Annotated in this window: 41 protein-coding genes and 2 pseudogenes; 11 read left to right on the top strand and 32 right to left on the bottom strand. The window is 53.3% G+C overall.

What is annotated here, in order from left to right:
• Positions 1-466: 466 nt before the first annotated feature.
• The 3 genes from FHK95_RS20305 to FHK95_RS18930 form a co-directional block, all read right to left on the bottom strand.
• Positions 467-1,969: a S8 family peptidase gene (locus FHK95_RS20305; protein ID WP_235906837.1), complete on the bottom strand. Its 1,503-nt coding sequence runs from the start codon at positions 1,967-1,969 to the stop codon at positions 467-469.
• 13 nt (positions 1,970-1,982) lie between these two features.
• Positions 1,983-2,801 carry a hypothetical protein gene (locus tag FHK95_RS20300; protein ID WP_235906836.1) on the bottom strand — a complete coding sequence of 273 codons (819 nt, stop codon included), beginning with the start codon at positions 2,799-2,801 and terminating at the stop codon, positions 1,983-1,985.
• 148 nt (positions 2,802-2,949) lie between these two features.
• Positions 2,950-3,975, bottom strand: a complete 1,026-nt coding sequence (locus tag FHK95_RS18930) for an AAA family ATPase (RefSeq protein ID WP_150306197.1) — start codon at positions 3,973-3,975, stop codon at positions 2,950-2,952.
• Between the two features lie 637 nt (positions 3,976-4,612).
• Here FHK95_RS18930 and FHK95_RS20530 point away from each other — a divergent pair.
• From FHK95_RS20530 to FHK95_RS18910, 3 genes are all read left to right on the top strand, one after another.
• Positions 4,613-5,041 (top strand): DUF1028 domain-containing protein, encoded by a 429-nt coding sequence (locus FHK95_RS20530; RefSeq protein WP_150306200.1) that lies wholly within the window; start codon positions 4,613-4,615, stop codon positions 5,039-5,041.
• A 359-nt stretch (positions 5,042-5,400) separates the two neighbouring features.
• Positions 5,401-6,765, top strand: a complete 1,365-nt coding sequence (locus FHK95_RS18920; protein WP_178114851.1) for a tyrosine-type recombinase/integrase — start codon at positions 5,401-5,403, stop codon at positions 6,763-6,765.
• Between the two features lie 1,266 nt (positions 6,766-8,031).
• Positions 8,032-8,457, top strand: a complete 426-nt coding sequence (locus FHK95_RS18910; RefSeq protein WP_150306194.1) for an antitoxin Xre/MbcA/ParS toxin-binding domain-containing protein — start codon at positions 8,032-8,034, stop codon at positions 8,455-8,457.
• 402 nt (positions 8,458-8,859) lie between these two features.
• Here the strand turns inward: FHK95_RS18910 and FHK95_RS18905 are convergent.
• Positions 8,860-9,563, bottom strand: a pseudogene (locus tag FHK95_RS18905) (SOS response-associated peptidase).
• A 447-nt stretch (positions 9,564-10,010) separates the two neighbouring features.
• Complete coding sequence (locus tag FHK95_RS18900) at positions 10,011-10,685, bottom strand: hypothetical protein (protein ID WP_150306193.1); 675 nt, start codon at positions 10,683-10,685, stop codon at positions 10,011-10,013.
• Positions 10,686-11,378: 693 nt separating this feature from the next.
• Here FHK95_RS18900 and FHK95_RS18895 point away from each other — a divergent pair.
• The gene (locus tag FHK95_RS18895) at positions 11,379-11,660 is read left to right on the top strand and encodes a hypothetical protein (protein WP_150306192.1); all 282 of its coding nucleotides are present in this window, start codon (positions 11,379-11,381) and stop codon (positions 11,658-11,660) included.
• 3 nt (positions 11,661-11,663) lie between these two features.
• Here FHK95_RS18895 and FHK95_RS18890 read toward each other — a convergent pair whose 3' ends face one another.
• From FHK95_RS18890 to FHK95_RS18845, 10 genes are all read right to left on the bottom strand, one after another.
• Complete coding sequence (locus FHK95_RS18890; RefSeq protein ID WP_150306191.1) at positions 11,664-12,785, bottom strand: Y-family DNA polymerase; 1,122 nt, start codon at positions 12,783-12,785, stop codon at positions 11,664-11,666.
• A 1,069-nt stretch (positions 12,786-13,854) separates the two neighbouring features.
• Positions 13,855-16,179 (bottom strand): heavy metal translocating P-type ATPase, encoded by a 2,325-nt coding sequence (locus tag FHK95_RS18885; RefSeq protein WP_150306190.1) that lies wholly within the window; start codon positions 16,177-16,179, stop codon positions 13,855-13,857.
• A 180-nt stretch (positions 16,180-16,359) separates the two neighbouring features.
• Positions 16,360-16,818, bottom strand: coding sequence for a hypothetical protein (locus tag FHK95_RS18880; protein WP_150306189.1), 459 nt, complete (start codon positions 16,816-16,818; stop codon positions 16,360-16,362).
• Positions 16,819-16,925: 107 nt separating this feature from the next.
• The gene (locus FHK95_RS18875; RefSeq protein WP_150306188.1) at positions 16,926-17,381 is read right to left on the bottom strand and encodes a DUF305 domain-containing protein; all 456 of its coding nucleotides are present in this window, start codon (positions 17,379-17,381) and stop codon (positions 16,926-16,928) included.
• Between the two features lie 10 nt (positions 17,382-17,391).
• Positions 17,392-17,937, bottom strand: a complete 546-nt coding sequence (locus FHK95_RS18870; RefSeq protein ID WP_150306187.1) for a c-type cytochrome — start codon at positions 17,935-17,937, stop codon at positions 17,392-17,394.
• A 324-nt stretch (positions 17,938-18,261) separates the two neighbouring features.
• Entirely contained in the window at positions 18,262-18,711 is a 450-nt protein-coding gene (locus FHK95_RS18865) for a DUF411 domain-containing protein (RefSeq protein ID WP_408003648.1), read from the bottom strand.
• Entirely contained in the window at positions 18,701-19,384 is a 684-nt protein-coding gene (locus FHK95_RS18860; protein WP_150306185.1) for a c-type cytochrome, read from the bottom strand. The genes FHK95_RS18865 and FHK95_RS18860 overlap by 11 nt, the downstream gene beginning before the upstream one ends.
• Before the next feature lie 9 nt (positions 19,385-19,393).
• Positions 19,394-20,386 (bottom strand): copper resistance protein B, encoded by a 993-nt coding sequence (locus tag FHK95_RS18855; protein WP_150306199.1) that lies wholly within the window; start codon positions 20,384-20,386, stop codon positions 19,394-19,396.
• Positions 20,376-20,738, bottom strand: coding sequence for a hypothetical protein (locus FHK95_RS18850; RefSeq protein ID WP_178114849.1), 363 nt, complete (start codon positions 20,736-20,738; stop codon positions 20,376-20,378). The genes FHK95_RS18855 and FHK95_RS18850 overlap by 11 nt, the downstream gene beginning before the upstream one ends.
• Positions 20,731-22,578, bottom strand: a complete 1,848-nt coding sequence (locus FHK95_RS18845) for a copper resistance system multicopper oxidase (protein WP_150306184.1) — start codon at positions 22,576-22,578, stop codon at positions 20,731-20,733. Before FHK95_RS18845 ends, FHK95_RS18850 begins: the two co-directional genes overlap by 8 nt.
• Before the next feature lie 401 nt (positions 22,579-22,979).
• On the opposite strand from FHK95_RS18845, the gene FHK95_RS18840 reads away from it, so the two are divergent.
• Together FHK95_RS18840 and FHK95_RS18835 are read left to right on the top strand one after the other, a co-directional pair.
• The gene (locus FHK95_RS18840) at positions 22,980-23,306 is read left to right on the top strand and encodes a four-helix bundle copper-binding protein (RefSeq protein WP_150306183.1); all 327 of its coding nucleotides are present in this window, start codon (positions 22,980-22,982) and stop codon (positions 23,304-23,306) included.
• Positions 23,307-23,462: 156 nt separating this feature from the next.
• Positions 23,463-24,146, top strand: a complete 684-nt coding sequence (locus tag FHK95_RS18835) for a heavy metal response regulator transcription factor (RefSeq protein WP_150306182.1) — start codon at positions 23,463-23,465, stop codon at positions 24,144-24,146.
• Between the two features lie 15 nt (positions 24,147-24,161).
• On the opposite strand, the gene FHK95_RS18830 is transcribed toward FHK95_RS18835, so the two are convergent.
• Complete coding sequence (locus FHK95_RS18830) at positions 24,162-25,538, bottom strand: heavy metal sensor histidine kinase (RefSeq protein WP_150306181.1); 1,377 nt, start codon at positions 25,536-25,538, stop codon at positions 24,162-24,164.
• Positions 25,539-25,973: 435 nt separating this feature from the next.
• Here FHK95_RS18830 and FHK95_RS18825 point away from each other — a divergent pair, with 435 nt between their 5' ends.
• Both FHK95_RS18825 and FHK95_RS18820 read left to right on the top strand, forming a co-directional pair.
• Complete coding sequence (locus tag FHK95_RS18825) at positions 25,974-26,309, top strand: DUF2790 domain-containing protein (protein WP_150302195.1); 336 nt, start codon at positions 25,974-25,976, stop codon at positions 26,307-26,309.
• Positions 26,310-26,381: 72 nt separating this feature from the next.
• A pseudogene (locus tag FHK95_RS18820) lies at positions 26,382-26,635 on the top strand (helix-turn-helix domain-containing protein); the annotation flags it as partial.
• Between the two features lie 180 nt (positions 26,636-26,815).
• On the opposite strand, the gene FHK95_RS18815 reads toward FHK95_RS18820, so the two are convergent.
• The 5 genes from FHK95_RS18815 to FHK95_RS18795 form a co-directional block, all read right to left on the bottom strand.
• Positions 26,816-26,995 (bottom strand): hypothetical protein, encoded by a 180-nt coding sequence (locus FHK95_RS18815; protein WP_150302175.1) that lies wholly within the window; start codon positions 26,993-26,995, stop codon positions 26,816-26,818.
• 132 nt (positions 26,996-27,127) lie between these two features.
• Positions 27,128-27,484 carry a copper-binding protein gene (locus FHK95_RS18810; protein WP_150306180.1) on the bottom strand — a complete coding sequence of 119 codons (357 nt, stop codon included), beginning with the start codon at positions 27,482-27,484 and terminating at the stop codon, positions 27,128-27,130.
• On the bottom strand, positions 27,481-30,636 hold the full coding sequence (locus tag FHK95_RS18805) for an efflux RND transporter permease subunit (RefSeq protein ID WP_150302177.1): 3,156 nt from the start codon (positions 30,634-30,636) through the stop codon (positions 27,481-27,483). Before FHK95_RS18805 ends, FHK95_RS18810 begins: the two co-directional genes overlap by 4 nt.
• The gene (locus FHK95_RS18800) at positions 30,626-32,086 is read right to left on the bottom strand and encodes an efflux RND transporter periplasmic adaptor subunit (protein ID WP_150302178.1); all 1,461 of its coding nucleotides are present in this window, start codon (positions 32,084-32,086) and stop codon (positions 30,626-30,628) included. Before FHK95_RS18800 ends, FHK95_RS18805 begins: the two co-directional genes overlap by 11 nt.
• Entirely contained in the window at positions 32,083-33,336 is a 1,254-nt protein-coding gene (locus FHK95_RS18795) for a TolC family protein (protein ID WP_150302179.1), read from the bottom strand. The genes FHK95_RS18800 and FHK95_RS18795 overlap by 4 nt, the downstream gene beginning before the upstream one ends.
• A gap of 879 nt (positions 33,337-34,215) precedes the next feature.
• On the opposite strand from FHK95_RS18795, the gene FHK95_RS18790 reads away from it, so the two are divergent.
• Positions 34,216-35,544: an OprD family porin gene (locus tag FHK95_RS18790; protein WP_150302180.1), complete on the top strand. Its 1,329-nt coding sequence runs from the start codon at positions 34,216-34,218 to the stop codon at positions 35,542-35,544.
• A 38-nt stretch (positions 35,545-35,582) separates the two neighbouring features.
• On the opposite strand, the gene FHK95_RS18785 is transcribed toward FHK95_RS18790, so the two are convergent.
• The 9 genes from FHK95_RS18785 to FHK95_RS18745 all read right to left on the bottom strand — a co-directional run bounded on the left by FHK95_RS18785 (position 35,583) and on the right by FHK95_RS18745 (position 46,113).
• Positions 35,583-36,485, bottom strand: a complete 903-nt coding sequence (locus tag FHK95_RS18785; protein WP_206668633.1) for a cation diffusion facilitator family transporter — start codon at positions 36,483-36,485, stop codon at positions 35,583-35,585.
• A 232-nt stretch (positions 36,486-36,717) separates the two neighbouring features.
• Positions 36,718-37,059, bottom strand: coding sequence for a P-II family nitrogen regulator (locus FHK95_RS18780; RefSeq protein ID WP_090271440.1), 342 nt, complete (start codon positions 37,057-37,059; stop codon positions 36,718-36,720).
• Between the two features lie 14 nt (positions 37,060-37,073).
• Positions 37,074-40,175, bottom strand: coding sequence for an efflux RND transporter permease subunit (locus FHK95_RS18775; RefSeq protein WP_090272038.1), 3,102 nt, complete (start codon positions 40,173-40,175; stop codon positions 37,074-37,076).
• A gap of 14 nt (positions 40,176-40,189) precedes the next feature.
• Complete coding sequence (locus FHK95_RS18770; protein ID WP_090272039.1) at positions 40,190-41,305, bottom strand: efflux RND transporter periplasmic adaptor subunit; 1,116 nt, start codon at positions 41,303-41,305, stop codon at positions 40,190-40,192.
• Positions 41,302-42,627, bottom strand: coding sequence for a TolC family protein (locus FHK95_RS18765; protein WP_178114848.1), 1,326 nt, complete (start codon positions 42,625-42,627; stop codon positions 41,302-41,304). The genes FHK95_RS18770 and FHK95_RS18765 overlap by 4 nt, the downstream gene beginning before the upstream one ends.
• 89 nt (positions 42,628-42,716) lie before the next feature.
• Complete coding sequence (locus FHK95_RS18760) at positions 42,717-44,108, bottom strand: heavy metal sensor histidine kinase (protein WP_150306178.1); 1,392 nt, start codon at positions 44,106-44,108, stop codon at positions 42,717-42,719.
• Positions 44,105-44,779, bottom strand: a complete 675-nt coding sequence (locus FHK95_RS18755) for a heavy metal response regulator transcription factor (RefSeq protein ID WP_090272042.1) — start codon at positions 44,777-44,779, stop codon at positions 44,105-44,107. The genes FHK95_RS18760 and FHK95_RS18755 overlap by 4 nt, the downstream gene beginning before the upstream one ends.
• A gap of 130 nt (positions 44,780-44,909) precedes the next feature.
• Complete coding sequence (locus FHK95_RS18750) at positions 44,910-45,152, bottom strand: hypothetical protein (protein WP_090272043.1); 243 nt, start codon at positions 45,150-45,152, stop codon at positions 44,910-44,912.
• Between the two features lie 91 nt (positions 45,153-45,243).
• Positions 45,244-46,113 (bottom strand): cation transporter, encoded by an 870-nt coding sequence (locus tag FHK95_RS18745; RefSeq protein ID WP_150306198.1) that lies wholly within the window; start codon positions 46,111-46,113, stop codon positions 45,244-45,246.
• Positions 46,114-46,183: 70 nt separating this feature from the next.
• On the opposite strand from FHK95_RS18745, the gene FHK95_RS18740 reads away from it, so the two are divergent.
• Positions 46,184-46,636, top strand: coding sequence for a MerR family transcriptional regulator (locus FHK95_RS18740; RefSeq protein WP_235906834.1), 453 nt, complete (start codon positions 46,184-46,186; stop codon positions 46,634-46,636).
• Here the strand turns inward: FHK95_RS18740 and FHK95_RS18735 are convergent.
• Positions 46,626-47,453: a cation transporter gene (locus FHK95_RS18735; protein ID WP_408003649.1), complete on the bottom strand. Its 828-nt coding sequence runs from the start codon at positions 47,451-47,453 to the stop codon at positions 46,626-46,628. The two genes, FHK95_RS18740 and FHK95_RS18735, sit on opposite strands and share 11 nt — an antisense overlap.
• A 166-nt stretch (positions 47,454-47,619) precedes the next feature.
• On the opposite strand from FHK95_RS18735, the gene cadR reads away from it, so the two are divergent.
• Complete coding sequence (cadR, locus tag FHK95_RS18730) at positions 47,620-48,042, top strand: Cd(II)/Pb(II)-responsive transcriptional regulator (RefSeq protein ID WP_150306175.1); 423 nt, start codon at positions 47,620-47,622, stop codon at positions 48,040-48,042.
• A 355-nt stretch (positions 48,043-48,397) separates the two neighbouring features.
• Here the strand turns inward: cadR and FHK95_RS18725 are convergent.
• Positions 48,398-48,876, bottom strand: a 479-nt coding sequence (locus tag FHK95_RS18725) for a hypothetical protein (RefSeq protein ID WP_206668632.1), incomplete at its 5' end; no start/stop codon positions are given.

The raw sequence follows: 48,876 nt of genomic DNA, 5'->3' as shown, positions 1-48,876 counted from the left end.
CCATAAAACCCGGTGTGATTCACAAAGCCAATTGCTAAATCAACCGGCGAAGTTGATAAACGTCGTCGTGACAATAAAGATACGCAAGGGAATAATCCCGACTTGAAACCTAGCAAGTCCTCAAAAAAATAGGTTATCTCTGGCAGAAGCTACTGTGATGGTAGCTTTTGTCATTGCAGCTTGTAGGGGATGAATGCATGGGCCTGAGATCCCGCTTTATCTGACGGTCATTGCCTGTTCTATCAGCGCTATGATGACACGTCGAATATCATCATTGCGGCATAGCCCTTGAATTGAATCTCCTGGATTTTCTGAACACTCACCAGGCTCTCTGCATAACGTTTTTTTCAACTCTACCAGTGACTGAATTGCCCCTATTCCTCAAAGAAACTGAGTGACCGTTTTGGCCACGAAGTAGCCGTTTCACACTGCCCGAACAGGGGGTAACGTTTCGCGCTGCAATAGATTAGGTTTTAATAGCTACTTGCTGGGCAATAACGTTGTAAAGATCTATCTCAGTCTGCTCTGTCCGAATAGACACAATCAGACTATACCGCGCAGGCAGACCATACCGCTCAAGCGCAGGGCGCGTTCTCCACCATCCCGCGGCAGGATAGACAGCAAGATAGCCACGACTGGCGAGATCTGCAGCAGTGCCTTCCCAGACGTCTTGGTGGAGAGATCCGCGATGACGCTGCCTATCACCCAAGTACCAGTTTGGGTCAGCGGGGTTCACTGGGTCGCCTTCATCCTCGCGAACTACCGCCGCATTAACGCGGGCCACGAAGTCTTCTGTGGACGCATCCAGCGGACGCTGGACTTCAAATCTTAATCGGTGGGAGGGGTAGTGATATTTAGACGTGCTGCCACGTGCTGATGGGTTGGGTTCGATGAAATATGACAAGGTAACTCGCATCTGAACTCGTGTATCTTGGAGCGACTCAAGCTCCTCTCGCGGCCAGGGAAGCTTGTGCAAATTCATGTGCCGACTCGTTACAGACTTCCCCTTATCTTTCTTGAACGGAAAAAGTTCGTCTTCAATAACCAAGGTCAGCGAGTTGCCTGCGCTCCATAGAGCGCGCTCCAGGCTTGGCTCTCCCCAACCACAGTGCCGGATTAAACGACTGTACGCAGTCTTGCTAGCATTGCCCGGAGGCATATACATTGCACGCATTGAGTCAGTCCATTCTGCGGAGTGAACGATCAAGGCACGAATGGTCTCGGGACGCAGAGATGGATAGGCGGTGACGACCTCACCCGCCATCTTTGAACATAGCGCGGATGCAGCGCTGGTAGCGTTAAACGATTTAAACAATCGCTCCTGTGGCTTGTTATTGGTAGAAAGCAGCTGCAAGCTGTTCATTCCACTCGGTCCCCAGCCATTAGTCCCGAGATTACCCCCTTCCAAAACAACATCCGGCTTCAACGGCCAAGCTTTTTCCCAAGAGGATGACGTCGTTGTATAAGGGCTAAGAGCGCCCTCTGGCGCCACTGCTTGATAGTCTGGCTCTTGAGTATTCGTTAAATGAGTGCAAGCTCCAACCGTTAAAGCGTTCCAAGCTTGCCCAGGATCGTGAATGAGATTGGTAGATAGACTTGCGGGATAGTCAGACCAAGCCCCATGGTCGTCTGTATTACCCGCAGACAAAATAAACAAACGAGGAAACTGTCCCGCTCCGTCCGGGTCTGCGGCAAGACTATCTACCATGGCAGACCAAGATGAGGGGCGCCCCCTATCTCTGTAATCAGAAGCTGTCACAGCAGAACAAAAAATTCGCTTGCGGTGCGGATGGTCGATCTCCGCCCCCGTCGTTGCATCACTAAACAACTGAGCATGCAAGGTAGCAGAGCCAACGTTAGCGCCACCAGCACTGAGCAGCCGAACGGACTCCAGGCGATGCCCAATATTAATTAAGTCGGTGGACGCGATTGCGGCCGTCAAATCCCCATAAGCCACTAGCCCCGCCATTCGGGTCCCATGGTTAGCATGCATCGTCCGTCAACCCAGTTTGGTCAACCGTATACATATCTTCCGAATGTAACAGTTGCGAGAGCAGCGGATGTCCACGGTTAACACCTGAGTCAAGCAAGCAAATGTAGCAAGTTTCATTGCCACCAGGGGCAAAACGAGTGCGATGTAGCAGGTCGTCCTGCCATTCCATTTGCTCTTCAACATCCATCGCATCAAAGAAATCAGCTGTTACTTTTGCTCTTCGCAGCTCTGCGACACAGTTGAAGGTAAGAACCGAGCCTGAGAACTGCCTCCGAGATCCATGCATTAAAACAATGCTTCTTTCAGGAAAATGAACTTCCTGGTCTCCCACATAACATCCTGCAAGGTGAGCGAGCGTTCGAAAATCTGATATGACCGCTCTGCGATTACCCCTCACAGGCAGCCATACCTCCCACCAGAAAGCTTCATCAAGGTCTCCAGGCAGTAGCTGTTCGTCATCCATCCATAAGGCTCGCAACTCTGCTTGCCTTATAGCCTCAATGGTGTTCAATAACGGCTTATGATCAAGAGGATCATTATTTTTGTCTTTTTTCTCAGCAAGATACTCCGCGACATACTTCTCAAAATGATCAAGCTTGCCTTCAGGGACAAAAACGTTTGCATAAGTGTATACGCCTACTTGCTGGACGCTTAGCAGTTCGATTTTCTTACGGTCATCCTTCCCCCGCTCTGCCGCCAAACTTTGGAAAGCAAGCTCAACATTGGGCTGGCTGATAAACTGAACCTGAAGGCCCAGACCACTTTCAAGGCCCTGCTCCTTTTGGGCCAACGCTGCGGCGGTAGCCAAGGGTCTCAAATCCTTTAGCTGTCGCAGAAGAGCATTACCATGCTCCTGGCGAGGCAAGTCCGGCAGAGGGGGCGTATTCCCTCCTTTGGAGGAGTGAGCGATAAATGGCTTTGCCGAAGAAGTCTCGCGGAGCAGTATATGGGGGCGCTTATTTTGAGGTGGTACCGGCATGGCCTGACGAATCCCTGTTGTTTATCTTCCTATTAATCTGCCACCGCTCGGAAAGTGCCTTCTTTAAAACATCGGCACTAATGCGGTCGTCATCAAGCATCAAAGCTTCCTTGATCGCATCGTCCACCGCGCGTCGGATTTCCGCATAGCTCAGCCCATCTGCTTGAGCTGCAGTCGATTTTAAAGGAAATGGCTTAGGTGCAAATCGGCCTAAACGGGAACGAATCAAATGAGCCGCTTGCTCCGTAGACGGTAGATTGTACTCAATCACGTCATCAAACCGCCTAAATAGAGCGTAGTCCAATATTTCAGGGTGATTAGTCGCCGCTACAATTAAACTGTTTGATTGATCTTGCTCGATCATCTGGAGGAAGCTATTAAGCACACGCCGTATTTCGCCGACATCATTGGCCAGCCCCCTCTGAGAGCCTATTGCATCAAACTCGTCAAAAAAATAAACACCCCGAACTTCTGTGATTGCATCAAAGACCTGGCGCAGCTTGGCAGCTGTTTCGCCCATAAACTTTGTTATGAGCGCATCTAATCGCACCAAGAAAAGAGGCAATCCAAGTTCACCTGCAAGGACGGATGCCGTCATCGTTTTGCCCGTGCCGGGAGGCCCAACCAAAAGTAGCTTACGGCGCGGAGACAGACCATGCTCACGGATTCGCGCGAACATTCTTTGCTCTTTCAAAATACGGCTGAGTCGTTCATGAGTACCGCTGTCGAGCACCATATCTGCTAAACGATCTCCCGGATGACTGACCTGCAGCAGACCCGCCAGCTCGCCGCGCGGACGAGAAAGCGGGATTGGACGACCCGAGCCCGTGTTAGAAACGCGCGTCTTCCCTGCATCAATCAGGTCACGCAGTTCAACAGCTAGCTTGCCATGACCCACTTTTGCTTCATGCGCAGCCACCTGCATGGCGACGGAATAGAACTTACCGTCATCACGATCAATGTGAGACTTCACAAGCGCTTTAAGCTGATCCGCGCTAGCCATAATATGCACCTATATAAAATTGAAGCCGCACGCCTGAGGGAGTCGATTTGGTCGCGCTATATCAAAATCAGTAAGACCAACTCTCAGCCATTACTAACTTGTTCATTAGTTAACGCCAATGTGGCCAACGCTGCCATTTCAATCTCGATCACAAGCCGCTGGTCGACCTCACCCACCTCTATTCTTTCCGTAGCGCGGTGGAACAGAGCTCCTATCAGCACGTGCAGAGCTTAGGCTATCCTTAATAACTGTAGACAATGCTGGATCTATTCGTCGTTTTCCAGCATAAAAAGGTATAAATTTGAGCAGCTTGCGAACCGCACTCTCTCACCCTGCGAGGCTGCTCGCGGTGTGCTGCAAAGGCGTATGGCCTGCCTAACATTCATGGCCATTTACCCTCGCCACCTATCTATTCAGCTTAACCTTTTCCCTATTTTACTACCAGTGAAACCCATGAAGGCTCAAACAACGCGAATGGCTCTGAGATCAAAAATGCGACGGGAACATAGTATCCAAGGACGGCTAAATGTCAGACCATTAACCACCTTGGACCATCAGTTGATACGACTATTCCAGTACACTGACCAGCTTTGCAACATACCTCTAAAAATATGCCTCAGGCAGTTGGCAAGCTGGCCTGTCACGCCATCCCAATGTCGGGGCTTTAGCCTCCCAAGCCCTGCTTAACCCCTACCTTGCCTATGATGGGCTGCGCCTGCTGCAGGCCGGCGCCACTGCCCTGCAGGCGCTGGAGCAGGTGATGGCGACCGACCCGCGCCCGGAAGATCGTCAGGCGGGCGTAGTCGACGATCAGGGACGTACCGCAGCCTGGACCGAATCGCGGACCATCCCTGGGCTTGCCACCGATCCGGCAGGCACTTCGGCACCCAGGGCAGCCGCCTCACCGGGCCGTAGGTGTTGGAACATGTCATCGAGAGCATGCAGTCGTCGGAAAGTCTCAGTCTGGCTAAAAGGGGACAGATTTATTTTTCCTACTCTAAACGTCCGCTTCTGGGCCGTTAGCAGCCATTCGCAAATGTCGCTGTGGACTGTGAGCAGTAACTGAGGTCACGGACTTCTTCCCTCCCTGGATGAAGTCCCTCCACACAAATTTCCTACCAAGTCACTGACTGTTGAGCCACCCCATCAGCTCTTTCTCCGACCATCGAGTTATATGCCCGATACTTACTTTTCCTGGAAGGGATGGATTGTCCTTCGTCAAGCGCCATAGAGTATGGCGACTGGCACGTAGGCATCATTTTTGCTGTGCCTTCCCGTTGCAAAGAGTACCACCTCGTATATAATTTACATATATTTCATGTAGTTAACGTTTCCCTTCGTTCTCAAGTGTTCCACGTTGGTTCCTATTTTCACTTTAGAAGTGGTCCCCAAAGTGGTACCCAGGCACATGGAAGTCAGCTCAATATGGCATCAAATTTGTCCCGTTTAGTACGACCTGAAGATCTGAAATCGCTGAGGGCTGGCGACACGATTACCGACTCGCTACCAGGTAGGGGAAAAGGGGCGATCCTATTCGAGCGTAAAGCTAGCGGCGTTATCGCAGCCAGCTACCGATACGCTATCCAGGGAACGCGTAAGAAGGTCAGCTTAGGAAGCTATAAAGAAAAACCTAAAGACGCAGGTTTTACTCTGACAGAAATTCGTGAGAAAGCTGTGGAGATGGCCATGCTAGCTCTAGAGCATGGTGACCTTACGAAACACAAAAACGAAGTCGAGAATCATGCGCGCCTCAAGGCGATTGAAGCAGAGCGTATCGCTGCAATCGAGGCTGCCAAGGGTACCTTCGAGGACTTACTGCAGGATTACATCGATGACCGGACTGGTAAGCTTGATCCCCGCACCATTGATGAAATGAAGCGCGTCCGTGGGAAGCTGATTTTGCAGAATACCGAGATACTTTGCCTGCACGCTGCCGACATTAAGCCTACCCACATTAAAGAGCTCCTCTCCCCCATCCATAAACGTGGATCAAAGGTGATGGCAGAACGGATGAGACGCCAGATTTCCGCGTCATTCAACTACGGCATGAGAGCGGAGAACGTAGTCGGTAGAACTAGTAACAAAACCTATGCTATCGAGTTGAATCCAGCCGCAGTGGTTACGGTTGAACACGTCGAAAAGAAAGGTACCCGCGCCCTCTCAGAAAAAGAGCTAAAACAGTTTTGGAATACACTGGAAAAGACCGACCGTGTAGGCCCAGTGATGACGTCCTTATTCAAATTCGTCATCGCTACTGCAGGTCAGCGGTTTTCGAGCGTCATTGAAGCAGAATGGCATGCGTACGATCTGGTGGAATGCGTGGCTCATCTGCACCACAGCAAAGGCCGTAGTGGGCGATCGCAACAGAAACCTCATCCAGTTCCTCTGACCCCTCGTGCGCTTGAAATCATCAGAGACATACACCGGCTTAACGGTAACCGAATCAGACCATGGACAAACCGAATAGATGGGCGGCCAGTTACACTTTCAAGCCTGAAAAATGCGCTTAACCGGTGGTTCGAATCTGAACATTCACAGATGGATGGCGTGCAGATTCCTCGATTTACTGCACGTGATCTACGACGAACGTGCACCCAGCTAATGGCCAAATACGGTATAGACGATCGTCGTTCTGATGAGCTTCAAGCGCATGGTACCGGTGGCATAGTCGCAGACCACTACCGTAACAACCCCATGATCACGCTACCTCGGCGGAAAGCCGCAATGACAGAATTTGATCATATTCTGGACATTATATTAAGCTCGGACGAGTCCGTTTCGTCATCATGATCCAAACCATGTTTTACCAGTCCCTACGAAAAGACCGTAACCGTCAGCAATGACGGCCTGTAGATTGACTGCTGATGGCGATCCAGCGGCAATATTAACAAGGCAACATTGAGGCAAACGCTGTCTATGAAAAAGCGAACACACAATTCAAAAGCCTTGATGGCCGCACGATTGCAAGCTGAAGCACACCAGACGCTGGCAAACCGTACGTTGACGCAGATCCGTTTCATCGATATCGCAGCAACCAAGGGACTTGAGCTCGAACCAGTTGGCCGTATGGCCGGCACACCCTTGTCACGTAGACAATAACCGCAAAGTAGGCGTTATTTAGCGGCTGTCTGACTTGGGTCCTGCTGCAAGTGCTGTTGATGGAACCCCGCAGACCCGCGTCGGCAGCAGCTTGGAGCCCACGGTCAGGTCTAAAAATGCGTAGCTCTAAGCTAGGGGGGGTTGCACGTGCAACCCCTATACGAATCAACAACTTAGCTGTAAATAAGGATTTTCGCTAACAGCCCGAATCTGACTAGGCTGGGGCATCGTGAAGGAGGGGGTTGCACGTCCAAATCCCCTCATGAAACGACGCCGTACGGCTAAATAGAGTCTGCTACGCGTCGCCGACCATCCGACTCAGACGAATAGCCTGAGATGTGTATCGCGCGGCATCTATAGGCTTATCAAAGATAAGCCGCCGTCCCGCTGCAGCGCGCTTTCTACACATCTGTAGCTCGATGCGACCGATCATTTGTGCCAGCTCCCCGCGAAGGAGACTTCGAGCTACAAATTGGTAGCTCACAACGGAACCGGGCAAGGGGGGTTGCACGTGCAACCCCTTAATAAAACAAAGACTTACGGATAAATAGAGTCTGCTCTGCCTCGCAGGCCCATGCGCCTTAGGCAAATAACGTGAAAGACATGCCACGAGGAAAAAGCTCGCAATATCAGAGACTTACCATCTTATCCCCTCCTCGCTGCTGTGCACTTCTACACATTGGTAGCTCGATCCGACCGATCCTGTGCCAGCACCCCACCATTGGTAATCCACGTTCCAAGCCCAAATCCATCCCCCCTTTGGGAGCAGATAATTACCTATCCGCGCAAAAAAGCTTTACGTGTGCGAGCATTAATCAACAGCGGTCGAGGCGATTTTTCGCAAACGCAGACATCGATATGTACTGGGCACAGTTGTCAGGTCACCCCTTCTCGATATTTTCAAGAGCTTTCGTTGAGGTGCTTGTAATTGCAATTGACGCAATCCGGAGGACGAATATGAATGCTTCCAAGAAAAAAACTAGCGTCTGGGATGAGCTCGGTCTCCCTACCGGGTCGGCTGAACTCATGGCTCAGGCTCGCTCTGATATTTCGGCTGAACATTTGCTTCGCCTCGCCTCGCTAGTTAACCGCAACCCGTACGACCTAGCGGCGGCTTTAAACCTCGACAAGCCCAGGATTCAACACTGGATTGCGGGAGGCGAACTTGATGGCGGTGAAACTGACGGAATCTTTCGTCTGGTTAGGCTAGTAGATGCAACGTTGGAGTTATTCGAAGCTGATATTACCGTGGCCAATTTGTGGCTTGAAGCGCCCTGTCGAGGCTTGGGCGGGAGAGCTCCTTTAGAAATGCTAACGACGCATACTGAAACGCAGGCAGTGCTCGACTTGATAGGGCGCTTAGAGCACGGGGTTACGATTTGACCCGCCTAACCGCAGTTAGCGAATGTTCACGGGCTCCGAGGATGCATGGAACATGTCATATAACCTGCATCTGGAGTGGTCCTTAGAACAAACGTCCAAAGAGGTGCTGGACCACACGAGGCGTGGAGTATGGCCTGTATGCACCATACGGTTGTCGCTTAACGTGCAGGACTTGAATGGGCGCCAGTCTAAAACGTCACGTTTGAATCCGTTGAAATAAGTGACATCAGCAGGCACGCGATTAGGGAACAGAGCAGGCCAGACCTACCCCAGCTGGGTCTAAACGCATTCTTTCGTTATTCTGAATTCCACCGATATGCGTGTTCAGTTTCAGCACACATGACGGGCTCCCCCAGCTCCTCTGTAACATACGAAAACGGTAACGTTACCGATTAAAGCAGGTCACGGTGCCACTAATCTGTTGGCTGGGTACTGACGCATGAATTCCATGCTCTGCTCAACTGATGCTTGGAGCCAATCGCGGATCAGACCGTTAGGTAATATCACAACCATGCGCTTCTCATCCTGCGGCTTGNATCGCGGATCAGACCGTTAGGTAATATCACAACCATGCGCTTCTCATCCTGCGGCTTGTGGTAGTCCTTCATGAACGGATGATCGTCGGCGTTCACGGTGAGCATGGAGAACGACAGAATCTTTTTTCCTTCAGGATTAGTCCATTGATCCCACAATCCTGCAATGGCCATAATCCCGCCGTCATTTCGTTGGATTCGGGTAGGAATTGCCTTCCCAGACCGCCAGTCAGGCTCATAGATCGCCTTCGCCGGTATGATGCAGTGCTGACCTTTCGCCCAGGCAGAACGAAAAGAAGGCTTGGAAGACGCAGTTTCCGATCGAGCGTTGTATGTCCGTCGCCCGAATGTCTGATCTTTCGCCCAATGGGGCAGTAGCCCGAATTGCCCCACGTCCAGGGTAAATTCAGAGAAATCTTCTTCGCTAGAGATAGTCTCTCCAATGCTTGGGGCAAGTCTTACCAAGGGGCCTGCGTAAGTTGGCCACAGCTCAGTCTGATAATTCTCGTTAGGCGCCTGGCCAAAGGCATGTCTCAGTCCATTACTGGTGGGCGCTTCGTAATGGCTGCACACATCGACTCCTTGGTAGGGAAAAACTGTACTGAGTCGGTAAGATACTCGCCGGACTTCAATTCAGTGTGTGGGGCGGTCTAAACCGACGCTGGGATCACACGGGGGTAACAGAAATTCAATTAGCTACCTCTTATGCCAATAACCGTGGCGCTTTACAGCTAAGTAAAAGCACGCGTGGTTGATAACCCAGCATCATTCAACCGCGGATTGATATCACCCTACGTTGGGCCAGGTGCCGAATTCGGATTGGGGTAAGCGTCCGGTAATCCCATCTATAGCCCGGCGCTGCTGAAGGATGTGTGTTGCCGAACAGGTCCATGAAGATATCGATTCTCGATGGCCTGGGGATCTGGTTATGTGCCAGGCGCCTTAATCGCGGCAAGTTTCCCAGAGCTGCAGGCACCTGTTGGCCCCGAGCGCAGCCCGAACGTGTGAAAGGCTCTTTTACTACTTGCAGGTAACGTTGCACGTCATGCCGCAACCGACCTTTGCCCCCGCCCGCCAATCCATTCCAAGCAGAGACTCATTCACGCTACTAGCCACGTTTCCCACACCACACTGCTTCAATGCCGCGTCTGTGCAGTCATTTCCGAGGTTTTCAACCATGTAAGGGACTCCACAGATTAACCCTGCAGCGGCAGCCACCACACCAATAACCAAGGGAATCGGATCGTCCGTAACTGTGAATCGAAGGTTTCCGTCGAGAGACTCGCCCGTTGTCCTGCGCACGTCTTCAGCGTTTGGCAACGTGCGCGATGACATCTGGACGGTAACGGACTCTGACGCTGCCGCCGATTGAAGGGGCTCCCCATCGAGCAGCACCGTATAGACTTCTGGCTCCTCTTTATTAGGTGTACTCAGCGACAACCGTTGCGCAAGCGCCTTAGGCACTCGGATACCGAAAGGCGTCAGAGAGTACCCGCTCGACATTGCTAGGCCGGTATAGATCAGGTCCGATTCGATCTCCTCTGCCTCTGCGGGAACCTGCACCGAAAGGTCCACGCTCATGTAGAAACCGCTATCACGATATGCTGCGTCAACAACCAAATACTCTTCGCCAGCACCAACAGACGAGTTCACAAGCATCGCGACCACACCCGCAATACCAATCGTCGGCTTCATGTGAAACCTCCTATTCTCCGACTCCTTACGTCAGGCGCCTCCCAACGCTAAGCTAAGCGGCGTTCTGACCAGGGAGTCCGGAAATTAAGCGACTTGTTAGCTGTGAGCTCCTGTGAAATCCGATACTCAGAAACTAACAAGACCGCATGCGCTACCGGCTTGGCACCGAAATACGTCGCTTCACATTAATTGAAAGCACAGCTTAAGATGCGGTGATTGAACCTGAACTTCAGGTTAGCAGATAAGAAAGGGAGGATTGGGAGCATTTTGCGCCATTTTTTTCTCCTGATGTCTGGTGCCCGCTTATTGGGTGTTCTTGTAATCCAAGGAGCTTCGGACGAGGCACAAGCCCTAACGGAGTGTGGGAGTGTATGTGGGAGTGCCGTACCGCTTCGGCGTGGTGGGTAGCGTTTGCGGGCTCTGCAGCGCGTTGGTATGAGGATGAGACATCCTCACACCACGCGACGAGATTTTGAGGCCAAACAGGATCATCACCCTACTCCGTGCAAATTTCACCAATTCACGTTTTCTAGCATTGCCCGGAGAGCAATCAGCTTCACCTGGTCGATCTGCATGCCCGTTGGGATGTTCAAGTAATGCCGTACTATTTGCGTGAATCGATACGCTGAGTTAAGCCAGGAATATCAACTATTTGCCTGATGAGATCCGATACACAAGCAAGGAATATAAACCGTGAAACTTGAAACCTATGCCGCGAAATACGGTGTAAGTATCTGCGACTGGAGTTCTGTATGGAACGCAAGGTTAGCAAAGAGAGGGTGGAGATGTTTGGCTGTTCTGGGTGATGAGGATCATATTGAGCCCGACATGCTTTTAATTAAATCACCCGACTGGGACAACTACCAAGTGCGTGATCTTTTCTCAGGAATCCCAAGCGGAAGAATGCTCACTGAATTTCAAATAAAAGAATGGATTAAAAAGCGCTATGGTCGCGTCAGAAAGGGCAACCTGTAACTCTCAGCGAGCCTTCACCGTAAACAGTTCAGAAAGCTTCGTCGTATAGGCCGGGCTCAGATGGTTACGTTGCATATCTCCGGAGAACTGACGCTGCAAGCGCCCTGGCCGTATCGTTCCACGCCCCCACCTCCCGTTGATCTCATCCAGCGTCACCATTAGCCTGTCTGTGCTCAGGAGCTGTGTGGGCTCGAAGAGATCCGGCGTCAGCTGCTCACGGTCGCACAGATCCATCAGAAGGATTGATGCCTTGGCGTAGGCCGGCCCTTTCCTGTAGATCTGATCCAGTCCGCTTAGGGCAGTCTTTATCATCAACCTGCTGTCGTCAGTTGGATAAGGCAAATGGCAGAGTATTGCTCTTGAATACTTCTGTTCGTTTTCATTGAACATGCCAGTCCTTATCCCAACCTGCATTAGATTGCAGAAGGATTTTTGTCCGCGCATCTTCTCAGCTGCCCTGGACACGTAACTTGTAACTGCCTCCTGAAGCTCAGTCAGATCATAAAGCCTGCGGCCAAATGAACGACTCGTGCATATCTCCTTTTTGGATGGGGAGACAGGCTCCATATCTAAACAACTAATCCCGACCAGCTCTCTCGCAGTTTTTTCAACGAGTACACTAAACCGCTTCCTTAATAGTGGCGTATCTGCTTTGGCAAGATCCCATGCAGTTTTTATATTCATCTCCTGCAACTTCTCATGTAGTCTTCGCCCAATCCCCCATACTTCATCCACCGGCATGGCTTTAAGCAATTTATCTCGTTTTTCTGGATCACGTATATCAACTACGCCGCCAGTTTGTGTTTGCCAACGTTTAGCTGCTGCATTCGCTAACTTTGCCAATGTCTTTGTATTCGCTATGCCGATTCCTACTGGTATGCCCGTCTTCTTTAATATCTCGGACCGTAAAGAATAACCAAGGCGATCATGAGGTTCAGGCATACCGGTTAAATCGGCGAAGGACTCGTCAATTGAATAAACCTCCACGAGAGGCAACCTAGACTCAATAATGCTCATTACTCGCTCGCTTAGGTCACCGTAAAGTGCAAAGTTACTGCTGAACGTTTCTATATTGTGCCTGCGGATGATGTCTTTGAGCCCGCGTTTCGGTTTGCCACATGCCATCCCGTGAGCTTGGCTACACGAACGGAATCAACTCGAATAGATTCAAATTGAGCAATGCACTCCTTGACCTGGCTATCTGTAAGGTCTGAGGGTACAAAAATGTTGATATGAGTCGATTTAGACACCCCGGCAAGAAGTTTGAAGAAATACAGGACAAGCCTCCGTCTGCCTGAGTGCTTTATGTCAGCGGCCAGGAAACATTTCGAGTGCAGAGCCCCATAAAAAAGGCGCTGAACGATCAGGAAGGCGTTGGTACGGAGATCCAGAGCGCTTGCGATAGGGGGGTGATTGGTTAGCCACAAAAAGCATTCGAAGTAAAATAACGCCCTATTTGCGCTTCGCCGTTGGGACGGGGGCAAGCTGTCGAGTTGAGACTGAATCAGACCTAGAGCGCTATCCGACAGAACCAGGAACTTGAAATCCTTCTCTTTGTGGCCCTTACCGATGATTCCTTTAGGGAAATTGCTTGGGGAAACCTGACTCATCAAAAGATCTCACTCAGCGTGATTCTGGGGCGACCGTCCGTCTTGGGATGCTCATAACCCTTGGGGTATTGCGAGAGTGAGTTGGCCATTCACCTTCGCCGATAAGATAATCCTAGCAGATAGCTGTATATTTATACAGTCACATCCACATGAAGTGTCAGCCCTTCGACAATAGCCTCCGGCCCCGTTGATACCATAATGAACAGGAACAATTCTCCTGCAAAACTACGATCGGGATTTTCGTGTCCTCACCACTTTCATGAGCCTCGGATAGTGCTTATTTGACGGCAGCGACTGTGAGAAGAGCAAGCGGTAACGGTGAGTGCTGCCAGCTCACGATGGTTAAGTTGTAGGCGGTCACTATGGTGCTCTGGTGCCAACGCAGTACGCAATCACGCCCACCAACGAAGTACTTCGCTGCCGGACATCCGCCCGCCATTTCCGACATCCATCATCACGCCGATAAAAAATGAAGATCACTAGCAGCCAGGCGAAGCGAGCCGTTTTATTCGCCTGGACTGGCTCTCAGTTGTGCTCGCTCGGCATTGAATATACTCGCCGTCGAACCCTGTCATCGTGGCGCGTCAATCGATCCGCGCACGCTGCAAGCGCAGCGCATTGAACACGACCGAGGCCGAGCTCAAGCTCATCGCTAATGCCGCGATCATGGGCGAAAGTAGTAAACCCGTGAACGGATAAAGAACGCCTGCTGCGATAGGAATGCTGAGACCGTTATACATAAAGGCGAACAGCAAGTTCTGCCGCATGTTCCGAACCGTCGCTACCGACAATGTGCGGGCGCGAAGGATGCCCATAAGGTCGCCCTTCACCAGAGTGACCTGCGCGCTGCTCATCGCTACATCCGTGCCGGTCCCCATGGCTATTCCCACGTCCGCCCTGGCCAAAGCAGGCGCGTCATTGATTCCGTCACCGGCCATTGCTACAAACTCGCCTTCACGTTGCAAACGTGATGCAAGTTGCTCCTTGTCCTGCGGTTTGACCTCACCATGTACCTCATCGATATTCAGGTCCTGGGCTACCGCACGAGCCGTGGTCAAACCATCCCCAGTCGCCATGATGACTCGAATGCCCTCAGCATGAAGGCGCGAAACTGCTTCTCCGGAGGTCGGTTTGATCGGATCTGATACGGCCAGCACGCCTGCCAGACGGTTATCTACCGCGAGAAACATCACGCTACTACCACGCTGCCTCAGCTCCTCGGCCTTTGTCTTGAGAGGACCGACGTCCACGCCTGTGTCTTCCATCAACGCAGTGTTACCCAAGTGAAGCTGGCGACCTTCAACTTGGCCGCTTACGCCGATTCCTGATGCAGACTCAAAGCTGTCAGGGGTCGCCAGCGCGATGCGTCGGGAGCGTGCATGGTCCACGATTGCGTGAGCTAACGGGTGCTCGCTTCCCTGATCGAGGCTGGCGGCCAACCGAAGTACTTCGTCCTGACTGAAAGAATCGAAACCCACAGCCTGCTCGAAAACCGGCCGGCCCTCGGTCAATGTTCCGGTCTTATCCACGATAAGGGTAGTAACTTTCTTGAAGTTCTCGATGGCGGCGGCATCGCGAAATAGCACACCGCTGTTTGCAGCCTTACCGGTGGCAACCATAACAGACATGGGCGTGGCCAAACCGAGTGCGCACGGACAGGCAATAATCAGTACCGCCACAGCGTTGATCAAACCAAACACCCATCCCTGCTCCGGGCCAAACAGACCCCAAGCAAAAAATGTTGTTATGGCGATGGCTACCACTACGACCACAAAATAGCCGGCAACGGAGTCGGCCATGCGCTGCATCGGAGCCTTGGAACGCTGCGCGCTGGCCACCATCTGCACAATCTGCGAAAGCATGGTTTCTGATCCAACATGGGTGGCCTCGACAACCAGCGCACCGTGCACATTGAGCGTAGCGCCAATAACCGTATCGCCAGCTCGCTTGGTAACCGGAACCGGCTCGCCTGTGAGCATGGCTTCATCAACCGCACTTTCTCCTTCCACAACGAGACCATCCACCGGGACTTTTTCACCCGGGCGAACCCGTAGTTTGTCGCCCAGGTGCACATGTTCCAGGGGAATATCTTCCTCGCTACCGTCGCGGTTGATCCGCCTTGCGGTTTTCGGAGACAGTCCCAGCAGAGCTCTGATCGCCGAAGAGGTCTTCGATCTCGCGCGCAGTTCCAACATCTGTCCAAGCAGGGTTAGCGAGATAATCACGGCAGCTGCTTCGTAGTACACGCCGATCCGGCCACCAACGTTGAAAGAGGCTGGGAACAGTTCAGGTAGCACGGTCGCCACAACGCTATAGCCGTATGCTGCAGCGGTCCCTAGACCAATCAGGGTCCACATGTTGGGGCTACGCTGCCGAACCGAGGCCAACCCCCGCACGAAGAAGGGCAAACCGCCCCACAGTACAACCGGCGAAGCGAGAGCGAGTTCGATCCAGTTTTGCGATTGCCCGTGGAATAGGGCTAGGCCATGGCCGAACATTGCAAGGGCTGTGACGATGACAGTGAAGGGAAGTGTCCACCAGAAACGCCGGCTGAAATCTTCGAGCTCTGGATTATCTTCATCCTCCAGATCAGGCAACACCGGCTCCAATGCCATTCCGCAAATCGGACAGCTGCCTGGCCCCATCTGCCGCACCTCCGGGTGCATTGGGCAAGTATATTCGGTATGGGGGTCGCCTTTGGGAGCTGAATGCGAAGCGGGCTCGGGAGTCAGATATTTCATCGGCTCGGCGTTGAAGCGAACCTGGCATTTGTGGCTGCAGAAGTTAAAACGCTTCCCTTGATAATCCGCCTGATACGGACTGTCTGGTTCTACCACCATGCCACAGACTGGATCCTGCAATCCTGACTCGTGTTCGTCACTCTCTGGATTATGCGAATGTTGATACATGCTAACTCCCTTAGGTCGGGCCTGAACGGCGTTGAATGAGCTCATTGTGCAGCGCACCTGCCAACCGCAAACTGATCCAGCTCAACGATTCGTATTGAATGGCAAGCACAAATCACTGTGCCAATCCATGCCCTAACGATGCCAACCTGAGCAGGACTGGTGCCTGTTAAACCACCGTGTCTACTCCGCTTTGCACTCGTACCAACCGAGATATCCGATATTCAAACCCTGCTGGAGAGAGAAATGCAGTTCTGCGGTAACGAGCTCTCCTGGTTTCGCTGACTCCGGTTCACTTTCTCCATCCGAAACTACCCTCATCTCCATCCCCTCCGCAGTTAATACGAGGCCTTTCTTCAAGTTTTCGTAACCCGGGTTCTGGTCTGCTGACAGCTCCACTAACCGACCATGGATCTTGGTTACTGCTTGAGAACCTTGGCCTTGATCAGTATCGCTGATAGCGAGTATCGGAGGGCTTTCTGCGGTGTACCGGTAGCCGCAATACGGAACGTCCCCCAACACCTTTTCGACCTCAGCTTGTTCCATCGTTTGGGGATCGATTGCTGATATATCAGGCGAGTTAATGGCTTGTTGCGCCCCCATTACCTCCGGAGACGGCTCCTGCATCATCGAGTTTTCCATGCCTTCACCGGGGGCGGGATCGCCGCATCCCGTGAGAAAGGCGGTGCCTAGCGTTACTGCCGAAAGGAGAAGAATGCGTCGCGTGCGGTACGGTGAAGGAACGAACATCAGTCTGCCCTCTCCAGGTCGCGAATAAGGTATTTCATTTCCGAAATTTCGCGACGCTGCGCCTCAATAATTTCATCTGCCAGCTTACGGACACGTGGGTCCGTAATTTGTGCGCGCTCGCTGGTCATGATCGCGATTGAATGGTGAGGAACCATCGCCTTCATGTACTCGACATCGCCAACGGTAGCCTGGCTACGGACAAGCCATAACGCCGCAATGAAAAGTAGAGCACCGCCCCCATAGATTGCGATGTTCACCATCTTTTTCTGATACATGTTGAGCATAAAACTCAACATTACCACCGCCATCGCTGCACCCATGACAAGGGCCATCCATGCTCTGGTTTCGCTCCAGAGTACGTGTTCAAAGGCGTACGTATTGAGATACATCACCCCATACATAATAGTCGTAGACGTGGCGATCATCGCGCCGAAACGCCAATAAGACATGTTCATATGGTTTCCTTTAGTGACCTTGACCTGCTGAATCGCCCGTGTCGAAGCGAGCGTACTCACTCGTCGTCATGCCGGGTAAGCGCATGACAAACGCGGTTATTTCCCAAAGTTCATCATCGCTGTGAGTAGGCCCAAACGCAGGCATGCCACTCATACGCACGCCATGTTTTGCCAGCCAGAATACTTCATTAGACTTCCATTCCGAGACGACGTCGGGAAGATGCGGGGGTTGCGGCAGCATACCTTGAGCCCACTCGCTTTTTTCAACTCCTGGACCACCATGGCAGTGCTCGCACATTGCCTGGTAGCGTACCGCTCCACCAGCGACCATCGCGTCGTTCAGTACAGGTGTCTGAACAGCCCCTGCTCTGTCGGAGACCGAGTTTTTCATCGTTGTCTCAAGTGTCCAGCGTACGATGGGCTGATGGTCCTGGGTCGCAGCGACGTTGTAGGCGCCTGAATAAGCGACCCAAACGACGACAACGAGTGATATCAGAATTATCGCTAAAAGTCCGACTGCGGCTCCTTTAGCTAGTTGCCTAGTTTTCGGCTGCATTGCATCACCTCAAAGCTACGTGTAAGCAAAGATTCGCCTTGTAACGTGACCTGATCTGAGCAGTGAGGTTTCGTTCAATATGCCGAGCTTACAGAAATGTAATTTTCTGGCAGACCGGAATCAATCATGTCAGGTAATACCTGAGACACCGCATTTTAAGATAACCAGCTTCGCGGAGTTCTCCGGTTTCGTATTCATGACTTATAGCCATGACATATGATTTCGGCCTGCGACGGAAGATCATTGAAAGAAAGTGCATGGTTAGCCTACCAAAAGAATCACCTTCAATGCCCGGTTTGTTTGGGACGTGGTTTCTCTCAACTATCAAGGATAGGTTGCTAAAATATTTTCTCCTTGTGCGCTTATACCGATCACTTTATACGGGTGAACAATCCCTGGAACCTCCATGCCAGGCGATCCCGCCGGCATTCCAGGTGCCGCAATGCCTTGCAAATCGGAGCGCTTCGACAATTCAGTAACCTGCGCAGCCGGTACATGTCCTTCAATGAACTTGCCATTCAGAGTGGCTGTGTGGCACGAAGCGAGGTGGCGAGGGACGCCCAGTTTGCGCTTGACCGCCATCATGTCCTGCTCGACATGATCAATGACCTGAAAGCCTTGTTCTTCCATATAGGAGACCCAGCTTTTACAGCAACCGCAGTTGGCGTCTCGGTGGACTTCTATGGTTGGTTGTGGCGCTGCTGCGTGGGCCGTTGCCGTCGCGAAGAGTAACATTGCGATCGCTAGTCGAACTTTGCTGAATTTAATGTTCATGTACATGTTCCTTGCCGTCGGCATGGATATGTTGAGTAGACTTAGCCGCAGAAGACTGGTCGGCTTCGGCCGCACCATGGTGATCGCCGGCGTGGCCAGTCTCGGCGGCAGCGTCGTCATGGTGGTCTCCACGCTGAGAGGTTTCACCCCCGCCATGCTGATGGCCGCCGCTTGATGCCACCAGCGACTGATATTGATCAGCATCAAGGGTCGGAAGCTGCTGTATGAAAGCAACCATGTCCCAGATGTATTGATCCTCCATGCTTTTGCCCCAGGCAGGCATACCGGTAGCTTTGATTCCATGCTTGATGATCCAGAACGTTTTAGCTGGATTACCTGCGAGTCCTGCGGTGGCCAGATTCGGTGGTGCCGGATATAACCCATTACTGAGTTCGGTTGGTGCGGCTCCAGGGAACAAATGGCATGCGACGCACATGGAATCATAATTTCCTGCACCAGCGCGAATCTGTTGCTGGTCAGTGAGATCAGGTACCTTTATAGCCTGAGCACGCACTACGATTGAGCGGTCTCGCGCCGTATCGAGAAATGCATGAACCGGCGCTGAGTGTGGATCGTCAGCGCCAACATTGATCAAACCGAAGTACACAACGCCGGCCACACCAACCACAGCCACTGCACCTGCTACTGCCAAAGTCCCTATTACTCTTTTCATTTGCTTTCCCTAGAACCACATCCGAACGCCAGCGACGAAGCGGGCCTCGTCAATATCTTCCCCTTCATCGCGAGCGAAGTCGGCGGTATTCCCATACGAACGACCCCAGCTAACTCCGATATAAGGAGCGAACTCACGCACAATCTCATAGCGCAGGCGCAACCCAAGTTCTGTATCGGCCAAACCTGAGCCTGCGCCTCGCGCTGAATCGTTTTTGCCGTAGAAGTTCATCTCAGCGGTGGGCTGGAGTATCAGGCGGTTGGTCAGCAGGATGTCATACTCGCCTTCCAGGCGTGCCGCGGTCTGCCCGCCCTCGCCAATAAAGGCGGTGGCTTCTGCTTCAAACCCGTAAAGCGCCATACCCTGTATGCCAAAAGCGCCCCAGGTCTGGGGCGAGCCCGGCTTGAAATCCTGCCGTACACCGGCGACCACGTCCCACCAGGGACCGATGGAATGCCCCCAGAGCGCCTGTATCTCAGCATCCTCAGTTACGCCGTTGGTACGCTCGCCCTCCGAGCGCAGCCATAAGCGATCAACATCCCCGCCCCACCATCCCAACAGTTCCCAGCTAAGGGCACTGCCCTCATCAGCATGCTGGTATTCCAATTGATCGAAAAGCAGAAAGGCGAAGGGCTTCTTGTCATGCACCGTATGCCCCTGGATTGCCGGGAACGCCGCTTCGCGGTCAGCATCGGTAAGCGCGGGTATGAGCGGCGGGCCGGCTATGCCGTCGACGTTATGCACAGAATCGTGGTCCATCTGGCTATGTCCCATCGAGCCGTGATCCATCGACTCCATCTGACTATGTCCCATGGAGGAATGATCCATCTGTCCATGGCTGGTTTCGCTCTGCCCGAAAGAACCAGATACAGGCGCTTGCTTGGCTGCCGGTGCGTGCATCGAATGGTCCATCGCTTGGGCATTCGCCACGTTTATGGTCATTACTGCGCTGAGCGAGACGGCCAAAGCCAGCAAAGAGGGACGCGTAATCCTATTGGTGATGATCTGCATTCCCGTTGGCCTCGTTGTCTTTATGCTGGGAGTCCACTTTGCTGTGATCCATGCCTTCATGATTCATTGAGCCGTGGTCCATTGAACCATGGCCCATAGAGCCATGATCCATCTCCTGCCTGCCAGAGCCTTGCTGGCTTTGCTGGCTTTGCTGGCTTTGCTGGCTTTGCTGGCCAGGATTATCGGTGGCATGTGAGGGGGCGGAAGATGATTGCTCGGGCATATCGTGCCCTTCACCAGCTGTGGCTACCGATATCTGAAAAATGCCCAGCAAGCCCAGCGCCAGAGCACTGGCGGTTAGTGTCTTACGATTCAAAGCGTTCATAGCGTCTCCTTTATTCATCTACTCGTACCTCACGGAACATGCCCATTTCCATATGAAAAAGCAGATGGCAATGGTAAGCCCAGCGGCCGAGCGCATCGGCAGTGACGCGGTAACTACGCTTCGAGCCAGGCGGCATATCGATAGTGTGCTTACGCACCATGAAATTGCCGTGCTCATCCTCGAGATCGCTCCACATGCCATGGAGGTGGATGGGGTGCGTCATCATGGTGTCATTGACCAACGTGATACGAACCCGCTCGCCGTATTTGAGGCGCAGCGGTTCGGCGTCAGAAAATTCAATGCCGTCGAAAGACCAGGAAAATTTTTCCATGTGTCCTGTGAGGTGCAGTTCGATCGTTCTACCCGGCTCGCGGCCGTCCGGGTCTGGGAAGGTGCTTTTCAGGTCGGCATAGGTCAGGGTTCGGCGTCCGTTGTCGCGTAGCCCGATACCTGGATCGTCCAACTTGTGCGTCGGCGTCATGGTCTGCATATCGACCAGCGGATTGTCCTCTTCAGAGGCTGGGTGCGATTGCATTGCTCCCATCCCAGCCATTTCTCCGTGATCCATACCAGCCATCTGCCCATGGTCCATGCCGGCCATCTTGCTGTGATCCATTCCGCCCATGTCGCCTTGCATCTGCCCATGATCCATGCCCGACATGTTGCTGTGGTCCATTGTGGCCATCTCGCCCTGCATGTCGCCATGGTCCATTCCAGCCATGCCTCCCATGCTGCCGTGGTCCATACCCATATCGGCCATGCTGATCTCGGGGCGTGGATCAGTCTCGGGTACCGGGGCACTTAACCCATCCCGAACGGCCAAGGTACCGCGGGCAAAACCAGTACGGTCCATGGACTGGGCGAAGATGGTGTACGCCTCCTCGGCGATGGGCTCGACGATCACATCGTAGGTCTCGGCCACCGCTATACGAAACTCATCAACACTGACCGGCTCAACGTGCAAGCCGTCAGCGGCGACTACGGTCATTTTCAACCCTGGAATACGCACATCGAAATAGCTCATCGCCGAGCCATTGATAAAGCGCAACCGTAATTTTTCGCCGGGCTTGAACAGGCCGGTCCAATTGCCGTTGGGAGCCTGGCCATTCATAAGGTAGGTATAGGTATAGCCGCTAATATCAGCGAGATCAGTCGGGCTCATTTTCATCTGTGCCCACATCTTGCGGTCAGCAACCGTAGCGCCCCAGCCCTTCTCCTTTACATCACTGATGAAATCGCCAACGGTTCGTTTGTTGAAGTTGTAGTAATCCGACTGTTTCTTCAGCTTGGCCATGACGTCATCCGGCGTCTCATCGGTCCAGTCAGTCAGCATTACGACATAGTCGCGGTCATATTCGAACGGCTCCGGCTCCCGGGCATCAATTACCAAGGGCCCATAAACGCCTGCCTGTTCCTGAAAGCCGGAATGGCTGTGGTACCAGTAGGTACCGTTCTGATTGACCTGAAACTTGTACTCGTACATGCCATCCGGTGCGATGCCATGAAAGCTCAAGCCGGGAACGCCGTCCATATTCGCTGGCAGGATGATGCCGTGCCAGTGAATGGAAGTGTCTTCGCTGAGCCGGTTCGCAACGCGCAGGGTGACGGTGTCGCCCTCACGCCAGCGCAGAAGCGGGCCTGGAATAGTGCCGTTGATAGTCATCGCGGTGCGGGGCGCACCCGTGATGTTCACCGGCGTTTCGCCGATAACCAAGTCAAATTCGGCTCCCGTTAAGACCGTGGGCTGGCCGGGGCTGGTCAAAGCCCAGACAGGTGAACGCCACAACCCAAGCCCTCCAGCCAATCCGGTTGCGACTAAACCTTTGACGAAGGTCCGTCTTGAAGTCTTGTATTGCATGCCCTTATGTCCCGTCGTTATGAATTCGATTAACCCAGCGAATGATTGCCTGAAGAACGCTTAAATCTGCCATATCTCTACCCGGTGCGTGATTACATTTGCGTCAGGTTTATTGCGCTTCGGTCGGGCAACGCGGCCCGTACGGGCAAAAAAAAGCGCCACGGAGGGCGCGAAACATCTCCACAAAAAGGAGTAAGAACTTGTAGAGAGAAGGAGCCCACCCAAACAGCAGTCTCGTCAAGGAAGATACCAGACGAGTATGTCGCCCGCCTGATCGGGACATTACAATCCTGTCAGTTAGGTCCTCAGGGTAAAACTTCTCTCCTCTCCTTTAATCACAAGCATGTGCCCGCCCGACTAGCGAGGCGGCACAAACCAACCTTTACAATGGAGAGACACACATGAATTCCGAATTTGAATCATGCATCCAGGCCTGTCGCAACTGTGCGATCGTATGCCAAACCTGCGCCGCTGCGTGCCTCGGCGAAGACGATGTGAAGATGATGACTCGTTGCATCAAGCTCGATCTTGACTGCGCGGATATCTGCCAACTGGCCGCTAACTTCATGGCCCGAGACAGTGAGTACGCCAAGGAAGTTTGCCGAATCTGTGCTCAGATCTGCCGCGCCTGTGGCGAAGAGTGCAAAAAGCATGAAGCAGATCATTGTCAGCGCTGTGCAGAGGCTTGTATGGCCTGCGCCGAAGAATGTGAGCGGATGGCTGGTTAAGGTCGCTTGGCGCGTTCGGGACAAGTACGGGCGCGCCAATCCAGGCGAAAACTGAGCAAAGATGATACGTTAAACTCAACCTCATTACATTTCTGAAAGGAAATGGCTTCCCCCGGCGGAGATCGGCACAATGAGCTTTCGCTTAGGAGCTTAATTGTGAAAATTTTGGTCGCAGAAGATGAGCCGAAGACCGGCATTTACCTGAAAAAGGGCTTAACTGAAGCAGGGTTCGTGGTTGACCTGGTCACGAACGGCATCGATGCGGTCCAGCAAGCCCTTGACGAACAATATGATTTGCTAATTCTGGATGTGATGATGCCAGGTCTGGAGGGCTGGCAGGTGCTTGAGAGGGTGCGTGCCGCTGGTAGTGAGACGCCTGCGTTGTTTCTCACGGCCCGAGACAGGGTCGAAGATAGAGTCAAAGGTTTGGAGCTCGGGGCAGACGACTATCTGATTAAACCCTTCGCTTTCTCCGAATTGCTTGCTCGGGTGAGGTCGCTTTTGCGCCGGAAAAACGGTGCCACCGTGCAGACGATCATGGCCATCGAGGATCTCCGGGTCGATCTGCTCAAGCGCAGAGCAGAGCGCGGTGGGAAGCGCATCGACCTTACTGCCAAGGAATTCATGTTATTGGAACTCCTGCTTCGCCGACGTGGTGAAGTGCTATCCAAATCGCTCATCGCCTCGAAGGTGTGGGATATCAATTTTGACAGCGACACCAACATAATCGAGGTCGCCATTCGCCGGCTGCGGGCCAAAATTGACGACGATTACCCGGTAAAGTTGATCCATACCGTGCGGGGCATGGGCTACTTTATCGACGGTGCGGACCCCAGGTAGGTTCCACATAGCGGATCAGGCTGCGGCTGCAGGCAACTTCATCTCAAAGGTTGTGACACCCTCAGTTGACCGGCAAACGATCGATCCTTTATGCGCTTCTACTATTGTGCTGGTGATGGCCATCCCCAGGCCGGCATTCAGGGTGCTGCCTTCTCGTCGGGCACTATCCACGCGGTAGAAGCGATCGAATAGCTTATCGATATGTTCGCGCGGGATCGTTGGGCCTTGATTGCTCACGCTCAGTCCCGCCCACGGGCCAGCTTGCGAGACAGTGATATTAATTGACGTGTCTGTCTTCCCATAGCGAACCGCGTTCGACATCACGTTTGAGATCGCCCGGCGTAGCATAAGGTTGTCTCCCCTCACCGGCGTTGGGCCGTCGCTATGAACGACGAGTTTGATCCCTTTTTCGTCGGCGGCATACTCGTAATATTCCAGCACGCTCGAAGCAATCGCAGTCAGATCGTGATCTTCGAAATCAGGCGTAATCATGCCATTATCCGCTTTGGCGAGAAAAAGCATTTCATCAACCGTGCGCGCCATTCGACGCAGCTCTTCAAGGGTCGAGAAGAGAGTGTCCTTGTAGTCGGCATTGTCGCGATCCTTCATCAGCGCTACTTCAGTTTGCGTCAGCATGCTATTTAGCGGGGTCCGCAGTTCATGCGCTATGTCAGCGGAAAAGTCTGATAGACGCAAGAAGGACTGATCCAGTCGCTCAAGCATTGCGTTGAAGTTATCGACGAGTTCGTGCAGTTCAGTTGGTACTGACTCAGTTGAGATTCGGGTATCCAGACAATTAGCAGTGATGATGGAAGACGTTCTGGACAGCTTGGATATTGGCTTCAACCCCCTGCGAATGAAGGCGAAGCCAAGCGCACCACTTAAAATCGCACTGACCACGAGCGTGTAAATGAACCACTGTCGGATCATTTCATAAAAATGCGTGCGATGCGTGACATCGAGTGCCAAGTGGATTGTCCCCGCCTCCCCGTCGGCCCACCCTGCAATTCTTTGTGTAATTCCGCTGTAGCGATTGGGCCCAACATCAATCAGCCATCGGTCGTCCTGGCCGGGGCTTATCGATGACATCATCTTTTCGGACAGGTTGTGATGGGAATAGATCACTTGGTCTCCGGCCAGGATCGCGGCAGCGAAGCCAAAAGAGGTGTCGATCAGTCGATCAATGTCCGAAACCATCGAAGGGTCCAACCCGCTCCCGCGCGTCAGGATGGCTTCCAGCGCGGAAACCTTGCGGTCAAGAAGCTGCGCATCTTGTCTGTCGAAATGAAGACGACAAAAATAGTCGAAGCTGACGGCGGCGAGACTCAGCACTGCTGTCACCACGATTACAAAAAGAAGCGCCATCCTGCCGCGTAATGACAACCTGCTCATTGCTGCCTCTCGTTAAGTATTGAGCCAAAAGTGAAGATACATCTTATCCTAAACCCTGCGCTGGGGTTCAGCTTGTATACGAGTAGTCTTGAGGGCCCGTGGTATCAAAGTTATTTTGGTATTTCTAATGAGTCGCCCTTGCCTGAACGATTTTCGCTATTTGGCGGCCTAAATTGCCGGAACGTCATTCGACTTGCGCAAAGTGATGCAAACTGCTAACGCAATATATATACAGAAAGAAACCAACGGAAGGCGCTTGTCATGTCCTGTAAAGCAGGCCAGTTGGGAGGCTTATGCAATAAATTTATATTATTCTTTATTTTGATGAGTTCGTCAGTAGTTCGTGGCATTAATCCAATGTAATGTCTGTGTCACCTTGGTGACAGGTATAATGTGACACCATCTGCTCTGGATATTTTTTATAGGCAGACACGCATGGGCATTCGATCAAAAATTGCTGCATTTTCAATCAGTTTTGTTTCTCCGTTCGTAATGGCAGACGGCAGCAGTGATCCCGTTTATGGCTCTATGATTAAAGAGAACGAAAATAGATGGAAGGAGCATGCATTATCAACTGACCAAGCCCCCCCGGAGATTGTTCATTACCGCTATGGAATGAACCTGGATATTGAGCGTGTCATACATATCACATCGACACGTATTGGCTGCGGTGTAATGCCTGCCCAGATGACGTACAAAGATTCCAACGGGGATCTGAAAATACTTGAGTATCGTGCCTCTGGCACGAAGTGCCGAGGAAACGAAGGATGATTCAATTGGCTTTCTTCTTTAACGGGGCGGGCGCAAAAACCGAGTGCAACACCTGACCTTTCCGGTACGGTGCTGCCGCTATCTTATTCCGAACTCAGCGTTGAAGAACGCGCCAACATACAAATCGGTCATGCCCCAGGCTTGAGCCTGGGTAAGATCACCCGATCCCCTTCGACCATCAGCCGGGAGCTGCGCCGCAATCGAGATACCAGTGGTGGCTACTCGGCCCGCGTGGTCCAGCAACAGATGCAGGCCGTCGCCAGGCTTGTCGACCGACACGAAAGCTGTTTCCCGGTAGCAAGCGCTTCGAGTTGGTGGTCTATATGACTGTGTTGCCCTCAGCTTCTGCAACCGCCTTTTCGATGCCCTAACGATATGTTGCGTGGACCAAACTCAGCAAGTTTTACCAACGCTGCACCAGGGTCTATTGTCGCGAGCCGCGTTGTTGCTCAAATAACGGCAGCCAATGAGCGTTCGGGCGGATGTTGTGTCGCTAGGTTCAGTGCTCAGCTTTCAACTGCTTCTTGGGCTAATTGCTGATTTTGCTGCGGCGACTCCTGCAGCATTTTTGGCGCCTGAGCACGGGGTACGCTAGTCAGCGCATAATCACTGCCATCTTCCGCCATCGCTACTGAAGACGCGAACGCCAGAACTAGCGGGATAATTACTTTAGTTAGTTTGTTCATTTGTCACCTCATTGTTGGGAATGGCTATAGATTACCCGGCTAAGGCTGACGACAAGCTGTTGGGATCCTTACAGTTGCGTAACGTTCAGCTAGCCGGGCTACCGCACCAGCTGGCGGTAGCCATCGGCATGGTTACAATTGCTTAAGCGAAGTGATGGATGAACTCATGCCTTTCGAGGTGAATTCGAACTCAATCTCGTCACCTTCATTGAGCTGCTCAAGCTGTTCGGCCGTAGCCTTGAAGCCCATCGTCATGGGTGGCCAGTCAAGCGCCGGCACGGCCCCGTGTGCGATGGTCACGGTTCCTTTTTCCTGATTGATCTTGCGAACAGTTCCAGTTGCCTTGGCTGTCTTCGTTGTCGTATCGTTTTGCTCCATTTTCATTTCGCCCATGGGCATGCTCTGTTTCATTTCCATACCCTTCATTTCATCGGCGAAGGCTGCCGGAGTCAGTGCCAGGCTAAGAATGAGTGCCAGTTTCGTTTTCATTGTGAATCTCCAACTTGTGGTTTGGCTTGCTCAATGGATCGGCGCCTCATCAAGAGATAAGCAGCCGGGAGTACAAACAGGGACAGAAGAGGCGCGGTGATCATGCCGCCAACCATTGGCGCGGCTATACGGCTCATGATTTCACTACCGGTGCCACTGCCAAGCAGGATTGGCAGCAGACCAGCGATGATGACCGCCACGGTCATCGCCTTGGGTCGAACTCGCTGCACGGCGCCCTCACGGATCGCTTCCAGTAGAGCTTGTTTATCCGTACGTCCCGCACCCTGACGCTCGGTCCAGGCATTGGTCAGGTACAGCAGCATGATGACGCCGAACTCGGCCGACACCCCTGCCAGCGCAATGAAGCCGACACCGGTCGCTATCGAAAGGTTGTAATCAAGCAGGTACAGGAACCAGACACCGCCGGTCAGGGCGAACGGGAGTGTTGCCATGATCAACAAGGCTTCGCTGAACCTGTTGAAAATCAGATAAAGCAGCACAAAAATGATCAACAGGGTGGCCGGTACGACCAGTTTCAGTTTGGCGTTGGCGCGCTCCATGAACTCGAACTGCCCCGAGTAGCTGATGCTCATGCCCGATTCAAGCGTCACCTCCTCGTCAATCCTTGTACGCAGATCATCCACCACCGCCGCCATATCCCGGTCGCGCACGTCAACGTATACCCAGCCGGTGAGTCGGGCATTTTCGCTTTTGAGCATCGGCGGGCCATCCGTCACCTTGACTTGCGCCACGGTGCCCAGGGTGATCTGACTTCCCTGCGGGGTGTAGATCGGCAGATTACGTAAATCGCTCAGCGAATCACGCCATTCGCGCGGATAACGCAGGCTGATTGGATAACGGGCCAGCCCCTCGACGGTTTCGCCGATATTGGCACCGCCGACCGCACCAGCCACGATGGACTGCACATCAGCTATGTTCAGCCCATACCGCGCAGCTGCGGCTCGATCAATGTCGACATCAATATAGCGTCCGCCGGTGATGCGGTCGGCGACAGCTGAGCTCACGCCCGGGACCGTCTTGGCGACGCGCTCAACGGATTGGGTCGCCTTGTCAATCTGGGCCAGGTCCGCGCCGTATACCTTGACCCCGATCGGGCTTTTGATCCCGGTGGCCAGCATATCCATGCGGTTCCGAATGGGTGGGATCCAGAGATTGGCCAGTCCTGGAACTTGCACCGCCTGGTCCAGCTCTTTTACCAATTTTTCCGGCGTCATGCCTGGTCGCCATTGGTCTTTCGGCTTGAACTGGATGGTTGTCTCGAACATGGTTAAGGGTGCGGGATCGGTTGCGGTATCGGCACGACCTGCCTTACCAAAGACTCGCTTCACTTCGGGAACGGTTTTGATCATGCGATCAGTTTGTTGCAGAAGCTCTGACGCTTTCTGAACCGACAGACCCGGTAGCGCAGTCGGCATATAGAGCAGGTCGCCTTCATCCATTGACGGCAAAAACTCTCCACCCAGGCGAGAGATCGGCCAGAGAGCTGTAAGGAAAACGACTATAGCGACTGCTATGGTGACCTTCGGCCAACGGAGCACTGCTTCAAGGGCTGGCTGGTACGCCCGGATAAGTCCACGGTTGATGGGATTACGATGTTCATCAGGGATTTTCCCACGGATCCAGTACCCCATCAGCACCGGGACCAGGGTGACCGAGAGCCCTGCGGCTGCAGCCATGGCATAGGTTTTAGTGAATGCCAGCGGGCCAAACAATCGCCCTTCCTGAGCTTCCAGCGTGAACACCGGAATGAATGACAACGTAATGATAAGCAGGCTGAAGAACAGAGCCGGACCAACTTCGATCGCGGCATCGGTTATTACTTTCCAGTGCTCGGCGCCCTCAAGCTTCTTGTTGAGATTGTTCTTATGCCACGCTTCGATGTGTTTATGCGCGTTTTCAATCATTACGATAGCGGCATCAACCATGGCGCCGATTGCGATCGCAATGCCACCCAAGGACATGATGTTAGCGTTGACGCCTTGTCGTTGCATGATGATAAAAGCGATCAAGATACCGACCGGCAACGACACGATCGCTACCAACGATGAACGTAAATGCCAGAGGAACAAGGCACACACCAACCCCACGACGATGAACTCTTCCAGCAGCTTATAACTGAGGTTCTTTACGGCGCTATCAATCAGCTCGCTGCGATCATAAGTGGTGACCACCTCGACCCCATCGGGCAAACTTTTCTTGAGATCTTCCAGTTTGGCCTGCACGGCGGTAATGGTTTCACGGGCATTTTTTCCGCTGCGCAGAATCACTACACCGCCCACCACTTCGCCTTCGCCGTCCAGTTCGGCAATCCCACGGCGCATTTCCGGGCCAAGCTGAATATGCGCGACGTCACCGAGTGTTACCGGCACACCATTCGTATCCAAGCGCAGTGGAATAGCGCGAAAGTCCTTTAACGAAGCGAGATAACCCGAAGCGCGGACCATAAACTCGCTTTCTCCGAGCTCTAGTACGCTCCCGCCTGTTTCTTGGTTGGCCCCGTCGATCGCCTGTATGATTTGCTGCTGCGTTATCTGGCGGTTAGCCATGCGCACTGGGTCGAGCATCACCTGGTACTGCTTGACCATCCCCCCGATCGCCGCTACCTCGGCCACGTTTGGGAGAGTCTTGAGCTCATAGCGCAGGAACCAGTCTTGCAACGAGCGCAGCTGGGCTAGATCGTGCTGGCCGGTACGATCAACCAAGGCATACTGATAAACCCAGCCTGCTCCGGTGGCATCCGGGCCAAGTGCTGGAGCGGCTCCGTCGGGCAAGCGACTTTGAACCTGGCTGAGGTACTCAAGGACCCGAGAGCGCGCCCAGTAAAGGTCAGTCCCGTCCTCGAAGAGCACATAAACGTAGCTGTCGCCAAAGAATGAATAGCCCCGTACGGTCTTCGCCCCAGGTACCGATAGCATGGTTGTCGCCAGCGGGTAGGTGACCTGATTTTCAACGATCTGTGGGGCTTGACCGGCATAGGGCGTGCGGATGATGACCTGAACGTCGGACAGATCAGGCAAAGCATCAACGGCTGTGTTTTGTATTGACCATATGCCCCAGGCAACTGAAAACAGCGTGCCAAGCAATACCAGAAATCGGTTGGTTACCGACCATCGAATGATGTTAGTGATCATGGCCGCCCCCGAGTTGTTCGATCTGCTCAATAAGAAGGCCTTCGTCGCTTTCGCTAACGCCCACACGGACGCGATCCCCTTCGGTAAGTCCTTCCAGCAGGGATTTGTCTGCGGCAGGGAACGCCATGGTCATGCCGGGCATGTTCAATGTCTTGAACGGACCGTGGGCCAAGCCGACCATGCCGTCTTCCAGGCTCATGATGGTGCCCTCGGCCTCGTGTAAGGCTTGTCCTGTGGTTTGCGTTGATTGTTTCAGCTGAGCAGTCAATCCACGCAGGCTGGCTTCGGAGTCAAGCAAGAATTGCCCTGACGCCACCACTTGCTGGCCTTCCTCCAAACCGGCCAACACCTCTGTCTTGTCTTCGGTCTCACGGCCGGCTTGAACTTCTACCGGGCGGAACTTGCCCTCGCCTTCGGCGAGCATGACGAGCGTACGTCGACCGGTTCGAATCAGTGCCTCGGTGGGCACAACCAGCGCAACGTCTTTATCGCGACTGAGAGTGACGTCTGCAGTCATTCCAGGGCGCAGGCGTAGGTCAGGATTGGGTAGTTCGATCCGAACCCGTACCGTTCGGCTATCCAGGTTGGCCTGCGGTAATACTGCCTCGATAGAACCCTCCAGGCTGTCGCCCGGGTAGGCGGGTAGCCTGGCTTCGACGGTTTGACCAACGTTTAGGTTGGCCACCTGTGCTTCAGGTACGGCAACTTCCAGCCAGACGTTTTCCAGTCCGTTGATGCGGGCAAGGGACGCGCCGGCAGGCAGTGTCATCCCTTCGCGGACGTCAAGGGAACGGAGTACGCCACTGATGGGACTCGTTATAGTCCAGGTTGACCTGGCTTTGCCGCTGCGCTCGAGTTGCGCAATAACGTCAGACGGAACACCAGCGAGGCGAAGACGGTGGCGAGCGGCAGCGACCAGCTGCGGTTCGTTTATGCTGCGCAAAGCAAGATATTCTTCCTGCGCAGCTGCCCACTCCGGTACGAAGAGATCGGCCAATGGCGCATTTTTCGCTATCACGTCTTCCGGCGCTCGATCGTAGACCTTCTCGACGAAGCCACCGCTGCGAGCCTGCACAATGGCGACGTCACGTTCATCGAAAGCCAGAGTACCAACCGCCTCGACGGTCTGACTGATAGGTTCGCGTGTGACTGAGGTGATCCGCATTCCCAGGTTCTGCATTACACCGGGGTCGATGGTCATCGATGCGCCATCGCCCCCTTCGTCGGCATAACGCGGCAGAAGCTCCATATCCATGAAAGGAGAGGGGCCAGGTGCGTCAAAGCGCTGTTGCGGATACATCGGATCGTACCAATAAAGAACTTCTCGCTCGTTCTGCTCGGCAGACTGAGCCCCGGCGTTGCTTGCCATTAGAGCTAGCCCGGCTAGTCCTGTATTCAGCAGCATGGGTAGGCTAATCAGCAGAGCCAGTCGCTTGATTCGAAATGTCATGGCTGGATGTCTCCAAAGGCGAAATGTAGGCGGGCGTTGGTCAGAGAGCGGTCACGGGCGAGATCCACACGGCGCAAGCGCATTTCGACAAGCTCCTGCCGTGCATCAATAACGGAGATGAGCTCACCATTTCCGGACCGGTAATCCGCCATGGCCAGACGCACCTTTTCTTCAGCGAGCGGAAGCAGTGTTTCATCGAATCGAGAAAGCGCTCGATTGAGCCGTTGCAGCTCTGCGGCATCGGCTGCAAGCTCTTGGTTATACAGGCGCAGCCTTGCTTGCCGCTCGGCCTCCAGCTCCGCCAGACGGGCGCGCTCAGCGGCGATTTTCGGTTCTTGTCTGGAACCTGCGAACACCGGCAGATCGAAGCTGACACTGAGACTGACCATGTCGCCGAACCCGCCCCCCCTATGTTGATAATCCACGCCCCACCCCCAGTCGGGCCTTTTATCCGAAATGGCTTCGGCAATCTTCGCCTCAGCGCGGTCACTCAAAGGATCGAAGGCCAACAGCTCGGGGTGGCGGTCAAGATTGTGCCGGTATTGATCGAGATCACCCCGCCACACTGGCCAGCTTCCCTCCAGCGGCACGCTAGCAGCCTCGCCAATCCAGCGCTGCAGCTCCGCACGGGCAACAGCTTCGTTGCGCACCAGCACATCTTTTTGTTCGGCCAAAAGAGCCGCTTCCTGCTTTGGTAGAACGCTATCGCTCGCCATTCCGCGAGCACCAGCGATTCTTGCTTTAACGGCCTGAGATAAGAGACGATTTTCTGCATAGAGCTGGTCAAAAATGCTCAGCTTTTGCTCCGCTGCCAACGTGGCAATCCAAGCCTCAGCTGTCAGCTGACGAACCTTAAGGCGCTCGATTTTTTGCTGGGCATGCGCCAGTGCCACAGTTGCTTCAGCGGTTTCTACGCGTGCCCGTCGCTTGGCCCGGTTAGGAACCTCTTGCATAACGCCGATCATTTGCATAGTCATGGGCTCAGCGCCCAATCGCAGGCTGGATTCACCTTCGACAGGGAGGCTCTGGAGACCAAGCTTCAACTTTGGGTCCGGTAGCTCACCCGCCGGGGCCACCGAACTTTGAGCGGCTTGAAGGTTTGCATTGCGCGCAGCCAATGAAGGGGCTTCCCGCTCAGCCAGACTGATGGCTTCTTCAAGAGTGAGTGCTGCCGACGTACTGGGCACAGCCAGTAGGCCAAACAACAAAGCCGCTGCGTAGGAACGCACCCCGAGGATTCGGTAATTCATGTCTTCGATTCCGTTGATGTTCTAGCGCACGCCATCGGCATGCCTTAACCGCCCACCCCAAGGGGTCAGGCGAAACTAGGGAACACGAGCGAAATCAGCTACGGGGAGGATGCCAGACAATGTCAGGTGCGCGAGTCGGGACCTGACCAGGAAGGGAGACAGAGGGGCGTGGGCTGAGCGCCGGCACAGTGACCTTGCCGAACGCGAGCTGAAACAGACTAATGGTTTTGCATTCCTGACCGTTTTCGCAGACTGAGGCGGCGGGGTCTTGTGCACAACAGTCATGTGCAGAGGTGGCCATTTCGGACGCGACTGTGCTGGAAGCAAGGCTCGACTGGTTCATGGCATGATGCGTGTCGGGCGTCATGGTTTGCGCCGTCCCGGTGAAGGGAAGCGCAAGCAGCATGAGAAAAACAAGAAGCAAGTTCCGACACGTGATCATAGATTTATGGCTAGTAGCATGCGAAGAGGACGTAACAGATCCCTTTCTACATATTCTCCGGTCAGTTGATACAGCTTAGATTATCAAACCTTGCTGACAGAAAAGTGAGCCTAAAATTACTTTTATGTCAGTTTCAAAAGCTGGACGCGTGCGCAGGGCACGCTAGCGCAAGCGGAATGAGCGAGATCACCTTTTCATCCAGACAAGATCGCATCCGCTGGCGAAGTGCGTAGCGACTGATCATCAGCTTTTGTCTGCTCAAACATGAATCAACATCGGCCACTCCGCGCATCCATAACCATTACAGTCAGGTTAAAAAGACCTACCGCGCCTGGTCGTATTACAGAATTGTAATGCTGCTGCAATCTACCCGCAATTCTGAGAGGAATACGATAAAACGTTCGTTCCAAAAAGCCTCCTAAAAAGACGAAAATCATATGAATAAAAACATCAGCCGCACGTTGATTGCCTCGTCGATATTTTTTGCCGTTCACTCCGAAGCGGTATCAGCACAAGAACGTATTGCATCTGGCTTCGTAGATGGAAGCAACCTATCGGTGCTGAACCGAAATTTCTATTTTAATCGAGACGACCGTCATGGTCAGTTCAGTCCGAAAGGGACAGGATATTCTGAAGCGTGGGCGCACGGCGTAATAGCTAATTTCGAGTCTGGGTTTACCGAAGGTACCGTTGGTTTTGGCTTGGACGCTTTTGCAATGCTGGGCCTGAAGCTTGATACTGGCGACGGACGAAACGGCGCACGCAGCACCTTTGACGTTCTTCCCACCGACAGTCAAGGCGAAGCTGAGGATGAGTACACAAAGTTCGGCGCGGCGGCAAAATTAAGTGCTTTTGACACGGTCGTTAAAGTCGGCGACGTGTTTCCGACGACCCCTGTAGTCCATTATGGAGATTCCCGGCTACTTCCTGAAAGCTTCCGAGGCGTTACGCTCGTCAATACTCATATTGACGGGTTGACTGTGCAAGGCGGTCGACTCACTGGCATGAGCCAACCAACCAGCAGCAGTATGCATGATGATTTCGCGACATTTTACGCAGGTCCTGTCGACTCCCCATGGGTGGCTTATTTCGGAGGGGACTATATCCTCAATCCCGCATTAGGGTTCAACCTATACACAAGCCGCCTTAAAGACGCCTGGGATCAAACGTATGTTGGTATTTCCAGTGAGCTGCCGGTTTCTGAACGGCTTTCGCTGTTTGGCGGCATAAATTATTACGACGCCCGCGATGAAGGAAAAAAGCTACTTGGAGAATTTAGCAACCAGATATGGAGCGCTAAAGTCGGAATCGCGACTGGTGCCCACAGTATCGCGGTGTCCCACCAGCGCAACCACGGAGATGACGATTTCGATTATCTGCGGCAATCCGATGCAATCTTTCTCGATAACGCATCCCAGTATAATGATTTCAACGCACCAAAAGAACGGTCGTGGATGCTTCGTTATGATCTGGATGTGACTGAGTATGGCGTGCCAGGACTTTCATTTATGACCCGTTATGCCAAAGGAAGCGAGGCCGACTATTCAAATGCTAACGCGGTATATATGAGACGGGATGCTGGTGGCGACCCGCTTACTGACCAGAAGCGTTGGGAGAGAGACATCGAAGCCCAATACATAGTGCAGTCCGGAAAATTCCATGGCCTGTCTTTTAGAGTGCGCCAGGCTACTGCACGTGCAACTGCTTTTGAGTCGGATCTAGATGAAGTCAGGATTATTATAGAATACCCGCTTGATATTATCTGATCTGACTTGATATGGGCGCCCAGGGGCGCCTTTCGTTTTCAATGGCCAATCGTTTTCGCGTCGCCACATTCTCCCGATGTAGATTCCACATCTAACGTAACATGATGAATGGAAAAGGTATTTTTGAGCATTTTCTTGACATCATTCTTTATGTCCTCACTTCGGCTCATCAATTGATCCTCAATCACAACGTGGGCCTCAAGTGATGTCCGGTGTTCATCTATGAGCCAGATGTGCAGGTGATGAACGCCACACACCCCTGAAATGGCCAACGACCTTGATATAACCTCCTGGGGATCTATATCTTTTGGTGTGGCAGACATGAGTATGCGTATGGCGCCGCCTATTTCTGTAAACGCTTGCCACAATATATACCCAGCTATCATTAGCGTTATCAGGGGATCTACAAATACCCAGTCATACAAAATTATCAAAGTCCCTGCAATGATGACCGCAACGGACCCCAATGCATCTGACACGTTGTGTAAAAACGCCGCCCGAATGTTCATGCTGGACTTTGATAACGAATAGGTCAACATGGCCGTTATCGTGTCAACCACTAAAGCGACAGCTGCGATAATCACCACCGTCCACCCCTGAACGGGCTGCGGTTCGAAAAAGCGAAAGATCGCTTCGTAAACCAGGTACAGGCCGATCACAATCAAGGTGGTGTAGTTTATAAGCGCTGCAATCATCTCTGCCCGGACGTACCCGAACGTCCACTCTTCGTTGGCTGGGCGCCGAGCTATTCTCCTGGCAACGTAAGCGATAGCCATCGAGATGGCATCGCTCAGGTTGTGGATTGCATCGGCAACCAGCGAGAGGCTCCCTGAAAATATCCCCCCCGCTATTTGCGCCACGGTCAAGACAAGGTTGACGGCTATCGCCCACCAGACGCGTTTATCACCAGCCTGTTCGTTATGTAGATGTTGATGTCCCACGTTGCCTCCTGTCGCTAGTGAAATCACAGTTTGTATCGGGTGATGCACCCTGCCATTTTGCCGTGGCGATCCCGACGTTATGTCGTAGCCCCTTCGACTGCCTTGTGCTTGCGATCGTTTCGATTGAGTAGTGAACACAACATGGGCAAAACGAACAACGTTAGAAGCGCCTCCCGACGAAGCCGGGAGCGCTACTCCAAAAGCCACGAACTTCATCAACGCGGCTCGTTTATCAGACGACAGTGCTATCCTCGACACCATCCTCGATCCGAATTGCCCGTCTGACATCGCTGACGAAAATGCGCCCATCACCCCGTAGCCCGGTATGGGCCACGTCTTTCAGTACCTGAACCACCTCGTCCACGTACTGGTTATGACACACCACCTCGATTTTTACGTGCTTGACGAAATCCGCCGTGCCGTCAATCGGGTTGGCCGCGCTGGTATGGGCCTTGCTCCGCCCAAAACCACGCACCTCGGAGACACTCATACCGCTGATACCGCTCACCCGGTGCAACGCCAGGGTCACTGCTTCGAGCTTGTGGTTCTTGATATAGGCTTTGATCTCTTGCATGGAGTTATCTCCTTTCAACGGGTTTCGCCGATATCAGCTGGTTTATCAGCGAACCATTGATAAAGAGCGGGAATAACCAACAGGGTAAGAATCGTAGCTGTGACCAGTCCGCCGACCACGACGGTGGCCAGAGGCCGTTGCACTTCGCTGCCGGCGCCGCTGGCGAACAAGAGCGGAAACAGCCCAAGCGCCGTTGTCACAGCAGTCATGATCACCGCTCGCAGACGTGCACACGCCGCCCGGACACTGGCTTCAGCAACGGAAACGCCATCTCTGACCAACTCATTGAGATAGCTGACAAGCACCAGACCGTTTTCCAATGCGATACCAAAAAGCGCGATGAAACCAATTGACGCAGGTACTGACAAGCTCTGCCCCGTCAACCACAAGCCAACGATACCGCCCACCAGAGCCAACGGGATGTTGAGCATGATCAGTAAAGCGTTACGCAGCGAACCAAAGTTTGCGTAAAGCATTATGAACACCAGCGCCAGAGTAATCGGCACCACGATCATCAGGCGCTTGTTGGCCTGTTGCTGAAGCTCGAACTGACCACCCCACTTGAGAAAATACCCCGGCGGCAAGTCGACCTGTTCCGCAATAGCGGCATCGGCTTCGGCAACAAAGGAGCCGATGTCCCGATCACGCACGTTGGTTTGAATGGTGATGAAACGCTGATTGTTTTCTCGGGTGATTTGCCGTGGCCCGACAACTTCTTCGATACTTGCCAGCTCCTCCAGGGGGATCCGCTGGCCGGAGGCGTTTTCGAGAATCAACTGCCGAATGACTTCCATCTCGTTTCGCGCCTCCTTTTTCAGACGCACATATATATCGAAACGACGAATACCCTCGAACACCTGTCCCGCTTCGCTACCACCGACCGCCACGCTCAACGTATCGTGAATATCACTCACATTGAGCCCGTAGCGGGCGATCGCAGCCCGGTCCAACGTAATGCGCAGTTGCGGTGTGCCACCGATCTGATCGCGTTGAACATCCTGAGCTCCACGCACTGTGCCCATCACCTGTTCGATCTCTCGTGCTTTTTCAACAAGCACATCAAGGTCATCACCAAAGAGCTTGGCTGCAAGTTCGGCCTTGGTCCCCGTCAGCAACTCATCCACAGCTGCGGCGATAGGTTGTGTGAAGTTGAACTTGGCACCGGGGAAATCTTCAAATCTCTTGCTCATTGCGGCGTAAAGACCGTCCAATGTATCCGCGCTTACCCACTCCTCCTGTGGCTTGAGAGCAACGAATATCTCGGCGTTGTTTACCGGATCGGCGTGAGCGCCAACTTCACCCCGGCCAATACGCGAGACTACCTGCGTTACCTCCGGAAAATCCTCCATCAATTGCCGTTCAAAAACAGTGATAGTGGTTTTGGCTTTCTCCAGCGAGATAGAAGGCGCCATGGTAGCGCGAATCAACAGGTCACCCTCATTCAGACGCGGCACAAATTCCGAGCCCAGACGCGGCGCTACTGCAGCGCCCACGGCCAGAACGACGACCGCCAGCGCCAACGCGATCCAGCGGCGAGCAACCATTGCCTCTACCAGTGGTTTATAACCTTTGAGCAGAAAGCTGATGATGTCCTTGCGTGGCTTGTCCTCACGAACCTTGGGACTCCTCATCAGGAGCGAAGCGGCTACTGGAGCGATCACTAGCGCGAAGATCAGCGATCCAAACATCGCCACCGCCACCGTGTAGGCCAGCGGTTTGAATGTCGCACCTTCCACGCCCTGTAAAGTGAATAGCGGCAAGAACACGACAATGATAATGCTGATCGCAAACAGGATCGGTCTTGCGACCGACTGGCAGGCGCGCATCACGATATGCAGACGCGACTCATCAGGCTTGGCTTCGCGCAACATGCGATCAACGTTTTCAACCACCACAACCGCGCCATCCACCATCATACCGATAGCGATGGCAAGCCCACCCAGCGACATCAGGTTCGCGGATATTCCGAAAATTTTCATCGCAAGAAAGGTAAAGCCGACCGAAAACGGAATGGAGAGCGCCACCACCAGGCTTGGCCTGAGACCACCCATAAAAGCCAGCAGAACCAGGGCTACTAGAATGATGCCCTGCAACAGAGCATTGATCACAGTGGTTACGGCCGCTTTCACGAGCGTAGCCTGGTCGTAATACGGCTGCACCTCGATGCCTTCAGGCAGGTTGTCGTTGATTGTCGCCAACTCCTGCTTTACCGCATTGATCACGTTGGAGGTGTTGCTGCCGATCAGCTTCAACACCATGCCGACAACCACCTCGCCGTTGCCATTCTTGGTGGTCAGTCCGCGGCGAATTTCTCCGCCAATGTCCAGATCGCCAAGTTGGTTCAAATAAACGGGAGTCCCGTCGATGGTCTTCACCACAATGTTGCGAAGAGACTCGAGATCTGTGGCAAGACCCACCGACCGCACAATGTACTCTTCGTCATTTTTGACGATGAACTGGGCGCCGGCATTGGCGTTGTTGGCTTCAATACGCTCCTTGATTTCCGGCAAACTGACGTCGTAGCGAAGCAGCGCGTTCGGATCGACATTCACCTGAAACTGTTTCACTTCGCCGCCAATCGAAAGAACTTCGGTTACGCCCTTGACGGTCTGCAAATTGAACTTGACGATCCAGTCCTGAATCTCACGCAGCTCGGTAGTGCTGTACTGACCGCTGGTGTCCTCGAGTACATAAAACAGTATCTGCCCAAGCCCTGTAGTAATAGGCCCCATGACCGGCTCGCCAAAACCGGCGGGAATCGACTCCCGGGCGACCTGAAGCCTCTCGCCCACCAATTGCCGGGCGAAATAGATATCAGTTCCATCCTCAAAATAGATATTGACAACTGACAGCCCAAAGTTGGAAATCGAACGCACATGGTCGAGTTCTGGCAGACCATTCATTGCACTTTCGATCGGATAGGTGACGTATTTTTCCACTTCTTCGGGTGCCAATCCCTCAGTTTCTACGAACACCTGGACCAATGCCGGCGAAATGTCAGGGTAGGCGTCCACCGGCAGGGTGCGATAGGCGAAGTAGCCGCCCACCAGGGTCGCCAGAGCTAGCACGACTACCAGTAGCCGGTTATCCAGCGCAAAACGGATAATGCCTTGCATACTGTTCTCCTGGGCTAGTGGTTGTGACCGGATTCAAATTCATTCTTCTGCAGCTGCGCCTTAAGCACGAAACCGCCCTCGGCAATGTAACTTTCTCCGGGTTCAAGACCGCTCAGGACTTCGACCATTTTTCCATCGTCGCGACCGAGCTTCACTGACCGCGGCTCCCAGCGCTCGCCTTCCTGTACAAAAACCGTTGGCTGACCCTCCAAATCAATGATCGCACCCTCGGGAACTACGACGTCTACCGGGTACTCGCCAATGGCAATATCACTCTGAACGAACATACCCGGTTTCCATGCGCGGCTCTCATTTGGCAGGAAGACTCGAGCCAGGCCAGTACGCGTGCGCTCATCTACCGACGGGGCCACATAGTCGATGCGAGCATCAACCGGCTCTGGGCCATAGCTGGTACTGAGACGAACCGGCTGACCAACCTCCACCAACGGTACTTGCTTGGGATAGAGCGCTATGTCAGCCCAGAGAGTAGACACATCCGCGACCACGAAGGCAGTGTCATCCGGTGACAAATGTTCTCCCAACGTAACGTCCCGATTGATCACCACGCCGTCGATCAGCGATGTGAGGTTGAAGCGTGCAAGCGTTTCAGAACTCTCTGCCACGGCAAGGGTTTCGCCGGCACTGACCTTGTCGCCGATCTTTGCCCGCACCTCAACGATTTTCGCCGCAAAACGCGGACTGATGTGAGCGACGGCTTCCTTGTTCAGTTGGATCTCGCCTGGCAATGACACCTGCTGGCGAATGACACCCGCGTCAGCAACGGCAATTTCACCACCGAACTCGCGTAACAGATCAGCGCTAAGGGTCAGAACCGGCTCTTCGTTCTCCTCGTGGCCTTCGTGGCCCTCAGCCTGACCTTCTTCGGCATGACCGTCATGATCGTCATGTCCTGCTTCTTCCGCAGCATGGTCACCTTCCCGCTCACCGTGCTCCTCTTCAGAATGTTCTGCTTCAGCTTCTGGTTCTTCCGATTCATGCTGATGCGAAGCTTCCTCCTCGGTGTGAGCGGCTCGTGTTTCCACTTTTGGATCGGTTACCGCAATTGCGCTGTGAAGCGGCAGCCCTGCCAGGAGCAAACTGCCAAGTACCAGATTCAATAGTTTGTTCATCGAGATTCTTCCTGTCGTGACGTTTGCTCTGCACCAGCGGATCCATCCAGGTAGGGCAGACGGAATTCGGACGACACACCGCTTGCGGTATCGGCTCGGGTAAGAATTTGTCCGCTTCCCGTCAGAGGCTGGCCCGTCAGGGTTTCAAGGGTAATAAGGGTTTGATGGAAGTCGGTGGCGGCGACAACCGCGTCGTTCTCGACGGCCAGCACTTGCTGCCGGGCCTGCACGAGTTCGAGATAGGAGAAGCGCCCCACCCTGTAACCGTCCTGAATCAACTCGAGAGTCTCCCGTGCTTCGGGCAGGATATCGTTACGCAGTACCGTGACCTGGTTACGTGTCTGTTCCAGTTGTGCGTATGCATTGTGTAGCTCGGTAAAAATCTTGACCCGTGTTGCCTCCTCTTCCAGATCGAGCTTCGCTAGGCCCTCACGGGCGGCCTGGATATTTCCCTGATTCTGGTCATTAACGCCCAGCGGCATGGAGAACTGCAGCACCATTCCGATATCGTTCGTTTCCCGAATGTGTTTGAACCCGGCGCCGACCTCAATGTTCTGTCGGCCGCGAGCGGTAGCGAGTTCAAGCTCGGCCTCGCGTAACCTGCCCTGTGTCAGAAATCGCTGCAATTGCGGTGCTTGCTCGAGTTGAGTACGAATACGGGCGAAGTCCGGAAGCTCCACCAATGAAAAAAGTTCCGCGCCCACAATCGCAAAATCCGGTTCACTGTCCCCCCACAAACTTGCCAGGCGGCGCTTGGCATTCGCCAGCCGAACCTCGAGATTGCTAACCGCCAGCGCAGCCTGCATCGCATCCGTTCGTGCGCGACCAAGCTCGGCCCTGCTTGCGCTACCAGCGTCGAAACGTCTATTGGCCACGGATTGAGCGGCTAAAGTCCATTCAACAACCTGCTCGGAGAAATCCAACAATCTCTGGGTTTGCGCCACTTCCAGATAGCGGCTTGCAGCTGCCGCCAGAACATCAAGGCGAGCAAGCTCGTAATCACGCTCCACCGCCTGGCGCTGCCAACTGCCGACGTCGCGCCGCAAGTTGCGTTTATTACCCATCTCAATGACTTGGCTCAATGCCAGGGTGGTTTCCATTGCATCAACCCCCGAAAATGCTCCGTTGCCAAGAACATTTTCGACTTCCACGGAAAGAACAGGATTGGGTCGCAGGCCCGCCTGCAGGGTTCGCGCTTCGGCGGCACGGATTTCATAGGGATAAACAGCCAACTCGGGGCTGGACTGCAGAACACGAGCTAGTGCCTTAGGCAAGGTCAGTATTGCGGTCTCGCGGTCGGCTGCCCAAGCAAGGTTTGACAACCCCAACATACTGCAGACAAACAGGAGCCTCGCCTGACGCGGCCATCGGGCCGGACGTAGACGACAAATAAGGGCGAGCATAAACCACCTCACATAAGGTTGAACCACAATTGGAATGTCGTAGGGCCGGCTGTGCTGGTATTTACAGTCACGCTGCCTTGATGGATCTGCATGATCGAACGGACGATCGAAAGACCAAGTCCAGTCCCTCCTTCGTCACGTGAGCGCCCGCTATCCACGCGAAAAAATCGCTTGAATATCGCTTCGGTGTGCTCTTCGGGTATACCGGGGCCATCGTTTGTCACAGACAACACGATAGATTGACCTTGACTCTCGATGAGTATCGGAATGTTGCTGTGGTGAGACGCGTGTCTGATGGCGTTCGATAGTAGGTTCGATATGGCTCGCTGCACCATCAGCCTGTCGCCCACGATAACGCCGTCTCCCTGGACGGTCAGCGATATTCCCTTTTCTTCAGCCATAATATTAAACAGGTCGACTACCTGTTCAGCTTCTCTTTTTAAGGATATTTGATCTGACAGATCAGCTGAATCCGACTGAAGAGCTTGCGAAAGGTAGAGCATGTCTGAAACGATCCGAGATATTCTGCCGAGCTCTTCTACACATGATTCTAATGTTTCTTTGTATTCGGAGGATAATCTGTCTCGAGAAAGAGCCACCTGCGCTTTCCCCATTAGATTAGTAATCGGAGATCGCAATTCGTGGGCCAGATCATCCGAAAAATCGGAAAGTTGTTGCACGCCGCCCTCAAGCCTTCCCAACATGAAATTTACGCTGTCTGCTAGCTCTTTAAGCTCCACGGGCAGACCAGAGGTTATTATTCTTCCATCAAGATCATTTGTGGTAACGATGGAAGTCAGCTCTCTGAAGTTGCTCAGCGGAGCCATTCCTCGTCGGGCAATCCACCAGGATCCGAACCCAATTAATACCAGGAACAGCGGCACCGCTAATATGGTCGAATTCAGGTATGCACTAAGCAATTCGGAATCATCGGAACGATTACTGAAGAGTACTAGCAGAAAACTCTCATTGCTCCCGGCAATGCGCACGATGTTAGATTCTATTAGCGCCTCGATGCCATGCTGAGAGAGTCGTTTTTTATATGTATCAGGTTCGACGGTACAAGTACTTCCAGTTAGCAAATGACTTGGCACCGAGCCAACCGTAAAATTTAGTTTATTCGGCCTTTGAGCATCGCATACTAGCAGGCCTAGATCTGGATGGCCGGACACTAAGTCGCCCAGCGGGTGCGAGCTAGTATCTTTGACAAGCGACAGGTTAGACTCTGATATTACATGTTCGATTTGATTTAACTTTTGTTCTAACCTGGACTCGGCAATTATTCCCAATTGATTGCGCAGCGTCATCCAGGATTGACTGAATATCAAAATAACGAGAATTGATCCCATAACACCTACAGACAATCCAATTCGCAGCGACAAACTCAAAGGCTTGGTCATCCGCGATCCTCAAGGACATACCCTACCCCGCGCAGGGTGTGGATTAGCTTCCTGTCAAAGGGTTCGTCTATTTTGGCGCGCAACCTTCGGACAGAGACGTCAACTACGTTAGTGTCACAATCGAAGTTAATGTCCCATACTAACGAAATTATTTGAGTTCTTGTCATAACGACACCAGAATTTCGCATGAGCAGATGTAATAAGGAAAATTCCTTAACAGTCAGATCGATGCGCTGCCCTGCTCGGTATGCACGATGTCTGGCGGGATCAACCTCAAGGTCAGCCACTTTCAGAGAGTCGGTTTCAGTCAGTTTCTCACTTCGCCTCAGAAGCGATCTGATTCTTGCCAGCAATTCAGGGAATTCGAAGGGCTTAACCAGATAATCATCTGCACCCAGGTCCAATCCTTTCACCTTGTTCGACAGCCTGCCGCTAGCAGTTAACATCATTACGCGCGCATCGCTAGTGCGGCGAATATCCTCCAATATCGACCAACCGTCCATGCCAGGCAAATTTACGTCCAATATTACTAAAGCATACTGCTGGCTTTTGAACAGGTGTATTCCATCCGTTCCCGTTAAAGCGTAGTCAACGGTGTAACCAGATTCGCTTAGACCTTGTTGCAAATATTCGGCTGTCTTCAATTCGTCTTCGATGATCAAGACTCGCATCGTTGCACCTTTTTGGCCTTCCATCTTCGTGTTCTGATGCGCGGGCGTCGCTAATTGTAAAAAAAGGCGCCCAAAGGCGCCTAAAACATCTCTTGTTGAAGGAGTAACTACCCAAGAGATGAAACTGAAATTATCTGTTCGCTGGATCTGATTTTTCTGTCGTTTTCAAGAATAACTCATCATTATTCAGGATACGCTGCTTACGCTCTTTTACTTCATTGCCCTTACGCTCATCAAGAGGCAGACCATATCCGTGACGATCGGCAAGCATCGTCCTCAATTTCAAGCTCCCATCTTCAGCCTGCACTGCTGTACTGGCTCCCATCAAGACAAAAGCCATGCTAAATACGGCCATCATGTTGCGATATGTCATAGCGCCCTCGGCTTGGCATTGGGTATGAATTCCATGCCGCTATTATCCAGTTCAAGCCTGACGAGAGGATTAGCCTTAAATGACAATTTTGTCATTTAGGGCTCCCTCGCTTTTTTTCTGCTGCATCTGCTCTCGGATGGGAAATGCCCTGTCTGTAAAAAGCCTCTGTCGAACCCGTTCCACAGCAAGTGTCTGCGGGCGTTACGGTGCGGCTTTCGCAACAGCCGGCCGGTTGTGCCACGGCATTCGTTTCACAGCCGGCCTCTTGCTTCGTCACGGCATCAGGTTTACAGCAGCTACTCGATGGGGCTACGACACCAGCTTCACTGCCAGCGCCTTGCTGTCCATCGCGACCGCGCCACTTTGGCCAAGCATCCCGCCCGACCTGAACGGAAGAGTGCAGGTACAGTAGCGCGAGTGCCACCCCAACGATCAGATCCGGCCACTGCGACTGGGTCAGCATGACTAGCCCGGCCGCGCCTAACACGCTTAGGTTGGCGATAACATCGTTTCGCGAGCACAACCAAGTCGAGCTCATATTGATGTCGTCGCTGCGGTGACTATAAAGCAACGCCAGGCAGCTCAGGTTGGCGGCGAGCGCAACAAGACCGATCAGACCCATCCACCCCGCCTCTGGCACCACGCCCAAGAAGCTCTTACGGATGGCTTCACCGATAATTAAGATGCTGAATAGTAAAAGAAAGCCACTTTTGAAAAGGGCAGCCCCCGCCCGGGCGCGAGTGCCACGGTGCAGCACGAAAAGCGAGATGGCATAAACCAGGGTATCGCCGAACATGTCTAGCGAATCGCCGAGCAACGCGGTCGAGTTCACGACCCAGCCGGCCGTAAACTCGACAACGAACATAACAGCGTTTATGGCAAGCACGATGTAGAGCACCCGGCTCTGCTTCTCGCGCAGTTTGGCAAGCTCACTGCCCTTGCTGTCGCAGCAATCATCCATTGTCAAACCCTCTTCCAAGATAACGTTCGATGTTAGAATGCAGGCTATAGTGACTATAAGGTCAAGCGGCATGACAACGGAACGGTGCAGTTCGACACACTACACGGTCGGTCAGCTGGCGAAGGCCACCGACACAAAGGCCGTGACCGTCCGGTACTACGAGGGCTTGGGGTTATTGCCTCCGGCCGGCCGCTCCGCCGCCGGCTACCGCCTCTACACGGATAAGGAGCACGATCGTCTGCTCTTCATCCGGCGTAGCCGTGCACTCGGTTTCAGTCTCAATGATATTCGTGTGCTTCTCGGGTTTGCTGACCGGCGCGAAGCTTCCTGTGCGGCACTCGATGCCAAGGTGCAAGAGCAGCTCGAACAGGTTCGGATGCGTCTTCGTGATCTGCATGCGATGGAGCGTGAACTTCAACGCTTAAGCGCGTGCTGCGAAGGCGGTGTCATCAATGACTGTAGAATCGTTGAATCTTTGTCCGGGCGCGCCCAAGACGCCACGCCACTCTTTATCACGCCTTGAGCGCCAAAATGCGCCGGGCACCGTTGAGTACGATAAGACCCACGATCGTGCCAATAATCAAATCCGGATAGCTGGAGCCCGTCCAGGCGACCAATGCACCTGCGGTGATAACGCCCAGATTGATCAGCACGTCATTGGCTGAAAATATCCAGCTGGCCTTCATATGCACGCCGCCCTCACGATGTTTGAATATCAGCAACAGGCAAACGGTGTTAGCGATTAATGCAATGAAGCCAACGATCATCATGACCAGGGACTCAGGTTCACTGCCAAACAGGAAACGGCGCCCCACCTCCATCAACACGCCAAGAGCCAAGACCAATTGGAGCACGCCAGCAACATGAGCGGCGCGTGTTTGCAACCGCAAACTGCGGCCTACGGCATAGAGAGCAAGACCATAGACGGCTGCGTCGGCAAACATGTCCAGCGAGTCAGCAATCAGCCCAGCAGACTGGGCGATCAAGCCTACGGTCATTTCGGCTAGGAACATGATCGCATTGATGCCGAGCAACCAGCGTAGAGTGCCGGACTCTTGAGCGTCCGAGGTTGCAGAGGATATGGCAGCCGTGACCGTCCCTGTGTCGGCAGTGCTCGTTTCCTGAAGAGATGCACCCAGCCCCAGGGTCGTCAGTTTTGCCGTTATGGGCTCAACCTCCCCATCGTGCACGACCGTCAATCGTCGATTCGACAAATCAAAGGAGAGCGCTCGAATGTTATGAAAACTATTCAGCGCCAAGCGGATCATTCGTTCTTCCGATGGGCAGTCCATCTTCGGCACGGCAAAGACGCTAACTGACGCATCGCCGGACACCAGCATATCGGGGCCATTTGCAGGCGTCGCCTCACAACCACATGAGTCACCACGATCCTTTCCCACAGTACGCCTCCAGTCGGACCAGAAATAGAATTGTGATAGTTAAAACTATGTAGTGGCTATAAGGTCAAGGGAGCTGGATTACCGGTTGAGATTTGGAGTAAGCACGATGCGTATTGGTCAGTTAGCAGAGGCAGCAGGTATCGACACCCAAACGATTCGGTTCTATGAGCGGCAGGGCCTGCTTGACCCGCCAAGCCGGCAGGACAACGGTTATCGTATCTATACCGAGCGACATGCCAAACGGCTCGCTTTCATTCGTCGCTGCCGAATCCTGAACCTGTCACTGGCAGAGATTCATGACCTCCAAAGCTATAAGGACGATCCTCACCAGCCTTGTGCAGCGGTGAACACGATGCTCGATGACCACATTGTTCATGTGCGATCGCAGATAACTGCTCTACATGAACTTGAGAGACAGCTTGTTGCACTGAGAGGGCGTTGCTCGGATAAGCGCGAAGCAACCGATTGTGGGATCTTGGCGGGAATCAGTGAAGGAAGCGAACCGGCTGACAATTGTCAACGCAATTAAAGTAGATAGGATTGATTATTTAGTCGGTATATTATTGTTTTATATAGGTTTACAAAAATTGGCCTGCACATTGACATAGAGAACGATATGGGAAAAGCGCGGGGGATGGGAATCCCGCCGGAACAGATGCCTCAATCCGGGTTACTAGATGACCGGAGAGCGCGACCTCGCCGATGATAACTGCCTGGTTCATAGCAATCCCTATACTGTTCATCCATACAGTATAGGACGGCAATGCCTCTCGGTTCTAGGGTTGTCGTCCTGCAAACGATGGATTGCTACTGATAGGGCCTTCAGCGCACCCTAGAAACGGAAAAGCCCGGCATAGAGCCGGGCTGTGATGCTGACTGGACGCTTAGAAGGCGTATGTGAGGCCTACACGAACAAGCGGATAATACTGAAGCCTGTCCAACTGGTCCTCGACGTCACCCTCTTCGTTTCGCGCTGCCTCGTTGAGTCTGTTGCGGATAAAGGGGCTCGCATTGTCGGCCCCTGAAACCCGTACGGTCGCATCCGGACGCCCCAGGAACATCACACCGAGGTCCGCATTCACTGACAAGGCGCTGCCCTTGAAGGTGTTGCCATAGCTCACACCCAGGTACGGAGCGATCCGCCTAACCTCAACCTCAGCGTCTACCTGCCCAACTGTATCGGCTGTGAAGACGTATCCGCCGATCTCAACCAGTCCGTTTACGTTCGGCTTTCCGCTACCAGTGAAGTCATTGTTATTGAACATCACACCACCTGTAAGGCGGAATCCTGAATCGAATGGGAAGTAATCTACCAGCGCTTCGACACTGCTCATTTTTAGGGAACGTCTGAAAAAGACTTTCT

Source organism: Pseudomonas saliphila (assembly GCF_008638345.1).
Taxonomy (GTDB): Bacteria; Pseudomonadota; Gammaproteobacteria; order Pseudomonadales; family Pseudomonadaceae; genus Halopseudomonas; species Halopseudomonas saliphila.
The sequence above is the reverse complement of the archived record's forward strand: the minus strand, read 5'-3'. Positions and strand labels throughout refer to the sequence as shown.

Excerpts from the sequence above, each read along its gene's own strand:
- FHK95_RS20305 (WP_235906837.1), bottom strand. The coding sequence starts at position 1,969 with ATGGCGGGGCTAGTGGCTTATGGGGATTTGACGGCCGCAATCGCGTCC.
- FHK95_RS18930 (WP_150306197.1), bottom strand. The coding sequence starts at position 3,975 with ATGGCTAGCGCGGATCAGCTTAAAGCGCTTGTGAAGTCTCACATTGAT.
- FHK95_RS18920 (WP_178114851.1), top strand. The coding sequence starts at position 5,401 with ATGGCATCAAATTTGTCCCGTTTAGTACGACCTGAAGATCTGAAATCG.
- FHK95_RS18910 (WP_150306194.1), top strand. The coding sequence starts at position 8,032 with ATGAATGCTTCCAAGAAAAAAACTAGCGTCTGGGATGAGCTCGGTCTC.
- FHK95_RS18900 (WP_150306193.1), bottom strand. The coding sequence starts at position 10,685 with ATGAAGCCGACGATTGGTATTGCGGGTGTGGTCGCGATGCTTGTGAAC.
- FHK95_RS18890 (WP_150306191.1), bottom strand. The coding sequence starts at position 12,785 with ATGGCATGTGGCAAACCGAAACGCGGGCTCAAAGACATCATCCGCAGG.
- FHK95_RS18885 (WP_150306190.1), bottom strand. The coding sequence starts at position 16,179 with ATGTATCAACATTCGCATAATCCAGAGAGTGACGAACACGAGTCAGGA.
- FHK95_RS18880 (WP_150306189.1), bottom strand. The coding sequence starts at position 16,818 with ATGGAAAACTCGATGATGCAGGAGCCGTCTCCGGAGGTAATGGGGGCG.
- FHK95_RS18875 (WP_150306188.1), bottom strand. The coding sequence starts at position 17,381 with ATGAACATGTCTTATTGGCGTTTCGGCGCGATGATCGCCACGTCTACG.
- FHK95_RS18870 (WP_150306187.1), bottom strand. The coding sequence starts at position 17,937 with ATGCAGCCGAAAACTAGGCAACTAGCTAAAGGAGCCGCAGTCGGACTT.
- FHK95_RS18865 (WP_408003648.1), bottom strand. The coding sequence starts at position 18,711 with ATGAACATTAAATTCAGCAAAGTTCGACTAGCGATCGCAATGTTACTC.
- FHK95_RS18860 (WP_150306185.1), bottom strand. The coding sequence starts at position 19,384 with ATGAAAAGAGTAATAGGGACTTTGGCAGTAGCAGGTGCAGTGGCTGTG.
- FHK95_RS18850 (WP_178114849.1), bottom strand. The coding sequence starts at position 20,738 with ATGAATAAAGGAGACGCTATGAACGCTTTGAATCGTAAGACACTAACC.
- FHK95_RS18845 (WP_150306184.1), bottom strand. The coding sequence starts at position 22,578 with ATGCAATACAAGACTTCAAGACGGACCTTCGTCAAAGGTTTAGTCGCA.
- FHK95_RS18840 (WP_150306183.1), top strand. The coding sequence starts at position 22,980 with ATGAATTCCGAATTTGAATCATGCATCCAGGCCTGTCGCAACTGTGCG.
- FHK95_RS18830 (WP_150306181.1), bottom strand. The coding sequence starts at position 25,538 with ATGAGCAGGTTGTCATTACGCGGCAGGATGGCGCTTCTTTTTGTAATC.
- FHK95_RS18825 (WP_150302195.1), top strand. The coding sequence starts at position 25,974 with ATGGGCATTCGATCAAAAATTGCTGCATTTTCAATCAGTTTTGTTTCT.
- FHK95_RS18815 (WP_150302175.1), bottom strand. The coding sequence starts at position 26,995 with ATGAACAAACTAACTAAAGTAATTATCCCGCTAGTTCTGGCGTTCGCG.
- FHK95_RS18810 (WP_150306180.1), bottom strand. The coding sequence starts at position 27,484 with ATGAAAACGAAACTGGCACTCATTCTTAGCCTGGCACTGACTCCGGCA.
- FHK95_RS18805 (WP_150302177.1), bottom strand. The coding sequence starts at position 30,636 with ATGATCACTAACATCATTCGATGGTCGGTAACCAACCGATTTCTGGTA.
- FHK95_RS18800 (WP_150302178.1), bottom strand. The coding sequence starts at position 32,086 with ATGACATTTCGAATCAAGCGACTGGCTCTGCTGATTAGCCTACCCATG.
- FHK95_RS18795 (WP_150302179.1), bottom strand. The coding sequence starts at position 33,336 with ATGAATTACCGAATCCTCGGGGTGCGTTCCTACGCAGCGGCTTTGTTG.
- FHK95_RS18790 (WP_150302180.1), top strand. The coding sequence starts at position 34,216 with ATGAATAAAAACATCAGCCGCACGTTGATTGCCTCGTCGATATTTTTT.
- FHK95_RS18780 (WP_090271440.1), bottom strand. The coding sequence starts at position 37,059 with ATGCAAGAGATCAAAGCCTATATCAAGAACCACAAGCTCGAAGCAGTG.
- FHK95_RS18775 (WP_090272038.1), bottom strand. The coding sequence starts at position 40,175 with ATGCAAGGCATTATCCGTTTTGCGCTGGATAACCGGCTACTGGTAGTC.
- FHK95_RS18770 (WP_090272039.1), bottom strand. The coding sequence starts at position 41,305 with ATGAACAAACTATTGAATCTGGTACTTGGCAGTTTGCTCCTGGCAGGG.
- FHK95_RS18760 (WP_150306178.1), bottom strand. The coding sequence starts at position 44,108 with ATGACCAAGCCTTTGAGTTTGTCGCTGCGAATTGGATTGTCTGTAGGT.
- FHK95_RS18755 (WP_090272042.1), bottom strand. The coding sequence starts at position 44,779 with ATGCGAGTCTTGATCATCGAAGACGAATTGAAGACAGCCGAATATTTG.
- FHK95_RS18750 (WP_090272043.1), bottom strand. The coding sequence starts at position 45,152 with ATGACATATCGCAACATGATGGCCGTATTTAGCATGGCTTTTGTCTTG.
- FHK95_RS18745 (WP_150306198.1), bottom strand. The coding sequence starts at position 46,113 with ATGGATGATTGCTGCGACAGCAAGGGCAGTGAGCTTGCCAAACTGCGC.
- FHK95_RS18740 (WP_235906834.1), top strand. The coding sequence starts at position 46,184 with ATGACAACGGAACGGTGCAGTTCGACACACTACACGGTCGGTCAGCTG.
- FHK95_RS18735 (WP_408003649.1), bottom strand. The coding sequence starts at position 47,453 with ATGCTGGTGTCCGGCGATGCGTCAGTTAGCGTCTTTGCCGTGCCGAAG.
- cadR (WP_150306175.1), top strand. The coding sequence starts at position 47,620 with ATGCGTATTGGTCAGTTAGCAGAGGCAGCAGGTATCGACACCCAAACG.